Source organism: Dolichospermum sp. UHCC 0259 (assembly GCF_009711935.1).
Classification (GTDB): Bacteria; Cyanobacteriota; Cyanobacteriia; order Cyanobacteriales; family Nostocaceae; genus Dolichospermum.
The window spans coordinates 1-57,671 of the sequence record NZ_VIKX01000014.1 but is presented as its reverse complement, the minus strand read 5'-3'; the positions used below and the strand labels follow the sequence as shown (position 1 = coordinate 57,671).

44 protein-coding genes (1 of these 44 running past the window's edge) are annotated in these 57,671 nt (G+C 38.3%); 25 read left to right on the top strand and 19 right to left on the bottom strand.

Annotation, left to right across the window (positions count from 1 at the left end; all coding sequences use genetic code 11):
* Together FJR05_RS01720 and FJR05_RS01715 are read right to left on the bottom strand one after the other, a co-directional pair.
* Window positions 1-461: the 5' end (the start) of an MASE1 domain-containing protein gene (locus FJR05_RS01720; RefSeq protein WP_168642519.1), read on the bottom strand. Its footprint begins 1,819 nt before the window's first position; 461 of the gene's 2,280 nt are visible here — the first part of the coding sequence; the start codon lies at window positions 459-461; its stop codon lies beyond the left edge, outside the window.
* Window positions 462-470: 9 nt separating this feature from the next.
* Window positions 471-1,334: a sugar kinase gene (locus tag FJR05_RS01715; RefSeq protein WP_168642518.1), complete on the bottom strand. Its 864-nt coding sequence runs from the start codon at window positions 1,332-1,334 to the stop codon at window positions 471-473.
* 112 nt (window positions 1,335-1,446) lie between these two features.
* On the opposite strand from FJR05_RS01715, the gene FJR05_RS01710 reads away from it, so the two are divergent.
* From FJR05_RS01710 to rsmI, 3 genes are all read left to right on the top strand, one after another.
* Window positions 1,447-2,058 (top strand): PH domain-containing protein, encoded by a 612-nt coding sequence (locus FJR05_RS01710; RefSeq protein ID WP_168642517.1) that lies wholly within the window; start codon window positions 1,447-1,449, stop codon window positions 2,056-2,058.
* A gap of 153 nt (window positions 2,059-2,211) precedes the next feature.
* A complete protein-coding gene (locus tag FJR05_RS01705) occupies window positions 2,212-2,679 on the top strand; it encodes a DUF29 domain-containing protein (protein ID WP_168642516.1) in 468 nt (155 codons plus the stop codon).
* A 66-nt stretch (window positions 2,680-2,745) separates the two neighbouring features.
* Window positions 2,746-3,606, top strand: a complete 861-nt coding sequence (rsmI, locus tag FJR05_RS01700; protein ID WP_168642515.1) for a 16S rRNA (cytidine(1402)-2'-O)-methyltransferase — start codon at window positions 2,746-2,748, stop codon at window positions 3,604-3,606.
* On the opposite strand, the gene FJR05_RS27095 is transcribed toward rsmI, so the two are convergent.
* A complete protein-coding gene (locus tag FJR05_RS27095) occupies window positions 3,590-11,146 on the bottom strand; it encodes a phytase (protein ID WP_254446641.1) in 7,557 nt (2,518 codons plus the stop codon). The genes rsmI and FJR05_RS27095 overlap by 17 nt on opposite strands.
* Before the next feature lie 558 nt (window positions 11,147-11,704).
* Between FJR05_RS27095 and FJR05_RS01665 the strand changes: the two genes are divergently transcribed.
* Window positions 11,705-13,162, top strand: coding sequence for a serine/threonine-protein kinase (locus FJR05_RS01665; RefSeq protein ID WP_168642514.1), 1,458 nt, complete (start codon window positions 11,705-11,707; stop codon window positions 13,160-13,162).
* A gap of 71 nt (window positions 13,163-13,233) precedes the next feature.
* On the opposite strand, the gene FJR05_RS01660 is transcribed toward FJR05_RS01665, so the two are convergent.
* On the bottom strand, window positions 13,234-13,467 hold the full coding sequence (locus tag FJR05_RS01660) for a hypothetical protein (protein ID WP_039200269.1): 234 nt from the start codon (window positions 13,465-13,467) through the stop codon (window positions 13,234-13,236).
* 25 nt (window positions 13,468-13,492) lie between these two features.
* Here FJR05_RS01660 and FJR05_RS01655 point away from each other — a divergent pair, with 25 nt between their 5' ends.
* Both FJR05_RS01655 and FJR05_RS01650 read left to right on the top strand, forming a co-directional pair.
* A complete protein-coding gene (locus tag FJR05_RS01655; protein ID WP_168642513.1) occupies window positions 13,493-13,669 on the top strand; it encodes a hypothetical protein in 177 nt (58 codons plus the stop codon).
* Between the two features lie 108 nt (window positions 13,670-13,777).
* Window positions 13,778-15,820 (top strand): NAD(P)/FAD-dependent oxidoreductase, encoded by a 2,043-nt coding sequence (locus tag FJR05_RS01650; protein WP_168642512.1) that lies wholly within the window; start codon window positions 13,778-13,780, stop codon window positions 15,818-15,820.
* A gap of 136 nt (window positions 15,821-15,956) precedes the next feature.
* Here the strand turns inward: FJR05_RS01650 and FJR05_RS01645 are convergent, their stop codons facing one another.
* Window positions 15,957-17,894 carry a DNA polymerase III subunit gamma/tau gene (locus tag FJR05_RS01645; protein WP_168642511.1) on the bottom strand — a complete coding sequence of 646 codons (1,938 nt, stop codon included), beginning with the start codon at window positions 17,892-17,894 and terminating at the stop codon, window positions 15,957-15,959.
* A 129-nt stretch (window positions 17,895-18,023) separates the two neighbouring features.
* Between FJR05_RS01645 and FJR05_RS01640 the strand changes: the two genes are divergently transcribed.
* Window positions 18,024-18,683 (top strand): hypothetical protein, encoded by a 660-nt coding sequence (locus FJR05_RS01640; RefSeq protein ID WP_168642510.1) that lies wholly within the window; start codon window positions 18,024-18,026, stop codon window positions 18,681-18,683.
* 373 nt (window positions 18,684-19,056) lie between these two features.
* Window positions 19,057-21,879 carry a tetratricopeptide repeat protein gene (locus tag FJR05_RS01635; RefSeq protein ID WP_371416770.1) on the top strand — a complete coding sequence of 941 codons (2,823 nt, stop codon included), beginning with the start codon at window positions 19,057-19,059 and terminating at the stop codon, window positions 21,877-21,879.
* A gap of 180 nt (window positions 21,880-22,059) precedes the next feature.
* Here the strand turns inward: FJR05_RS01635 and FJR05_RS01625 are convergent, their stop codons facing one another.
* The 4 genes from FJR05_RS01625 to FJR05_RS01610 are packed head-to-tail and all read right to left on the bottom strand — an operon-like array spanning window position 22,060 to window position 24,769.
* Window positions 22,060-22,752, bottom strand: coding sequence for a Uma2 family endonuclease (locus tag FJR05_RS01625; RefSeq protein WP_168642508.1), 693 nt, complete (start codon window positions 22,750-22,752; stop codon window positions 22,060-22,062).
* A 29-nt stretch (window positions 22,753-22,781) separates the two neighbouring features.
* On the bottom strand, window positions 22,782-23,531 hold the full coding sequence (locus tag FJR05_RS01620; RefSeq protein ID WP_174783544.1) for a cobalt-precorrin-6A reductase: 750 nt from the start codon (window positions 23,529-23,531) through the stop codon (window positions 22,782-22,784).
* A 48-nt stretch (window positions 23,532-23,579) separates the two neighbouring features.
* The gene (locus tag FJR05_RS01615) at window positions 23,580-24,215 is read right to left on the bottom strand and encodes a hypothetical protein (RefSeq protein ID WP_254446638.1); all 636 of its coding nucleotides are present in this window, start codon (window positions 24,213-24,215) and stop codon (window positions 23,580-23,582) included.
* Between the two features lie 53 nt (window positions 24,216-24,268).
* Complete coding sequence (locus FJR05_RS01610) at window positions 24,269-24,769, bottom strand: thioesterase family protein (RefSeq protein ID WP_168642507.1); 501 nt, start codon at window positions 24,767-24,769, stop codon at window positions 24,269-24,271.
* Between the two features lie 175 nt (window positions 24,770-24,944).
* Between FJR05_RS01610 and FJR05_RS01605 the strand changes: the two genes are divergently transcribed.
* The 10 genes from FJR05_RS01605 (at window position 24,945) to FJR05_RS01560 (ending at window position 34,087) form a co-directional block, all read left to right on the top strand.
* A complete protein-coding gene (locus FJR05_RS01605) occupies window positions 24,945-26,417 on the top strand; it encodes a leucyl aminopeptidase (protein WP_168642506.1) in 1,473 nt (490 codons plus the stop codon).
* Window positions 26,418-26,493: 76 nt separating this feature from the next.
* A complete protein-coding gene (locus tag FJR05_RS01600; protein ID WP_168642505.1) occupies window positions 26,494-27,348 on the top strand; it encodes a DUF4351 domain-containing protein in 855 nt (284 codons plus the stop codon).
* An 89-nt stretch (window positions 27,349-27,437) separates the two neighbouring features.
* Window positions 27,438-27,698: a DUF4351 domain-containing protein gene (locus FJR05_RS01595; protein WP_371416768.1), complete on the top strand. Its 261-nt coding sequence runs from the start codon at window positions 27,438-27,440 to the stop codon at window positions 27,696-27,698.
* 235 nt (window positions 27,699-27,933) lie between these two features.
* Entirely contained in the window at window positions 27,934-28,959 is a 1,026-nt protein-coding gene (plsX, locus tag FJR05_RS01590; protein ID WP_168642504.1) for a phosphate acyltransferase PlsX, read from the top strand.
* A gap of 220 nt (window positions 28,960-29,179) precedes the next feature.
* Window positions 29,180-30,181, top strand: a complete 1,002-nt coding sequence (locus FJR05_RS01585) for a beta-ketoacyl-ACP synthase III (RefSeq protein WP_168642503.1) — start codon at window positions 29,180-29,182, stop codon at window positions 30,179-30,181.
* 105 nt (window positions 30,182-30,286) lie between these two features.
* Window positions 30,287-31,168 (top strand): ACP S-malonyltransferase, encoded by an 882-nt coding sequence (gene fabD / locus FJR05_RS01580; protein ID WP_168642502.1) that lies wholly within the window; start codon window positions 30,287-30,289, stop codon window positions 31,166-31,168.
* A gap of 71 nt (window positions 31,169-31,239) precedes the next feature.
* Window positions 31,240-31,863, top strand: a complete 624-nt coding sequence (locus tag FJR05_RS01575) for an AAA family ATPase (RefSeq protein ID WP_168642501.1) — start codon at window positions 31,240-31,242, stop codon at window positions 31,861-31,863.
* A gap of 8 nt (window positions 31,864-31,871) precedes the next feature.
* Window positions 31,872-32,330, top strand: coding sequence for a hypothetical protein (locus tag FJR05_RS01570; protein WP_168642500.1), 459 nt, complete (start codon window positions 31,872-31,874; stop codon window positions 32,328-32,330).
* A complete protein-coding gene (locus FJR05_RS01565; RefSeq protein WP_168642499.1) occupies window positions 32,302-32,883 on the top strand; it encodes a hypothetical protein in 582 nt (193 codons plus the stop codon). Before FJR05_RS01570 ends, FJR05_RS01565 begins: the two co-directional genes overlap by 29 nt.
* 100 nt (window positions 32,884-32,983) lie before the next feature.
* Entirely contained in the window at window positions 32,984-34,087 is a 1,104-nt protein-coding gene (locus FJR05_RS01560) for a fatty acid desaturase (protein WP_168642498.1), read from the top strand.
* 53 nt (window positions 34,088-34,140) lie between these two features.
* On the opposite strand, the gene FJR05_RS01555 is transcribed toward FJR05_RS01560, so the two are convergent.
* The 7 genes from FJR05_RS01555 to FJR05_RS01525 all read right to left on the bottom strand — a co-directional run bounded on the left by FJR05_RS01555 (window position 34,141) and on the right by FJR05_RS01525 (window position 44,421).
* Window positions 34,141-34,704, bottom strand: a complete 564-nt coding sequence (locus FJR05_RS01555; protein ID WP_168642497.1) for a hypothetical protein — start codon at window positions 34,702-34,704, stop codon at window positions 34,141-34,143.
* A gap of 47 nt (window positions 34,705-34,751) precedes the next feature.
* Entirely contained in the window at window positions 34,752-38,276 is a 3,525-nt protein-coding gene (locus FJR05_RS01550) for an AAA-like domain-containing protein (RefSeq protein WP_168642496.1), read from the bottom strand.
* A 14-nt stretch (window positions 38,277-38,290) separates the two neighbouring features.
* Complete coding sequence (locus tag FJR05_RS01545) at window positions 38,291-39,925, bottom strand: AAA-like domain-containing protein (RefSeq protein WP_168642495.1); 1,635 nt, start codon at window positions 39,923-39,925, stop codon at window positions 38,291-38,293.
* A gap of 350 nt (window positions 39,926-40,275) precedes the next feature.
* The gene (locus tag FJR05_RS01540; RefSeq protein WP_168642494.1) at window positions 40,276-41,838 is read right to left on the bottom strand and encodes an energy transducer TonB; all 1,563 of its coding nucleotides are present in this window, start codon (window positions 41,836-41,838) and stop codon (window positions 40,276-40,278) included.
* A 193-nt stretch (window positions 41,839-42,031) separates the two neighbouring features.
* Entirely contained in the window at window positions 42,032-42,370 is a 339-nt protein-coding gene (gene petJ / locus FJR05_RS01535; RefSeq protein WP_168642493.1) for a cytochrome c6 PetJ, read from the bottom strand.
* Between the two features lie 258 nt (window positions 42,371-42,628).
* Window positions 42,629-43,114, bottom strand: coding sequence for a GNAT family N-acetyltransferase (locus FJR05_RS01530; protein WP_168642492.1), 486 nt, complete (start codon window positions 43,112-43,114; stop codon window positions 42,629-42,631).
* 137 nt (window positions 43,115-43,251) lie between these two features.
* A complete protein-coding gene (locus FJR05_RS01525) occupies window positions 43,252-44,421 on the bottom strand; it encodes an RpoD/SigA family RNA polymerase sigma factor (protein ID WP_168642491.1) in 1,170 nt (389 codons plus the stop codon).
* 1,092 nt (window positions 44,422-45,513) lie between these two features.
* Between FJR05_RS01525 and priA the strand changes: the two genes are divergently transcribed.
* Entirely contained in the window at window positions 45,514-48,117 is a 2,604-nt protein-coding gene (gene priA / locus FJR05_RS01520; protein ID WP_168642490.1) for a primosomal protein N', read from the top strand.
* A gap of 103 nt (window positions 48,118-48,220) precedes the next feature.
* Here priA and FJR05_RS01515 read toward each other — a convergent pair whose 3' ends face one another.
* From FJR05_RS01515 to FJR05_RS01505, 3 genes are all read right to left on the bottom strand, one after another.
* Window positions 48,221-49,102 carry a DUF4351 domain-containing protein gene (locus FJR05_RS01515; RefSeq protein WP_168642489.1) on the bottom strand — a complete coding sequence of 294 codons (882 nt, stop codon included), beginning with the start codon at window positions 49,100-49,102 and terminating at the stop codon, window positions 48,221-48,223.
* Between the two features lie 170 nt (window positions 49,103-49,272).
* Entirely contained in the window at window positions 49,273-49,593 is a 321-nt protein-coding gene (locus tag FJR05_RS01510; protein ID WP_168642488.1) for a hypothetical protein, read from the bottom strand.
* A gap of 264 nt (window positions 49,594-49,857) precedes the next feature.
* Window positions 49,858-50,997, bottom strand: a complete 1,140-nt coding sequence (locus FJR05_RS01505; protein ID WP_168642487.1) for a TRAP transporter substrate-binding protein — start codon at window positions 50,995-50,997, stop codon at window positions 49,858-49,860.
* A 272-nt stretch (window positions 50,998-51,269) separates the two neighbouring features.
* On the opposite strand from FJR05_RS01505, the gene FJR05_RS01500 reads away from it, so the two are divergent.
* From FJR05_RS01500 to FJR05_RS01475, 6 genes are all read left to right on the top strand, one after another.
* The gene (locus tag FJR05_RS01500) at window positions 51,270-52,076 is read left to right on the top strand and encodes a Uma2 family endonuclease (RefSeq protein WP_168642486.1); all 807 of its coding nucleotides are present in this window, start codon (window positions 51,270-51,272) and stop codon (window positions 52,074-52,076) included.
* A gap of 192 nt (window positions 52,077-52,268) precedes the next feature.
* Window positions 52,269-52,892 (top strand): TRAP transporter small permease subunit, encoded by a 624-nt coding sequence (locus tag FJR05_RS01495; protein WP_174783543.1) that lies wholly within the window; start codon window positions 52,269-52,271, stop codon window positions 52,890-52,892.
* Window positions 52,893-52,900: 8 nt separating this feature from the next.
* Window positions 52,901-54,244 (top strand): TRAP transporter large permease subunit, encoded by a 1,344-nt coding sequence (locus tag FJR05_RS01490; protein WP_168642485.1) that lies wholly within the window; start codon window positions 52,901-52,903, stop codon window positions 54,242-54,244.
* Window positions 54,245-54,337: 93 nt separating this feature from the next.
* Window positions 54,338-54,523, top strand: coding sequence for a hypothetical protein (locus tag FJR05_RS01485; protein WP_035081659.1), 186 nt, complete (start codon window positions 54,338-54,340; stop codon window positions 54,521-54,523).
* A gap of 290 nt (window positions 54,524-54,813) precedes the next feature.
* Window positions 54,814-56,601 carry an aspartate--tRNA ligase gene (gene aspS, locus FJR05_RS01480; RefSeq protein ID WP_168642484.1) on the top strand — a complete coding sequence of 596 codons (1,788 nt, stop codon included), beginning with the start codon at window positions 54,814-54,816 and terminating at the stop codon, window positions 56,599-56,601.
* Between the two features lie 284 nt (window positions 56,602-56,885).
* Window positions 56,886-57,620 (top strand): AAA family ATPase, encoded by a 735-nt coding sequence (locus FJR05_RS01475; protein WP_254446636.1) that lies wholly within the window; start codon window positions 56,886-56,888, stop codon window positions 57,618-57,620.
* Window positions 57,621-57,671: the final 51 nt, after the last annotated feature.

The following is a 57,671-nucleotide window of genomic DNA, read 5'->3' as shown; positions in this document are numbered from 1 at the left end:
CATAATAGTAATGGACAAAAAATAGCTACAGGTAAATGACTAAGAAAACAGCCATAGATTACAAATTGAAGGGTATCTTTAGCTCGGTTTAAAAAGTAGCGACTATGACATAAAGATTCAGTCAAATAAACAGAAAATAGCTTTCCGGCTGTGGCAATGGCAACGATGGAAATGGTTAATATGAAACTAGGAAGATTTTCCCATCCGTGATATGTTGTCAATTCCGTGATAAATACGCCAATCATTACTCCTAACCAGAGGGGATAACCCCAGATAGTGATGAGTCCGACGGCAATACCTCCGGGTATCCAAATCGGGGTTGATCCTGTGGAGGGGTAAGTGGTGAATATATAAGATAATTGGGATGCGATGTAGTAGGCGATCGCCACGACTGCCTGTTTCCACCAAGCAACCCGACGAAAGTTAAATATATCCAGTTGAGGACGAGAATCAATAAACATAATTAAATATCAAACATTTAAGTTTACCCAAGGGCGCGTGCCAAAATGTTTACACGCCTCCGCAGCAGTATTCCCAGCTAGTGCTAATGCTTCTATAAAATTTGTTTCCAGAATATAGTGACAGAAAGCACCGTGAAAAATATCTCCTGCTCCTAGTGTATCAACTGGCTGTATTTTTGGCACATTAACTACGCCAGACTGGTCAGGAGTTAAGTATTGGATGGGGTTTTCCCCTTGAGTAATGGCAATATAAGGAATGTTAAAATTTTGCAAATAGGCAAAAACATCTTCCTGATTTTTGCAGTTAGGGGGATAGAAATTAGCAGAACAAATAGCATAATTTACAAAAGGTAATATTTCTGCAAATCCTGGTTTCCAGCTACCACCATCAATGACAACTGGAATATTCTGAATATTAGCAGTTTGGGCAATAATTTTGCTGACTTCCATTTGATGTCCGTCAATCAATACAATATCAATATCTTGTAAAATATTTGCAGGAATGGAGGTAATATTTGCCTGAGTTTTAACAGCATTAATAGAAATTACCGCTCTTTTACCTGTACTTTGCGTAACAACAATCGAAGAAACAGGTGGTGGTGTTTTCCTGTAGGGGTCTAAGTCAATAATTGCAACCTGGTAATTCTCTAAATCGCTATAAATTAACTGTGTGATATGGTGCAAACCCAATGCAACTAACACTGTAGATTTGTTGCCTAAATGACTGAAAGTGACAGCGGCGTTTGTTGCGGGTCCGCCTGCTGCTACAGTATAGTCAGTGGCCACTAATTTTTGATTATTTTCGGGGGGAGCATCCGCGAGATAAATGAAATCTAAGGTAATTAAACCGACAAATAAGGCAGAATTGGTCATTGGTAATTGATAAACTTGTCAAACTATTAAGTAAGTTTACCAAAAAATTAGCACTGCTATATAATCAACTGAAGGATAGTAAAAGTCCTTTTTTAAAAGAGAGTAAAAGATCATGTTCAAAAATATGGCAATGGATGCACTAGGTTTGAGTGATATTGGTGCTGTGATCAAACCGGAAGATTTCCATAAAGTTGATAGTGATGATTATGTGATTCATGAAGAAGGGGAAAAAATCTATTTTTTAATTAAGTCAAAAACTGATGAATACTGTTTTACAAATTTAGCTTTGATTCATCTAGATGGAAATTCTGCGGTTAGTAAAAAACGTCTACTCAAACGTTTTAGTTATAGTCATCATCTTATCAAAGATGTGAAGTTAGAAACCGCAGGAACGATAGATATGGATATCGAAATCAAGTTAAATATGGGTGATCAATCCTATTCTATTGATGTGGCTAAAACTTATATTGCTCCTTTGAAAGATTTGTACAAAGCTTTACTGAAAATTGCCTCAATTCAACGAGAAAATGCCCTTTATCATCAATATGCTCAAACTAGTTTAAATACCGCAGCTAATACAGTTAGTCGTTCAACAACTACATCAACTTCAGAAGAGCAATTTAAATCAATTAATCAGTATGCTTTTAATTGGTTAAAATATGCTCATGAAACTTATGTGCGGAAAGATTTTGGTGAGGTGTTTGAGAAGTTCATTAACAACTAATTGTCATCAAATCTGGAACAAGAACCCCACCCCCAACCCCCTCCCCGCAAGCGATGAGGGGGCTAAGATGTACCTCCTAAGAGCATCAAACCGCTGTATGATTAAAGATGTAATGAAAATAGATTTGCAGAAATTGAGGAGGAGATAAAAGCAATGGAAAAAGCACCACTAACAACTCTCTATAATCAAGATTATGTTCTCTGGGTTGAGAATACAATTCAGCAATTAAAGGAGAGAAATGTTAATGATATTGATTGGAATAATTTAATTGAGGAGGTATCATCTTTGGGAGGAAGAGAGAGACGAGAATTAGAGAATCGTTTGACGACTTTGTTTGAACACGCACTCAAACGATGTTATGTCCCCTTACCTGACTGTTATCGGGGGTGGGAAAATACTATTAAACGAACTCAAAAAGACATAAAAAAATTGTTAAGAGATTCTCCTAGTTTACAGAATTATTTTTTAGAAATTTTCTCTGAATGCTATCTAGATGGGGTTGATAACCTAATTAATGAATATGATGTTAATTTTCCTGATATTTGTCCTTTCCCAGAAAATTTAGAGATTTTGTTAAATAGTAAATTTTGGGAAAATGAAGGAAATTCACCAATGAATTAAATTATATTGAAGATTATCTAATTCAGTGAAATCCTTAAATCCGTTTAATCCGTGTTCAAGATTAATATGCAAACTGAACCCAAACCAGGAACACTTTATATTGTCGCTACACCCATTGGTAATCTAGAAGATATGACTTTTAGAGCGGTGAGAATTTTACAAGCAGTGGATATGATTGCGGCGGAAGATACACGCCATACAGGCAGATTATTACAGCATTTTCAGGTAAAAACTCCCCAAGTTAGTTACCATGAACATAATAGTAATAGTCGTATTCCCGAATTATTAGAGCATTTACAATATGGAAAAGCGATCGCATTGGTAAGTGATGCGGGAATGCCGGGAATTTCTGACCCAGGATATGAGTTAATTAAGGCTTGTATTGATAATGGTATCACTGTTGTTCCTATCCCCGGTGCAAGTGCTGTAATTACGGCTTTGAGTGCCGCTGGATTACCCACAGATAGGTTTATTTTTGATGGCTTTTTACCAGCTAAAAGTCAACAGCGCCAGAAATATTTGGAATCTCTGCAAGGTGAATCTCGAACCTTGGTTTTTTATGAATCACCCCACCGATTGCGGGATACTTTAGCAGATTTGGGGACAATATTGGGAAGCGATCGCTCTATAGTTATAGCACGGGAGCTAACTAAATTATACGAAGAATTTTGGCGAGGGAGTATTGGGGATGCGATCGCTGATTATACCCAAAGAGAACCCCAAGGAGAATATACCCTCCTAGTAGCAGGAAACCCACCCAGTCAAATCCAACTTACAGAAACAGAACTTAAAGCCGAATTATCACAACTTATGCACCAGGGGATTTCCCGTTCCCAAGCTAGTCGTCAGTTAGCAAAAGATACTTCTTTATCTCGTCGCTACCTGTATCAACTAGCTTTGGCAATTGAACTTACACAACCTGAGTAAAATTCATTTTCACAATGATATCGTTATAATCCAAATCACCACCATTTGGTAGATCTTCAAAACCGAAAGTATTATTTCCCAACAACCGAATGTGGTCAACTCCATCACTATTTACTCCCAAATATGGGAAATAAACTTGAGGATTATTATTAGCATCGCTATCTAAAAGCTGAGACAACGTACCATTAACCACAATCATGGGAGCAAGAATTGTTCCCCCCGCAATCATAGCAGTCCCCGTTTGGATACCTTGATTAGCAACGGAAAATCTGATATTTGCACCCGTTTGTGCATCTTTGAGAATATTGTTCAATGCCATTTGCAAATAATTAGCACGATTAGCTGCATTTGCCTGTAAATTACCAATTTGTCCATCAGCATTATCAATTTTATAGAAGTACACCTCGTTATTAAATGCAGCTTCTCGATGAACAGAAAAATCTACCTTCACTTGACTGGTTATATCTCGTAAATCAATCACTTCTCTTTGGTTGCCACCTTGTAATGCCGTACCAATCACTAACTTATCATCAGTAGATTGAACCTTCACAACTAAATCATTGAAATCAGCAACATTACCAGAACCATCTTCCCAGCCAACAGTAAAACCATCAGTACCCAAATCTGTAATTTTTTGGTTTGAAGCATCAGCAAATAATACATTTGATAATGAAGTTCTACCAGCATTCACAGAATCTATTGTCCCATTTCTAACCAGAAAGAATTTCAGATTATCACCACTATTAAAGTTAATTAACCGAATGGAATCCACACTATTAAACCCATTAGGTAAATTAGCAATAGCAGAAAAAACAACTTTGGCTCTGTTTATGGCTGCTTGATTATAACCTGCTGCACCGGGCGCAATCCCATCAATATTTCCTTGAGCATCATCAACATTAAACACACCTAACTCATTAATAGAATTAGAACTGCGTGATAATAAACTAACTTTGAGCCTAACTTTATCATCTTCACCTTTAATCGGAAAGATGTAATTATTATTAGGAGTTGCCAAAGGAATATCATCATTAACAATGACTCCCTTAGTTGTATTGTCACTAGAACTGATAACTGAGCCATTTGTGGAATTACTTAAATTGACTGTAAAAGTCTCATCTTTTTCCACCCGTGCATCTTGAGTTGTTTGGACAGTAAAGGTTTTAGTTGTTTCTCCTAGTGCAAATGTGAGAGTTTCATTTTTCTGACTCAAATCATTGTTACTAGCGGTATCATCTGCATTAATAGCCGTAGATACAGCGACACTCTGAGTAGATTGATTATCTCCTGTGCGGGTAATCGTGAAATTTATCCCATTTCCTTCCGTTGCTGAAGCAGTAGCAATGCTAAATATTGATGTAGTAGCATCAACGTCATCATTATTAATTGTTCCTTTCGCTGTAGCGTTGGTGGAACTAACAACTGCACCATTATCAGGATCACTCAAACTGACAGTAAAAGTTTCATTGCCTTCAACTAGGCTATCTTGAGTTGTTTGGACAGTGAAGGTTTTGCTAGTTTCACCTGTGGCAAAAGTCAAAGTCTCAGTTTTTGCCGTTAAATCACTGGCACTAGCTGTATCATCTGTCGCAATAGAAGTGGCTACAGTTACACTTTGGTTAGATTGAGCATCCCCTGTGCGGGTAACGGTGAAAATAATTGCATCCCCTTCCGTTGCCGAAGCCGCAGCAATACTAAATGTTGATGCAGCAGCATCAACGTCATCATTATTAATTGTTCCTTTCGCTGTAGCGTTGGTGGAACTAACAACTGCACCATTATCAGGATCACTCAAACTGACAGTAAAAGTTTCATTGCCTTCAACTAGGCTATCTTGAGTTGTTTGGACAGTGAAGGTTTTGCTAGTTTCACCTGTGGCAAAAGTTAAAGTCTCAGTTTTTGCCGTCAAATCACTGGCACTAGCCGTATCATCTGTCGCAATAGAAGTGGCTACAGTCACACTTTGAGCAATCAGATTATCTCTCGAACGAGTCACCGTGAAATTGATAGCATTTCCTTCCAGCGCGTCAGCCGCCGAAATTCTAAATTCCGCTGGTGTATCATCATCAGTAATAGTTCCCAAAGCTATGCCATTTGTAGAACTAATAATTGCACCATTGGTAGGACTACTTAAACTAACGGTGAAAGTCTCATTGTCTTCCACAAGAGAATCTTGAGTTGTTTGAACAGGGAAGGTTTTAGTTGTTTCTCCCTGTGCAAATGTGAAAGTTTGAGTATTTCCACTAAAGTCAGTGGCACTTGCTGTATTTTGTGCCTCAATAGAGGTAGATACGGTAACAGTTTGGTTAGCTTGAGCATCTCCAGTGCGGGTCAAAGTGAAATTAATTGCACTTCCTTCTAATGCCTGAGCAGCAGCAATACTAAATACAGGTGCAGCATCATCATTATTAATTGTTCCTGTGGCTGTGGCATTTGTGGAACTAATGATTGCACCATTGGTAGCATTGCTTAAACTAGCAGTAAAAGTCTCATTTCCTTCAAATAGGACATCTTGAGTTGTTTGGACAGCGAAGATTTTAGTCGTTTCTCCCTGTGCAAAAGTCAGAATTTCCGTTTTTGCAGTCAAGTCCGTATCACTGGCTGTATCACCTGTAGCAATAGAGGTAACTACAGTCACACTTTGTTGAGCCTGGGCATCTCCTGTCCGAGTTACAGTAAAGTTAATAGCATTTCCTTCTGATGCCTCAGCGGTAGCAATGCTAAATATGGGCGCTAGATCATCATTAGTAATAGTTCCTTTGGCTGTGGCGTTTGTAGAACTAATGATTGATACATTTGTAGGATTGCTTAAACTGACAGTAAATGTCTCATTTCCTTCAAACAGCACATCTTGAGTTGTTTGAACAGCAAAGGTTGTAGTAGTCTCTCCCGGTGCAAAAGTCAAAGTTTCCGTTTTTGCAGTCAGGTCGGTATCACTGGCTGTATCACCTGTAGCAATAGAGGTAGTTACAGTTACACTTTGTGAAGACGAATTATTTCCTGTCCGAGTGACAGTGAAAATTATGATATTTCCTTCTGTTGCTGAAGCTGAGGTGATAGCAAACTGTGGTAATTCATAATTCTTCACAATAGCTAAGGGATTACTATTCGCACTAATTAAGGTGGAATCTCCCTGGGGTGAAAATGTGAGTTGATTTATGTTCTTAAAGCCATCAACATTAACGTTTAATAAATCTTGTGCTGGATTAAAATCGGTAATTATGTTGGGACTTTGCAGATATGCAGCATTAGCTAACCAAAAGGTATCTTGACCATCACCACCTGTTAAGGTGTTACCACCAAGACCGGGGTAAATTATATCATTGCCAGCATCACCAAATACTTTGTCATTCCGATCAGGGAATATTTGATCATTGCCATCACCACCATACAAAGTATTATTGCCTTGACCATCAGAGTATAAATCGTCATTTCCTGAACCACCTAAAGCCGTATCATTTTTCTTCGCAAAGATTTCATCATCACCTGCACCACCATCCAGGATATTGCCACCTTTTCCTGGGACACCATCAATGGAGTCATTACCTGCTAAACCCAGGAGAGTATAACCGCTGGCAGATGCTAATAATGTATCGTTTCCAGAAGTACCACTAATAGTAACAGGTAGATAATCAGGTAGCTCAATAATGCCTAATTTCTCAGGAATTGTTGTGCCTGCGACATTAAAATCATTATCATTGATCAAAGCCAGAATGTTGGGGGCAACTAATGCCAAACCTTCTAATTTTTCAACTCCGGTGTAACCTACTTGGGCTGCATTAACAATTAAAGTTTTGTTAGCAGAAATAATTCCAGCGGTAGTTAATTCAGCCGGGCTTAATTGTTCAATAGTCTTACCACTTGGCAAAGTAAAGTTAGCAGGATTATTGATATTAGTAGCTGTTGCTAAATCTATTTGATAGATAAGTTTATTGGAAGTATTATCACTTCTATCATCTCGTTCTACAACGGCAAATTTACTATTACCTAAAGAAACAGCATCACCGATTTTATCTGTTTTGGCATTACCTGTGCCTGTAATATCATCTAAAAGATAGAGATATTCACCCGTTACCTGTTTAGAAACTATGTCAAATTCTAGGATTCGCAAATTACGGGAATTTCTAGAAGTTGCATCATTAGTAACATCAGGATTATCAATGGCACTCTGAATAAAAGCATATAACTTGTTGCCTTCTAGTGCTACTGCTTCAAAGCCCCGGTTAGCCCGTCTTTGGGCATAAACTGCTGGTAATACCTCAGTTCCAAAAGTTCCTGCGGGTTGATCTGGTTCTGTGGCTGCTGCTGTTCCTTGAGGAATAAAACGATTAAGTAACTTCCCATTGACATCAAAATGGTAAATTGCGGGACGATATTCATCCACCAGCCAATAGTCGCCATTTGGTGCAATCACGATACCTTCGACATCAGCCCCTAATGTGTCATTAGGTAAAACTTGACCATTTAAATCAACGCCAATTTCATCGGTGTAAGCTGTTCCACCAGCCCCAGCTTGGACATTGGGAAGTCCAGTTAATGGAGTTGTACCATCTTCACGAAATAACCCAGTTCTTTTGGTAATCGTGATTTGATTAGTAGTTTGATTGAGTTCAAAACTGACTATTTCTGGTTGAAAATTGGGTAATAAAAACGGTCTATTTTGACCTGTGGGTTCTCCATTGGGGCCCCGGTCTGTATGGGTAACAAATTTGAGATTGCCATTATCTGCTATCCCTTGGAAGTACAACCCAGAAAAACCACCCAAGAAGATATCTTGACCGGTGGAAGTTGTTCCTAATTTGGGTAAATTGTCAAATTCGTAATTAGTTAATCTGGGTTGAAGTACGGGGTTGCGGGGGTCGTAACTGGTGGTGTCAATTTTGAGGATATCAGGAAGGGTATTTGCAATGTTTTCCCAAGGAACAAATTTAAAGTTGCTGTTGACGTTTTCTATTTCCCCATCATCTTCAACTAGTTTAGCTGGGTCGTTGTTGCCATCTTGGGTGACAAATAGACCATAGGGGAAATTTGCACCAAGAGGGACGTTGATGACATCTGCACCGTCTGATTCTTGGACGCTATCAATTGCACCGTTGTTACCAATACCAAAACGCCCTAAAAATTCATTGTTTCCTTCACGGGTGTATGCGGCAAAGGTGTTATCTCCTTGACTGGATGCGATTAAGTAACCTGTCCCGTTAGCACCGTAGTAGATAGTTAGTCCTTCTACGTCATCTACTAAATTGCTACCACCCAAACTTTTGACTACATCAATCAGTTTACCTGTGTTGCTGCCGTTGGGTTCTGCATCAAATTTCCAAATACCGACATTTTCTTGACCGATATAGAGGATGCCTGTTTCTTGGTCTACAACCATTCCCTCTGTTTGCGGGTCAATGCCATTAATTGTAGGTACAGTAAATTCTCGGACTATTTCTGCACCAATTTTACCGTTGCCGATGTCAATTAATTTTAACTGGGCTATATCTCCAGTTTCTCTGCGTCCTGTGAAGACATAGTAATCATTGGTAAAAGGACTGCGATATATTGTGAGTCCGTAGGAACTGCGAGAAGATGGTTCGTAGGGAGGGTCAAAGGGTGCAGTTTGGAAAATTGTCCCGATATTGCTGTCGGTGATATCTTCTAAATAGTTGCCGTTGCTAGAGTTGGGGTTGATTTTGAAGATTACTAGTTTATCATTTCCGCGATCGCTCGCTACGGCAATATCAATGGACTCTCCACCCAGTTTAAACCCATATTGCAAGTCAATGTTGTTATAACGAATCTCCCCAGGATTCACTGTTTGCAATAAATTCCCAGATAAGTTATAAACGCGTACTCCGGCATTTTTGACCGCAGTTAATACTAAGCTATTGGCAGAATTTTCCGCATTAACGTAGATAGCCGGGTCGTCCGCATCTGCATTTTGATCTACTGTAGCCTGTCCTGGGTCTTCATCATCAAATAAGTCGGGGCTGGTTTCAACAGTAGGTGCCGCACTGGGAAGTATTTCATAAAAGCTAACAGTATTACTAACTTCATTAGCAACTGTCAGCATTGGTTTAGCATTAGGACTATCTGCCGCAGAAATGAATTTTAAACCTTCAGGACTGATATCACCTTCAGTTCTAATATACTGAATAAACTCAGGTGCAGTTGGGTTACTGAGGTTATAAACCATCACCCCACCGCCAGCCCGTTCTAAGCCAACGAATCCATAAGGAATACCATTAATCATGCCAACAATTGCACTTTCTGGTTCAGGTCCTTTATTATCGGAGCGAGTATCAAATTCAGTGGCTAAACCATTATTAGCATTAAAGAATGTAGGCGTTTGTTGTTTGAGAAATTGTTCAATTTGGTCGCCACTGTCATATACTAATTTACCCTGATCATCCCAAATTGAGAAAGAACGAGCGCCGTAAGCATAAAGTTGATCAAAGTCTCCGTCTCCGTCGGTATCTCCTAGTTTATTAGTAACGGTTAAACGTCCTAAATTTTCCGGTTTTTTCAACTCAGTAGCATTAGGAAAAGCTGTAGGATCAAGAGCTAAACTAGAAACTCTTGCTTCTTCGTTAAATATTGATCCTTCATTACCAAAAGTACCATCTGAGGTAGGACGAACACGAGAATCTCCTTCATTTGCGGTGATATAATAGGTCTTATCAGCAATTTGAAAAGAGCTAACTGCATCGGGTTGATACATTCCGAAAATTGGCCAATTTTGAATATTAATTTTACCTCCACCACCAGAAGTACCATTAACATCTCTATCACTAGCATCAAGACCATTTCCTGGTAAATTATGATTTTTAAAACCTAATGGAACAATTTTAGTAATACTAGCAGTAGCAATGTCTAAAACTGCAAAGGCGTTATTTTCTTGTAGGGTAACAAATGCAGTTTTGCCATCGGGAGAAACTGCAATATACTCTGGTTCTAAATCTTGAGCAACGGTGGCATTAAGCCCAAAAAGTCTGACTCCGGCGGCTGTTAAAGTTTCTTTTTGCCCATTAAATGCCGTGAAATTTGCAGTTGTAACTTTACTATTATCTAAACTGGCAATATCTCCAGAAACATCAATAATACTAATTGAACCTTCTGGATCAATGGCATAATTTTCACTGGGTTCTCCTTCGTTGGCGACAAGTAATTTGCTACCATCAGCAGTGAAAGTGATCATGTCAGGTAAAGCACCTACTGTCACTTCGGAAATTTTAGTGAGAGTTACAGCGTCATAAAAAGCAATTTTACCAGGGTCGGTACTTGTAGTTGCAGAAATAGCGATCGCCACAATGCTATTTCCAGTTCCTATGCCTTTTCTGACGGCTACACTTTGAATTCCTGCGCCTAAACTAGAAAGATCAATGTTAGTAACTTGAGTGGGGTTATTTGCATCAGAAACATCCACTACTTGGAGAACAGGTTTATTCGCAGATTCTCCAGTCACAAACAGGCGTTGAGATATGGGGTCAAAATCAGAAATTTCTGAGCCGCTTAATTTGATAGTACCGATATGGTTAAGTTGAATTGAATTCATAATTTTTATATTGACAATTAGAGGTTTGTTGTTACTTAGTCTGCAACCGAGATTTTAGTCTTTTTGATCTCTAAAAAAATGGGTAAGTTTCTGACTATAAAGAGAACTTATCCCAATTTATTTAAGGAATAAATAATTAAAGGTTAAGGAAAAATTAAAAAAACTAGAATAACAGCTTATGTGTTAACGCTGTGTTTTCTAACTTTCAGTAATTTTTGTTCGATCAATTTGGTCTTATTCCCACAATAGATTATATCTGAAGGTGGAACGATCGCTTACCTTTACGTAACTTGTTTGCGTAGCATTCTGTAGAAAGCACTAAAAAATAAGTATTAATACTGGAGCAACCAACCAATTATTTATGATATTTCCGAAAGTGCTATAGCGGTAATCACTGGGGTATAATGCAATTGAAGGCCCATAACTTGCGCCCCTAAAGGCCTTACGATTTACTGACTGTATTTATTTAAGTGCATACCGCTACAATGTATGACATTTGACAGTGCGGAATATGATTTTAATAATATATACTAGATAAAAATCGTCCTGAAAATCACTATGCAACTTTGGACACCTAACACCCAACTCCAAAACGGACAGTACATCATCCAAAAAGTCATCGGTGGTGGTGGCTTTGGTGAGACCTATCAGGCTAGAGATACGGAAGAAAATAGACTGGTAGTTATTAAAACTCTCAATCGTGAACAACAACAAAAACAAGATTTTATAGACAGACAAAAAAAGTTTCGTAGAGAAGCTTTAGATTTAGCCAAATGCTACCATCCGCATATTGTCCAAGTTTACGATACTTTTCTGGAAAATGGTCTTCAGGCGATCGTTATGGAACATATTGACGGGGATAATTTAGAATCCTATGTTGACAACTATTTCAATGAAAATGGTTTTTTATCAGAAGCAGAAGCCTTGCGCTACATTGATCAAATTGGACAAGCCTTAGAATGTGTCCACGAACGAAAACTTTTGCATCGAGATGTTAAACCTAGTAACATTATTTTACGACAAAGAACCCAAGAAGCTGTATTAATTGATTTTGGGTTAGCGAGAGAATTTCAAGTAGGTAAAATCAGAACCATGACTGCGAGTAAAACTGAAGGTTATGCACCTATAGAACAGTATGAACGGCGCGGAGATTTTGGTTATTATACAGATGTTTATGCTCTAGCCGCGACTTTGTACACTTTGCTCACTGTGAGAGTACCTATCCCCTCCCATTATCGCGCTGAGGATAATGTGACTTTATCGCCACCACAAAAGTATAATCAAAATATTACTAATAGAATAAATTCTGCTATTCTCAAAGGGATGGAATTAGAGCCAGTAAACCGTCCCCAAACAATCAGAGAATTTCGAGAAATGTTAGGTTTAGTTGTTCCAGCTTTGGTGAATACACCACTTGTCAAGTATACTCGGACTATTTCACAGCAACCACAGCATAAAAGTAGTTCAACACCTCAGTTTATCAATCCAGAAATACAATTAAAATCATCCGCAGGCATAGACTACAAAAAACTGTATAATTTACTCGCAACCCAACAATGGAAAGAGGCAGATGAAGAAACAGCGCGGGTGATGTTAGCAATTACAAAGCGAGAAAAAGAAGGTTATTTAGATACTAGGAGTATTAATAATTTTCCCTGTGAAGACTTGTGTACTATTGATAATTTGTGGGTTAAATACAGTAATGGACAATTTGGTTTTTCAGTCCAGAAAAAGATTTATCAAAGTTTGGGGGGAACGAAAAAGTACGACGATAAAATTTGGCAATCCTTTGGCGACACAGTAGGATGGCGGAAAGAAGGGAAGTGGTTATACTACAAAAATATTACTTTTAATAAAACAGCAACTAAACAACACCTCAAAGGACACCTACCTGTAGCATTTGGATATGACGGGGGGTGGTTTCTCTTAGGTTTAGGCGGTTTGGGTGGTGGACAGGGTTGGGTGGAAGTTTTCTGTCGCATCCAGGCTTGTATACTTTGCAAGGTCACAATGTGAGCTTTTGCTTAAAGGGAATACATGGATGTAAAAACGCAAGTTATGACCTTCTCAAGTACATATTGTAGGTATTAAGGAAAGTTTTCCCATGCTTGAGTAACCAACTGACTTAACCAGCGTCTTTGTTGTCTATCTAACATTTGATCATCCGCTAATACTTGGGTCGTTAATTGATCTAAGGACTGACCCTGTGCGCGAACAACTCTAACTACACCAGCAATTACCGCAGCAACTAGTTCTTCATCAACTGGTTGTTTTCTGAGTGCAGATATTTCTTGGGGACTGTCTGGGATAGGATAATTCATGGCGTGGGTTTAGGAAATTTACAATATGAACAATAAACTTGATAGTCAGGAGCGATGCCCTGAGCTTGTCGAAGGGTCAGGAGTCAGGAGTCAGCAGGCAGAAAGAAGGATGAAGAATATTTTTCTCTTGTGTTTCTTTTCCCTGTTACCTGCCATATCAGATATTCTGTATCCTGAGTCCTTACACTTGATAAATCATTAAAATTCTTTATGGGATCTTTATGAAGTTAATTAGCGCAGAGTCTAACCTAGTTTCTGCCTTTTTTTAATCTGTCTAAGTGAGTAGATTGATAGGAGATATCAGAAAAATATGCAAGAACTTCTTTATTTAGAAATTCCTACGCCCGATACAGTATCCGTTAGTAAATGGCTACAAACAGATTTTGTGGTCGAAAATGGACAAAAATTAATTACCCCAGATGGTTTGCGGTTGAGAAGCGCTGTTCAAAGTCCCACTGCTGATGATGTGGAACTGTCTGTATTTGTGTGGTCGGTGCAGCGAACAACTTACCTCAAGGTATTCCGTTGGGGAGATAAACCTTTTCCGGGGGAGAGACGGATTCTGGAATCGCTGACGCAGGAAATTAGAGGTCGGTTTCCTAATTGCTACCCGGAATTACCTGTTATTGATGCCCAAAAGTCAATTTTTACAGAGTTAGAACCCTATTATCCCCTAACTGTTAAGTATTTTCAGAAAATGCCGAATGGGGAATATCATCTCAACCGGGCTTACTGGTGGGAACAACGGTGGCGAGAAGGGGTCAGAAATCCGCAAAAGCCCCGGCAAGTGGTGTTTTATGAAGGAAATAGTCAGGAAAAATCACCTGTTCTTTCTCCTGCGGCTAGTCCTGAGTATGACCTGATTTATATTGGTGGCGCTTTGGGGTCAATTCATGCGGCGGTGATGGCTAAATTGGGCTATAAGGTGCTGCTGGTGGAAAGATTACCTTTTGGTAAAATGAATAGAGAATGGAATATTTCTCGTGATGAAATCCAAAGTTTAATCAATTTGGGTTTGTTAACAAATGCGGAATTAGCAGAAATTATTTCTAGGGAGTATAAGGACGGTTTTAATAAGTTTTTTGATGGGAATAATCCTGCTAAGTTAAAATCGCCTGTTCTCCACACTCCTACTGTCTTGAATATAGCTTTAGATTCAGAAAGGTTACTGGCATTATGTGGACAAAAACTTCAGGCTGCTGGTGGTGATATTTGGGATGAGACGGAGTTTTCCCAGGTGAATATTAGTTCTACACAAGTTGCTATTAATGTCAAACATTTGCCTAGTGGCAATGAACGGCAAGTGAGTGGACGGTTGTTGATAGATGCAATGGGAACGGCTTCACCAATTGCTTGGCAATTAAATGGTGGTCGGGCTTTTGATAGTGTGTGTCCAACGGTGGGAGCGGTGATTGAAAAGGGCTTTGAGCCTGGGGTTTGGGATTCTGAATATGGCGATGTTCTCTATAGTCATGGGGATATTTCTAGGGGACGACAGTTGATTTGGGAGTTGTTTCCTGGGGTTGGGGAAGAGTTGACGATTTATCTGTTTCACTATCATGAGGTGAATGAGCAAAATCCTGGTTCTCTGCTGGAAATGTATGAGGATTTTTTCACGATTTTGCCAGAGTATCGGCGTTGTGATTTGGATAAATTAGTCTGGAGAAAACCCACTTTTGGCTATATACCAGGACATTTTAGTGTAGATAGTAGCGATCGCACTATTGCCGTTGATAGATTAATTGCCATTGGTGATGCTGCTTCTTTGCAATCTCCTCTGGTTTTTACTGGGTTTGGTTCTCTAGTTCGCAATTTAGACCGATTAACTACTCTGTTAAATATCGCCCTCAAACATGATTTATTAAGTCAGCAACACTTAAATAAAATTCGAGCTTACCAAAGTAATGTGGCTGTAATGTGGTTGTTTTCTAAGGGAATGATGGTTCCCACTGGTAAATTCATAGCACCTCAACTGGTAAATGCGATGCTGAATACTTTCTTTGGGTTATTAACAGATGAAACCCCGGAAGTTACAGATAATTTCATTAAAGACCGTTGTGATTGGTTCACTTTTAATCGTCTAGCTTTGAAAGCAGCCGTGAAAAATCCCGCTTTATTATTGTGGATTTGGCAATTAGCTGGTTGGCGAGATTTATTACGCTGGTTGGGTAATTATGTGAGCTTTGCTCGTCATGCTTTCATCAGTTTGATTTTGGGGACATGGTTTCCAAAATTTTTAAAATGGAATCAATCTTGGTTAGAAAATCGCTTTCCAGGATTATGGTTACAATTGTTAGTAATTAACTATGCAATTTCTACTGGTAGACCACGATTGCCACCGGCATTGCGTTAGGTTTATTTATGATCAGGAGTTCTTGTTACAGGTTTGATGACAATTTGCTGTAAATTCAAAGCTAGACAACAACCCAGTTTTACTCCTGACTCCCAAGAAAGGGCGCAGGCCCTGCGCCCCTACCTCCTGACTCCTATCAAATATATTCATCATCAACATAGGATTCATATATCTCAGGCGTTTCTGTTGAATTAACAGAGTCCGATAATTGAAAACTGTCATCTGTCATCCGAATGATTTCTCCCGAAAAGAATTTTGCTAAACTTTCCGCAGCTTTAATGACTCCATCATGATCCCAATTTGATGGAGATGGTGATACCTGTGGCGGAGAAATAGTTTGTACTGGTGCTGCATTGGTAACAACAGGCTCAATTTTGACTGGTGCTGGTAATGGTGTGGATACTGTAGCTACTGGTTGTGGTATGTGTTGTGGTGTGGGTTGTGGTGTAGGTTGTGGTTCTGGGGTTTGTTGATATGTAGGTTGGGGTGGTTGTTGAACTGGAGGAGAAGTTGGTGGTGGATTTCTTCTGGTAGATGTGGCGTTTGCAGTGGTAGCTTTTTCTAAAGTAACTTGAATTTCTTGCTGGAAAGTTTGTCTAAAGGCTGTGGTAATAATAGGTAAATAAGATTTCACTTTGTCATACCAAACCGCTTTTACACCTACACGGGCAGTATGACCATTAAATTCCAATAAATGGCACATTTGACCCAGTAATGCCTGCGTGGGTAGTTGCTGAATATGTCCACGAACTTGTTGCCACAGTTGAGTTAAATCGTGTTGTGAACCTTCTGCTGCTGGTTGTACTGTGGCTGGTTGAAGGTTTGTGGGTGGTGAAGATACAGGTTCTGGGGGTGGTGGTGCGAAATTAACAGATGGATTGTGATTTGTGGGTGGATATGCTGGTGGTGCAGCAACGGGTGGATATGCTGGTGGTGCGGTTGTATTGGTTCTTGGCGGGATATTTGCAGTTTGGATTTGAATATTAGCGCTGGGTAATAATCCTAGTAATGTGACTTCTAACCATAACCGGGGTTGAGTGGTATTTTTTAGTTGGACTTCGGCTGTTCTCAGGTGTTGTTGTCCTAGTAAGATGGTACTGATGTCAAATTTCTGGGCAAATTCAACTAATGATGTCCAGGTTGACTGAGTACAAGCAACTAAATCTTGACGATTGGGGGCAGTTTTAGCGATGAGAAAATCTCGATAAAAAGCGGCGAGATTTTGGAGAATAATTAGGGGTTCTCGTCCTCTATCGAGGATTTTTCGGGTAGTGTCTAGGACTATTTCTGCTTGATCTTGAGCGATCGCTTCTAACAACCCAAATAGGTCTTTTTCGCTGACTGAACCCACCAAGTCCCAAACTTTATCCGGTGTCACTTCCCCAGCGACTAAAGCTAATTGATCTAATAAACTTTCTGCATCTCTTAATCCCCCTTGGGCAATTTGTCCTACTAAAGTCAGAGAATCATGGGAAATATTAATACTTTCTTTATCGGCAATATGTGTTAAATGTTTTACCATTGCCTCTAACTGAATCCGTCGAAAATCAAACCTTTGACAACGAGAAATAATTGTTGGTAATACCCTTTGGGGGTCTGTTGTCGCCAGAACGAAAACAACGTGCTTAGGTGGTTCTTCTAGGGTTTTAAGTAACGCATTGAACGCTGCGGTACTTAACATATGACATTCATCAATCACATACACTTTATAACGGCACTGCATCGGGGCAAACTGCGCCCGTTCAATTAGTTCCCGGATGTTATCAACACCCGTGTTACTAGCAGCGTCAATTTCAATAACATCGGTAGAATAGCCTTTAGTAATACCCTGACAGATTTCACAAACGCCGCAGGGTTGGGGGGTTGGTTGGTTGCCTTGAAGACAATTGAGAGATTTAGCCAAAATTCTCGCACTGGAAGTTTTTCCTGTACCTCTGGGGCCAGTGAACAAATAGGCAGGGGCGATTTTCGCTGAAAGAATGGCATTTGTTAGGGTAGTAGCGATCGCCTCTTGACCCACCAGTTCAGCGAAGCTCTTTGGCCGATACTTATGGTGCAGGGGTTCGTAAGACATGGAGACAGGTTTAAATCCGTATATCCCAGGTAAATTTTTGGGTTTTACTATTCTAACAACTCATGGCAATTTTCCATTGGACATAGCCGCTGGTCGCTCACACAGCTAAAATTTTAATAGGCAACATCAATGGTGCATCAAATGTTCAAGCGGCTAATTCAATGGCTCAAAAAATTTTTTCAGCGCTTGTTTGCTGGTAAACAAAATCTCACCCCCAGTCGAGAGGAAGTCCCCACACAAGTAGCACCACCCCTAAGTGATACAGATTTAGAATTTCTATTTACAGAGCTACTAGAAGGGGTTCATCAGGTCAAGGGACAAGCTTGGGCGCAAAAATGGTTACATAATCTTGAACATCGTGTTAGCACCCAACAATGGTTAGAATGGTTAATTCGTTTTGGAGACAGATTATTAGCATCAGCTAAACCTCATAATGAATTAGCAACAAGATTAGTCCAACTTGGCGAGTTGGAAGTTGGGGAAATCAGCAATCTGTCCTACGATATAGGCATGAAAGTCTTAACACTCAACCCAGGTGAACCAGTTTGGGAATATGACGGTCCTGATGCAGTAGAGAATAACCCCTTTGAATCTGCCAACATAGAGGAAAATTTACCAGAAGGGGAATACAAGACTGTTACCCTAGATGAACTCTTGATTATGTTGCAACAGGATGAGACCCTATGTGAACAAATCTCCCAACAATTAGGAGTGGAAACACAAAATCCCGAAGAGATTATTCAGGTATTGGTTAATCAGTATAATGAAGCGAACGAACCGTCTGTATAATCAAAACTGGGGGCTAATCACTTTTTGTGATCATAGTTTCCAGTTTGAGAAAACACAAGGTTAGGTAAAATTGCGCTTTTTGTGAAATAGTATAAAAAGGATTTTTAACTCAGTCTGATGACGACAAATCCCCATCACTTAAGTTTGATTTGTTCAGTGTAGCTATCAGTATTGTTACGTAGGTTTATTAGGTTTTCTAGACCTTTCCGTAATTAATAATTTTTTTGACACAACGATAGCTACAATCTAGGAGAAAGAAAATCCCATAAATTGGCAGATGTTCAGGTGGCTCTTGCAGTGGCTTAACAGATTTTTACAGTACCCCTTTGGCAGTCTTGGGATAAGTGATCCCAGGACTAGTCAAGGCAACCTGGTGGCAGATCAACCACCAGAACTCACGAATGCGGATCTAGAGTCCTTATTTAACGAACTCCTAGAAGGAGTGCATCAAGCGCGAGGACAACAATGGGCATTAAAGTATTTGCAGCGGATGGAACCGCGCATTACTATTGACCGTTGGATAGATTGGCTATTGATATTTGGTGACAAATTATTAGCTTCTCCCGCACCGAATCTTCAGTTAGCCAAGCGGATGGTGAAACTGGGTGAATTGGAGATTGGTGAAGTTAGTAATTTGTCCTATGACATTGGGATGCAGCTATTACGGCGCAATCTTAATCAGGAATATGAAAGTACGCAAGAGTCACAGGAGTTGGAAATTTCCATACCTACCCAGGAGGAGTTAGATACTCCCGGTCAAGAATTGCTGCGCCAATTTGGGGAGCAAATCTGGCAATATCAGGAAATGGAAACTGTGAGTAATCTCCAATCCCCAAGGGGTGAGGATCTATTCACGAGTGAGTCTCTAGAGTTAAGTAATAATGGGTCTTTGGCTGAAGATATTTTTGACAATGCAGCCAAGACGGAAAATGACTATCAGAGTTATGAGCATAAAATTCAGGAATTTTCCCACAATGTTGCGGATGTAATTTCTGATCCAGAATCTCCAAGGGAGAGAAGCTGGCCTGAGTCTTTGGTAAATTTAGAACCGCAGTTAGCATCCACTTTCGATGAGTTGGTGGTGCAGTTGGAACAAAGTAACAATCTTGTTCAGCAGTTAGCGTCGGAATTGGCAATTCGTGATGGTCAGATTGTGCAGCAATTTAGATCACAAATGGTTGTTACCAATCCGGCAGAAAGTTTCTTTTATGAAGGTTTGCAGCAAGCTAAGGCTGGAAATTTATTAATGGCTTTGGATTTGTATGAACGAGCTAGTCAAATCCAACCTCAAGCTTATGAGTATTGGTTTAATCAGGGGTTAACACTGTTTTATTTGCAACGGTTTACAGAGGCGATCGCTGCTTATGACCAAACATTGGCTCTCAAACCCGATTTCTATAAGGTTTGGTATAACCGAGGTGGTATTCTTGGTGAGCTAGGAGACTTTGATGGGGCTATTGCTTCTTTTGATCAGGCGATCGCTATTAAACCAGATTACCAAGAAGCTTGGTCTAGTAGAGGCTTGGCATTACTCAAGTTAGGTTTGATTGGGGAGGCTATTGATAGTTATGATCAAGCCTTGAATTTAGAACCCCAAGATGCGGAAACTTGGTATTACCGGGGTATAGCTTTAGCTGTGGTTGAGCAATATGCAGAGGCGATCGCTAGTTATGACCAAGCCCTCGATCTCGAACCAAACTATCATGAAGTATGGATAGATCGGGGTGTAGTGCTATTTAATTTAAAACAATGGTCAGAAGCGATTGAGTCTTGGGACCAAGCCCTGGCTGTGCAACCAGGATTTTATTTAGCTTGGTATAACCGAGGTGTGTCCTTTGAAAACTTAGGTTGTCGGGAAGATGCGATCGCCTCCTATCAACAAGCGATCGCTATTAAACCAGATTTCCATCCCGCATGGTATAACCAAGCCGTAGCCCTATTTTACCTAGATCGTTTCCCTCAAGCCATTTCCTGCTATGACAGCGCCTTAGAAATTAAACTAGACTATTGGGAAGCTTGGCTAGGAAGAGGGGCGGCTGCTGGTCATCTCACCCCCCAAGAATCATCACTAATGATAGTTAGTAGCATTTCTGCCGCCAATCCCGCCCTCAACTTAGGCGGCTATGAAGGTAAATTAGCCAGTTATCAAGAAGGCTTAAAACATCTTCGCCCCGATACTCATCCCGAAGGTTGGGGAAGATTACATATAGCTGTTGGTAATACTTATTACGAGCAAGGCAAAAAAGCAACTGCACCTCGTGATTATTGGCATCATGCCATGTCTGAATACCAATTCGCACTATCCACCCTCACACCAGAAGATTTTCCTGACTTGCATTTAGAAATTTTGCAACTTCTAGTCAAAGTTTTGGTTTGCTTAGGAGAAACAACAGCCGCCCAAGAACTACAAAAATGGGGAATTGAATTATTACAACAATTACTCACTCAGCCCACTCGTTCTGATGAAAATAAAAAACAACTGGTACTAAAATTCACAGGATTGGGACAACTAGCAGTTGATTTGGCTGTAAATACAGGAGATTTAGTAGAAGCTTGGGAAATCGCTGAACAGGGTAAAAATAATTGTTTACAGTGGTTAATACCTGATTTAAATTATCAAATTCAGTCAGGAAATTATCACGTTATTCAAAAATTGCTGAATCCCTCCACAGCCATAATTTATTGGCATATTAGTCCAGCCGCTTTGCACACATTCATTATCAAAGATCAAGCCCCATCTCCCATTTTACTGTTGACACCCATCCAAGATATAGAAACAATTCCAGAGGGAGTAAGACGCTTAATTGAATTTGAACAATGGTTAGCAGATTGGCAACAGTCAGCTACACTATCCAAACTATTACAGTTACAAAATATCTTGAATATTTCCACAATTATTCAGGAATTAGAAGGGGTAGAAACAATCATTTTAATTCCCCACCGTGACCTGTACAAGTTACCTTTGCACAGTTTATTTAATCTGTCTTTTGCTTCGGTAGCTTCTGAAAAGGTGGCAAATTACAATATTAACTATCTACCTAGTGTAGCGATGGGAATTTATTTACAATCTCAATCATTCTCTAATGGTCATCAATATCATGGTCATCAGGACTATCCTCTACTCAAATCTGATCAATTAGCATCAGAAATCATTGGCGAAACCTTTGCTATTTCTAAGGATTTTTTGAGTTATTAAGGGAAGAGGAGTCAGGAGTCAGGAGTAGAGGAAGTAGGGGGAGTAGAGGAAGTAGGGGGAGTAGGGGAAGTAAGGGAAGTAGGGGGAGGAAGAAGAATGATTTTCACCAATGACCAATGACCAATGACCAATTACCAATTACCAATTACCAATTACCAATTACCAATTACCAATTACCAATTACCTATTTTGTAAAAATTCCGCGTGTTCAGGTGAATTTAATCCGGCTTGTACAACTGCTAAAACCTGAGTCATGTCACCTGTCAATAATGCTGATACTGCTAACCATAAACCGGGCATAACTTGACTTTTGATGACACCATCAGCATCGGGTTCAAGAGAGATATATTCACTTTCATGTAATTGAAACCAATTTAGTTTTTTTTCTAAACTTTGCCAAACAATATATTCTTGAATACCGTTGCGACGATAAGCCTTTTTTTTATCATGCAAATCATAAGCTGCACTACTAGCAGCAATTTCGGCAACTAATTCTGGTGAACCTTCAATATAGTCATCTGCTGTAATGCGGGACTTTCCTCCTAAACTTTGATCAATGAATAAAATTCCATCGGGTTGGGGTTCGTTATCTTGATCTAATCTAATTGTGGGTTCAATACCTAACTTGACACCAGGTGTGGAAATTCGGTAATTCCATAACCAACCAATTAAATTGCTGTGGGGTTCTGCATGACGTTGAAAGCGTAAGGGTGATGCCACGTAAACTACTCCTTCAATTAATTCGGCTTTTTTAACATGGAGACTTTCTGTATAACGACGTTCAAATTCGTGGCGTGATAGGCGATCGCCACTTTCTAAGGGTAAAATCAGATTTTGAGGAATATTGTTAATATCTGGTTTCTTAATTACCATGTTGCGTCCCTCCATTAATTACCTTAATTTTACAAAATATCTAACTTGTTAAACAACCATTTACAGGCACTATCTACGTCTGGAACTTGTTCTCCAGGGGGTATAGGTGGACGATTTACCATCACAACCTTAATTCCGAGTTTCCTAGCGGCGATAATTTTGGGATAGGTGGCACTACCACCACTATTTTTGCTAACAATGGTATCTATATTATATTTGAGTAAAATTTCCTGTTCGTTTTCTAAAGTAAAGGGACCGCGATCGCATAAAATTAATCCAGGTGGAACGATAACATCACTATTTGGTGGATCAATCATCCGCATTAAAAACCAAATTTCCTGTAAATGTGCAAAAGTCGCAATTTCTTGTCTACCAATTGTTAAAAATACTCGTTTAGCTTGATTTGCCAAAACAGCAGCAGCAGCGAAATTATTTTCTACTTCTATCCAGCAATCATCCGCTAATTTTTCCCAAGCTGGACGAATTACCATTAATCGGGGAATACCTATTTCCTGTGTCGCTGCGGCAGCATTTTCAGAAATCTGATTAGCAAAAGGATGAGTCGCATCAATTAATATATCAATTTGCATTTCCCGCAAATAACTAACTAATCCTGAGACACCCCCAAAACCACCAATTCGCACATTACCAACAAGATTAGCAGGTTTACGAGTTCGACCGGCTAAAGAAGCGATCGCCTCAATACCAGGAATATTTGCTACCTTAGCCGCCAATTCAACTGCATCACCAATTCCACCGAGAATTAAAACCCGCAACATATCAAGTTCCTAAAAATCTCATCCTGTATTTATTACTTCTGACTCCTTTTATCTTTCTTCATCCCGACTCCTGACTGGGCGCGGGCCCCGCGCCCCTACCTCCTGACTTCTTTTAACTTGATTTTGGAGTTTTTCTATAGCTTGGGAATGCGATTTTTTTAATGAATAATTCAACCAAATAAAACTACCAGAAAAGATGGTTAAAACTATAACTAAAATACCTGTTAACAATTTCACTTGAAAATTCAGACGGTTTACCAGATCAATTTGATTTTCTTCTGGAAGTTGAGACATAGAAACTAAACGGAGATCTTCATTATTTACCATCACCTCTATCTTCGTTTCTTCCACGTTTACAAATGTCACCTTACTTTGCAGCCATTGAGTAATTAACTCAGGACAATTTTTATTAAACCATTGCCAAGCCAGCATTTTAGCTACTGGCTTCGACATTTTAGTGATAAATTTTAGAGTCTTATTGAGAGTTCCAAAATTAAACTTATGATTTATCAAATTTGTTGAACCAACATCATAAAGACAAGCTATGATGGCTTTAATTATAACTTCTTCTTGATAAATCAAGGTTTTTAATAAAAGCCTCAGTTCATTAATTAGTTGTTCCTCTTTCTCTTTTTCTTGAACATTTTCTGTTAAATGATTAGATATTTTTACTGATTTAGACATATTAAAAGTATGGGTGGCTGGAAAAGTTTTTTTATTATAATTCCCTGTCCCGATTACCCAATCTTCCGAGAACCAGAGATTTTCGCCAAAGCATCTTGAAACGCCGGTGGTAACTGACGCATAATTTTACCTTTTTCCCGATCTAAAGCTACTAAAGTTACCAAAGCAGTAATATATAAATCTTGACCATCGGGAGAAACAAGGGTGTAGTCCCAGTTCATTCGCACTCCTGTTACCTCAGCCATCCGTGTTCTTACTAAGACTGGCATTCCTAATTTCACCGACTGATGATAACGAATTGACAACTCTACAACAGGCAAATCACAACCTAAAGCTACTAAATCAGCAAATTCAATGCCGATAGAACGTAAGCATTCTACCCGCGCTTCTTCCATCCATGTTAAATAAGTACCATGCCAAACTATACCCGCATAATCAGTATGGTGAGGTTGGGCCCGGACTGGATATTCAAACCAATTTTCAAATGCAACATTGGTAACGCTGTCAATGGCGCTGGTGGGTGGTAATTGGGGCTGATTGATTTCTTTAGGCATAATTATAATTTTTACAAGCGACAGATGGCTAAAAACCCGATAAAACTTTGTAAATTGGATATTTGTAAACTATTTCTCATTTTACCAGATTGTCAAGACGTTGCGTACAACGCCCATGATTCCGAAAATTTGAGCAATACTGGTACATGAAGAAAAATAGACAGAAATTACAAAAATGACGATTCAACTTACAAATACAGGATTATTAGACTGGACTGGTGATACTTTAGCCTTTGGTCTCTTTGAAGATGCGATAGAGTTAACTGGTGATCTGGTCAAGTTAAATGATAAATTTGCAGGAATTTTAAAAGAAGTAATTACCGAAGAAGAGTTTACAGGTAAGGCTAATAGCACCGTTGTTATTCGTTTAGGTGGGACTTACCCAGTAAAGAAGGTAATTGTGGTTGGTTTAGGGAAGCCGGACGCGCTGAAGCTGGAAAGTTTACGTCGTGTAGTTGCGACTGTAGCCAAAACTGCTAAAAAGCAAAAAACCAAGACTCTGGGAATCAGTTTACCACTGTGGAACAATGACCCAGCCACCACAGCCCAAGCACTAGCTGAGGGCATAGAATTGGCACTTTACCAAGATATTCGCTTTAAATCTGAACCAGAAGATAAAAATCCCCAGATTGAAACCATTGATTTACTGGATTTAACTGGACAAGAAGCGGCTATTACTCGCGCTAATCAAATTGTTTCTGGTGTAATTTTGGCGAGACAGTTGGTAGCAGCCCCGGCGAATACGGTTACACCTATTACTATGGCAGAAACTGCTCAAGCGATCGCTCATGAACACGGGTTACAACTGGAAATTTTGGAACAGGAAGAATGCGAAAAACTAGGCATGGGGGCATTTTTGGGAGTCGCCCAAGCTTCTGATTTACCACCAAAATTCATTCACCTCATCTATAAGCCAGTCGGTACACCTAAGCGGAAACTGGCAATTATTGGAAAAGGTGTAACTTTTGATTCCGGTGGATTGAACATTAAAGGTGCTGGTAGTGGGATCGAAACCATGAAAATGGATATGGGTGGTGCAGCGGCAACTTTAGGCGCAGCTAAGGCTATTGGGCAGTTAAAACCAGATGTAGAAGTTCACTTCATCTCCGCCGTTACCGAAAACATGATTAGCGGTAAGGCCATGCACCCTGGAGACATCTTAACTGCATCAAATGGCAAAACAATCGAAGTTAATAACACCGATGCTGAAGGGCGGTTAACCTTGGCTGATGCCTTGGTTTATGCGGATAAATTGGGTGTGGATGCGATCGTTGATTTAGCTACTCTTACAGGTGCTTGTGTGGTAGCTTTGGGTGAAGATATCGCCGGTTTATTTACACCAGATGACACGGTAGCTTCCCAACTGCAAACCGCCGCGGACAATGCTGGTGAGAAAATTTGGCGGATGCCGATGGAAGATAAATATTTTGACGGGTTAAAATCGGGTATTGCTGACATGAAAAATACCGGACCCCGTTATGGCGGCGCTATTACTGCGGCTTTATTCCTGAAGCAGTTTGTTAAGGATACTCCTTGGGCGCATTTAGATATTGCCGGGCCAGTTTGGGCTGATAAAGAACATGGCTACAATGGTGCAGGGGCAACTGGTTTTGGTGTCAGGACATTGGTTAGCTGGGTTTTAAGTTAATTTAATTTCACCTCAACAGGGCGGGGTTTCCCCACCCCTACCATAAATTAGAACGCTGTGAATTAGGGTGTAAATTGTGAGTTTTGATAATGTTTGTAAAATCTTAGCTGAAAAATATCCTCTTGATTTTGCTAACTGGTTATTACCTGAAGCAGTCGAAAAAATCAAAGTCTTAAAAACTGAATTAAGCATTGAACCAATTCGCGCAGATTCCGTTATTTTGCTACAAACAAAAAACAGAATCCTGCATTTAGAATTTCAAACTAGAACCAAATCAGAAACTCCCATTCCGTTAAGAATGTTAGATTATTTTGTCAGATTAGTTAGACAATATAATCTACCTGTTACCCAAGTGGTGATTTTCTTGCAGGAAACAAGTAATGAAATCGCTTTTACCGAGGCTTATATTGATGAAATGACAAATCATCGCTATCGAGTCATCAGAATGTGGGAGCAAGATTCAGCTTTATTTCTCAACAACCCCGCATTACTTCCATTAGCACCATTAACCAAAACAAATTCCGCTTCTGGGTTATTATCCCAAGTAGCCACAGAAATTGCTAAAATTACAGATGTACCAGCCAGACAGAATACTGCTGCTTACACAGAGATTTTAGCAGGTTTACGATTCGATAAAAATCTAATTCGTCAATTATTGAGCGAGGATATTATGCAAGAATCTGTAATTTACCAGGATATTTTGCAAAAGGGTGAACAGAAAGGAGAAAAAATAGGAGAACAAAAAGAAGCTTTCCGTTTCCTGAATCGTCTTTTAAATCGGCGGTTTGGGGAAATGGATTCATTTATAGTTGAACGGATTAGTTTATTGCCTACTGAACAATTAGAAATATTGGGAGAAGAGTTTTTAGATTTTTCAGGAATATCTGATCTAGTTAATTGGTTAGATACACACCTCCCCAGAAGTTTATAAGGTTTTTTCCAGATTCTTGATTTTTTGAGATTTTAGCAGGTTTGCGATTCGAGAAAAATCTAATTCGTCAATTATTGAGCGAGGATATTATGCAAGAATCTGTAATTTACCAGGATATTTTGCAAAAGGGTGAACAGAAAGGAGAAAAAATAGGAGAACAAAAAGAAGCTTTCCGTTTCCTGAATCGTCTTTTAAATCGGCGGTTTGGGGAAATGGATTCATTTATAGTTGAACGGATTAGTTTATTGCCTACTGAACAATTAGAAATATTGGGAGAAGAGTTTTTAGATTTTTCAGGAATATCTGATCTAGTTAATTGGTTAGATACACACCTCCCCAGAAGTTTATAAGGTTTTTCCAGATTCTCGATTTTTTGAAAAAGTCGGGAATCTAATTTGTGATTTGCTTTGGGACATTAGTAAATATAATCCTAAACAAATATTAACAAGCGGACTTCAATGAAATTAAATATATTAATTCTCTTGGTTTGAGAAAAAGTAGATTTTCTTATGCTTTTTTGAGAATTTTAAATTTTTAAGTATTGCAATCTGATAAAATTTGTAAGGTTTCTATAAGCTCTGAGCAATGGGATCGACTGGTGTAAGGATCGCAATTGACGCAATGGGGGGAGATCATGCACCCGCTGAAATCGTAGCCGGCGCACTGCGGGCGCGAGAAGAATTGGGTGTAAAAATATTACTGGTTGGAGATCCCCAACAAATTGAGGCTATTATGCCGCCAAAGACAACTATGGCGGATTTGGAGATTGTTCCTGCCGAGGAAGCGATCGCTATGGATGAAGATCCTCTCAACGCAGTTAGACGCAAGCGGAAATCTTCCATCAACATAGCGATGGATTTAGTCAAAAATCAACAGGCAGATGCTGTATTTTCTGCTGGACACTCTGGGGCAGCGATGGCATCAGCTTTGCTGCGCTTAGGCAGATTACCGGGAATTGACCGCCCAGCAATTGGCACAGTATTCCCCACCATCAAAGCCGGCAAACCAGTAATGATCCTGGATGTCGGTGCTAATGTAGACTGTCGCCCTAAATTTTTAGAGCAGTTTGCAGTTATGGGTTCAATTTACAGTCAGTATGTTTTGGGAACAGACAATCCCAAAATAGGTTTATTGAATATTGGCGAAGAAGATACTAAAGGTAACGAAGTAGCTCTCCGCGCCCACCAATTGTTACGGGAAAATACTCAAATTAATTTTACTGGTAATGCTGAAGGGCGCGATGTATTATCCGGTGAATTTGATGTGATTGTTTGCGACGGCTTTGTGGGTAATATTTTATTAAAATTTGCCGAAGCAGTTGGAGGCGTAATTCTACAAATTCTTCGAGAAGAATTACCCCAAGGGATACACGGTCAAATCGGTACAGCGATTTTAAAGCCTAATCTAAAGCGTGTTAAACAACGCATGGATCATGCTGAACACGGAGGAGCTTTGCTTTTGGGTGTCAGCGGTATTTGTTTTATTGGTCATGGTAGTTCCCAAGCACCATCTATTTTTAGTGCCATTCGTATGGCTAAAGAAGCGGTAGATAATCAGGTGCTAGAAAGACTCCAATCCCAATATCAAATTCTCCAAAATGAAAGTAGTTAGCTATTATTTCTTCAACGTGGAAATACTAAGTTAACAGCTATTTGTCATTTGTCATCCGATTTTAGATTGCGGATTTTAGATTCATAAATACTTTTGTAAATCTAAAATTCTTGATCTCAAATCTAAAATTGGGATTGTCATTGGTACTCGTTATTAATGCTTACAAACAAGACAACTGACAATTTACAAATGACAACTGACAATTGAGGAAAAAAAAGAAGTGCAAAATTTTTTCAACAGTGGTATAGCGATTACAGGTAGTGGTTCAGCAGTCCCAGCAGCTTGTTTACACAACCAAGAATTAACTCAAGTGGTAGAAACATCAGATGAGTGGATTGCCTCAAGAACAGGAATTCGTCAAAGACGGTTAGCATTGCCCCCTGACTCACTGACATCATTAGCCACTGCGGCTAGTCAACAGGCCATTGCTGCCGCTGGGATCACAGCAGCAGACATAGATTTAATTTTGTTGGCCACCTCCACCCCTGATGACCTCTTTGGAACTGCTTGCCGTGTTCAAGGGGAATTAGGTGCTACCAAAGCAGTTGCCTTTGACTTAACTGCCGCCTGTTCTGGCTTTGTCTTTGGTTTAGTCACAGCCGCCCAATACCTCAGAACAGGTGTTTATCAGAATGTACTTTTAATTGGGGCGGATATCCTCTCTCGATGGGTAGATTGGCAAGATAGACGCACTTGTGTGTTATTTGGTGATGGGGCTGGGGCAGTGATATTACAGGCTAATAAAAGCGATCGCCTATTAGGATTTTGCCTCAAAAGCGACGGTTCTCAAAACAATTGTCTCAACCTAGCCTATAACGCCTCTAGCACAGAACTAGCACCAGATATTCACGTATCTACAGGCAGATATCACCCCATTACCATGAATGGTAAAGAAGTCTATCGCTTTGCTGTACAAAAAGTTCCAGAAGTGATAGACAAAGCCCTATTTGCAGCTAATCTCAAAGTTGAAAATATAGATTGGCTAGTATTACATCAGGCAAATCAAAGAATTATCAATTCTGTTGCTGAACGCTTAGAGATTCCCGAACATAAAATTATCAGCAATGTCGCCGACTATGGTAACACCTCCGCTGCATCTATCCCCCTAGCTTTAGATGAAGCAGTACGAGCCGGGAAAATTAAACCCAATGATATCATTGCCACATCTGGTTTTGGTGCCGGTCTTTCCTGGGGTGCAGCCATTTTAAAATGGGGAAGATAGACAATTCAAAAGTCAAAAGTCAAAAGTCAAAAGTAGAAAATTCATACTAATAACAAATGACAAATGACAACTAACAACTAACAACTGATCACTGACTAATAACAAATGACTAAAACTGCATGGGTGTTTCCCGGACAAGGTTCTCAAGTATTGGGAATGGGAGTAGACTTGTTAAATCTACCATCTGCCAAAGAAAAATTTATTCAAGCTGAGGCAATTTTGGGTTGGTCTGTAATAGATATCTGTCAAAGTGATCTTGACACCTTATCACGGACACTTTACACCCAGCCTAGTTTATATGTAATAGAAAGTATTATTGCTGATATTTTGCGAGAAAAAGGACAGCAACCGGACGTAGTTACAGGTCATAGTTTAGGGGAATATATCGCCCTTTATGTGGCAGGTGTTTTTGAATGGTCGGCTGGGTTACACTTAGTAAAACGGCGGGCAGAATTAATGGATAGTGCTGCTGGGGGAATGATGGCAGCATTAATGAATTTTGACCGAGAAGAATTAGAAAAAGTTATTAGCGCCACACCTGATGTAGTTTTAGCAAATGATAACAGTCCTCTCCAAGTTGTAATTTCTGGAACTCCAGACGGTGTACAGGCTGTGATGTCGCAAGTCAAAGCTAAACGGGCTATCCCCTTAAAGGTTTCGGGCGCATTTCATTCTCATTTAATGAAAGCAGCCGCAATGGAATTTCAAGAAGTTCTGGATTCAGTGATTTTTCAGTCAGCAAATGTTCCAGTTTTATCTAATGTAGATCCAGTTCCAGCTATGGAAGCGGAAACTTTAAAACAGCGTCTTTCACAACAAATGACGGGTTCTGTCCGCTGGAGAGAAATTTGTTTGCAATTAGTAGAAGAGGGCATTGAGAAAGTTGTAGAAATTGGTCCTGGTAACGTATTGACTGGTTTAGTTAAACGAACTGCACCTAGTTTAATTTTGCAAAATATTCGTAATGCTGCTGAGTTACCTGAATAGGTGAAGAAAACAGTCTTTTCAATACAAACCTGAACTTAGAACAATCTTTTTCATACAATGGAGTAATCAGAGTGCTGAAAATCGTAGTCAATGCAACCAAGGGTGGAGTAGGAAAAACCACAGTGGCTACAAATATTGCCTTACTACTAGCCCAGCAAAACAAACGTGTTTGGGCTTTAGACCTGGCTGGAAGAAGCAGAATGGGTAATTTCTTAAAATCTATAGATTACTTTGCAAATGACAGAAATAAGATAGATATTAGAGAAACAGAACCTTTACCAGATAACTTTCCTGGTGGAAATAATTATGATTTCCTGGTTGCTGATACAGACGATTACTATGAAGTACCTGCTGCTGTAGTGACAAAACGGGGATGGCGGCTGATTGTTCCTGTTGTACCTGAGTACGATCCTATTGGATTAGAGGATATAGTTAAAGAAACAGCATCGCTCCTGAATTTTGGCCTTTTAATTGACATTGTTCCTAAAGCCAGAATTATTGTCAATAATAGATTTCCTAATCATGATTATGAGCAACCTTATGAGAAAGTCTCCAAATTGCTGCAAAATTCTGGAATTGATGAATTTTTATCTCCTGATTGGTTGCCGTTTGTAAGTTTGTCCCCTTTAGACTTTACATCGGATGAAATATTTTCGCAAAGTCTACGCTCTGTTCTTGCTGAACTTGATATGTGAGAAAATTTATGTCTAAGCTGACTGAGACACTTAAAGGTCAAATATCAGGAAATTTGAAAAATATATCTATAACATTTGACTCGAATTTACTGGATCAAGAGTTAATTGATCAACTAAGTATTTATCTTTCTACAAAGTCAGCCAAAAAACTAATTGAATTATCCTTTGCTATTACTTCTACAAAAAAATTAGACATTCAAGAAAGCATAATAGACCAAATACAATATAAATCAGCTAAACAATTAATAGAAGCAATATCTCAAAAACCTAAGACTAATACTGAGAAATTACAGCGAGTCAATGTTCCTCGATGGATGGTGTTAATTCTTGGTTCAGAAATTCATTTGGTGAATGGGAAATCTCCTATTACAACTGAGGATGCTATTAATCATGTGTTTCACCTTTGTCTGGATTTATTAGAACAATCAATAGGTAATAATGGGCAATCTACAAAAAAGGTTAGTTGAGCATTTAATTTCTTTATCACCTAAAGATAAACGAGAGATTGCTAATCGCATTGTTCAAGTTTTAGGCGGTGATCCTACACCTCAAGTTACCGGACTTCCGCCACGCAGAGGAGCGGGAGATGGAGGATTAGATGGCAGGATTCCAATTCTGATCAAGGAACGTATTATCAGACAAAAATTAAAGAGTAGGTCTGATGGTTTAGAAATACCCATAGATACAATTAAGGAAGAATTTACCTGGGTTGGAACTCAAGCTGGTTTTAACATCAAGATAGAAAAAGATAAATTTTCAAGGGATACTCTAAATGCCTTTGTGGAGAATTTACGACGTGAGCATATTTTTGCAGGAGTTATTATTACAGCAGTTAAATTAGCTCCAGATGCTCAAGCAGAATTTCAACGTCATAATGACAATGATATGGATTTGTGTCATCTTTTTTTAGAAAATTTGCTAAGTGGAGATATATCTTGTTCTAATATTTGCTTTGTTGCAGGTGATATTAGTGAAAATTTAAGAAAAAATTTGAGAGAATTTCTAACTTCTCAAACCTAACCTTTATTTAGATAATATCATTGCAAAAAATCAACCTCACACTTACTTGAAATTGCTTATAATTTCCTTTGTCAATCTACACAGAAAACTACAAAGATTCATGAATACACTTGAACAAAAAACTTGGATGACGCAAGCAGATTATGCTAAAAAGCTGCGTCTTTTACTGCCACCGGAAGCATTTTTACCTGATACGAATAAACTCTGGATTCTCTTAATTAATCTAGTAATTATGATTTTGGGTTGGGGAATTGCCAATCATCTTGATGACTGGAATTGGTATTTTCTCTGGCTGTATTTACCATTAGCATTAGTAATGGCTAATAGTGTGATTGTTTTGCTTTTTAGTACCCATGATTTGCTGCACAGCCGGACAGTGAAAAATCCTTGGTTGAGACAAATAATTAGTTTATTGGGATTCACAATGTTATGGATGCCGCCAACTTTATGGAAAGCAGTACACAATCGAGAACATCATAATAAAACAAATTCTTCGGAAGATCCAGATCGTAATTATTTAGATCATCAACCTGAGAATTGGGGTAAATGGATTCAAAATGCTTTTGTACCGTCGGCTGAGGTAAATCCTATTTTATTGTTTATAGGAATGGGTCATGCTTGGGGAGTTCACACATTTCGGAATTTGACCTCAGTTTTATTATTTAATAATGGTAAGGCTGAGTATCCTGTGGTGGCTTTTACAGTTAGCGGGAAAGAACGACGGGCGATCGCTATGGAATTACTCATGATTATCGCCATCCATGCCACCATTTTAACTTACCTGGAGTTCCACCCCATTAAACTACTTCTTAGCTACTTCTTGCCCATTTGGATAGGCCATGCAGGGCTAATGTTTTATATCTATACCAATCATATGGTATGTCGAATGACAAGTGTAAATGATCCTCTGATCAATAGTCTCTCTATTCGAGTTCCGAAACTATTTGATCTCTTGCATTTAAACTTTTCTTACCATACAGAACATCACATTTTTCCCGGCATAAATTCAGATTATGCGCCAATGGTGCAAGAACTATTAAAAACACATTACCCGGAAAGATTCAACTTATTAAATGCGGGAAAAGCTTGGGAATTAATGATGCAAACACCCAGACATTACAAAAATGAGCATACCTTCACCGACTGGTCTGGAAATAAATCCGTAAACTGTCCAATTTTAGGGATAAATCTCACCGATAGATAGTCAAATTTAGAACCTATGGAGAAGTAATCTAAAAACTTTCTCTGTCACCTCGATTACATCTCCATCCAAAGACGTTCTAATTGCCTTTGCCAAGCTGCTAAAACTTGTTCTCTTCCCTGGGCATTTTGGTCAATATCTCCTAATAATCCTTCGGCATAAAAACGATCTAGATTTTGCATAGTGGCTTCTAAAGATTGTCCCTGTTGTTTTGCGGCTTTAATAATTTCTCGAATCCGAGTTTCTACTAAATTATTGAAAACATCATTAACACCAGCTTGATATAATGAAATCAGACGAGCGATCGCATTAGCAAAATCTCCATTAGTCAAAGTGCCACTATTATGCTGAAATACTCCCCAAACTACATCATCATAAACAGCATATCGTGTTTCCTGAGTATCATCAAAATTAGCCTCTAGAAACTGCGTTATAAAAGCTGCGGCTTCTTGCAAGGGCATAATTGGCAATAACACCCGCAACCAAGTATCATCTTCTGAAAGCAGCACCAACAACCGAAACTCAGTAGTTTCTACTTGCCAAGAACCAGGGGCGATAGATTTAACAACTTCAGCACCAAATAACTCTGTTAACGTACCCGCGATGTCTTCCGGTGTCATAATTATTTTTGGTTAATATTTAACTCTTCTTTAATTTCTGCTCTTTACTAAGGATCGCACAAATGGCGAGCAGAATGCGTCTCTTGGGGGGAATTATTTTTTTCTAAATTTTCTAATTCCTGATTATTCTGTAAGTAATCTTTTACCCAGTTACAAGCATAATCTAATTCATTCGTGGCAAAGATTTGGGGTAAATTCCAGATAATAGCAGTGCGATCGCCACTTACGGATACTAAACTTTTCCCATCAGCACTAAAGGTTAAAGAAGACACAACCCCACGATGGCCAAATAGAGTAATGATTGGCTTACCATCAAAATCCCAAATATTGATTGTGTTATCTTCACTAGCAGCAGCTATCATTTTTCCATCTGGACTAAATTTGATTTTGTTCAATCCAACTTTGGAAGTTACTAATGTTTTTAATAAGTTGCCATTGATTTGCCATAATTTAATAGTTCGATCATCACTTAAGGATGCAATTAATTTACCATCATGACTAAAGGTGACATCAAAAACTTGGCCGTTATGTCCTTTTAAAGTGTTGAGGAGTTTACCCTCTCTATTCCATAGACGAACTGTTTTATCATAACTGGCAGTTGCTATTACTTGACCATTAGGACTAAATTCTACACTAACAATAGGTTCTTTATGTGCTTGAATAGTTTTTTGCCAGCGAAAACTAAAGGGTTTTTTATAATCTCGTTGCCAAAGTCGGAGGGTTTGATCAAAACTAACAGAAGCGAGAAGTTGACCATCAGGACTCAAAGCAATATTATCAATTCCCGCAGTATGTCCTGACAGGGTATCTATGAGAGTGCCGTCTATGTTCCAAATTTTGATGGTTTTATCATAACTACCAGTTGCTAAATATTGGCCATCAGGACTAAAAACAAGTGAGGTAATGCCATTTTGATGTCCTTTTAAAGTTTTGAGTAATTTGCCATGACGCTGCCAAATATTGATGACATAATCCCAACCTGTAGTAGCAATAATTTTACCATTAGGACTGATAGCAGCTTGTGTTAAGTTGAGTTGATGACCTCTTAAAACTGTGAGTAAGGGATTTTGTAATTGCCAAAATTTGACACTATTATCTAAACTGCCTGTAGCCAGAATTTTACCATCAGGACTCCAAGCGATCGCCCAAATTGCCTGTTGATGTCCTTCTAAAGTTAGTAAATCCTTACCGTCTATGGTCCATATTTTCACTACTTTATCCCAACTGGCAGCCGCAATAGTTTGACTATCAGCACTAAAAGCGATCGCCAGTACCGAATATTGTCCCTCAAAATTACTGATTTTTTGACCATCAAGACTCCAAATTTCTATTTTTTTATTATTACCACCTGTAGCCAACAGCTTACCATCAGGAGAAATTGCTAAACCACGTACAGCATCGTTACCACGATTAAATTTAACTAATTTTTTCCCGTCTCGACTCCACAGTATTGCTGTGCCATCAAAACTACCTGTTACTAATTTTTTACTATCGGGAGTAAAAAGAACTTTATAAATAGTTAATGGATGAGCCTTAATGATAGTGAGTTTTTCGGTTGCTAAATTCCACAATCCTAAATTACCATCATTCATGCCAATGGCTAAAAGTTGACCATCAGGACTAAACGCTATACTTTTAACTTCTGCATTAACAGAGATAGTTTGCAAATTTTGCCCATTTAATGACCAAAACTTGATAGTTTTATTAAGACTGCCGGAAGCAATAATTTTGCCATCAGGACTAAAAGCCACTGTGGAAACTGTGGCATGATGACCTTTAAATGTACGGATTAATTTGCCATTTTTATTCCACAATGAAACTTCATCTCGATTAGTAATTACCATCTTCTGTCCATCAGGACTCCAGGCTAAATCCCAAACCAAACTAACATTCTCACCTGATAAGCGATTACGTTCTTGCGCTCCATAACTAGCTTGACGCAGAACATTATTAGTTAGTTGATCCAGTTCAGGATAATTAATATTTAATTTTTGTAATTCTCTTTTTGCTTTAATAGCATCCATCATTGCTTCTAATTCTTGATGAGACTTAAAACGACCATTGGAAGAGGATACTAAGGCTTTAATTTCACTAATTTTTGCTAATTTTTCATTCTGGAGCGATTGGCGATATAACCAGAAAGCTATTCCTCCTAAACTGACAGAAGTTAAAAAAGCTGTACTAATTACGGCCAATAAAAATTTTTGTAATCGAGCATTTTTTTGTTGTTCAAGTAGTTGAATTTCCATATTTTTGGACTTTTCCGCTACTAAAACAAGCTGTTGTTCTCGTCGTTCTAATTCTGCACTTCTAGCTAAAAATTGATTATCTAAATTTGTTAGGCTTTTATCCCAAGCCCAAGCTTGAGCATCTGCTAGTGCTTGTCCTCTTAATAAACGAGATTCATCAGTTTGTTGAGAAGTTAACCACGCATCAAATGTTTGCGAGTAAGGACGTAAATTAGCTAATTGTCTTTCTACCCAATCCAAGTTAAATACTTGGGCATAAATGCGATTTTTAAACGTTAATAATCCTGCTTGTTTAATAACTAAACCTGATAGCAATAATTCTATTTGTTCTCTACTATCATCAGATTTAACTTCTATACCTTGCAAAATTTGCTGGTAAATTCCCAATAATCTGCTGACAAGCTGTTGATTATAAAGTAGTCGATCTCGGATAGTTCTTAAATGTTCTGGTTCGTCTTGAGATTCCCAATTTTTAATAATATATTCATTAACAATATTATTTAACCAAAACTCTTCATAACCTTTAGTAAAGTCTAGATGATAATCATTTATGTTAAAATTAGTGATGAGATTACATAACTTTTGAGTTAAAAAAGGCTGCCCTCCTGTCCAATCTAAAATTTGTTTCATGACTGGGTGCGGATTAGCTATCACTAACTCTAATCCTCTAATTAAAGAATTCACATCTTCTAATTTAAATCCTTTTAACTCAATAGCTTGACCAATATTAAAAGGTGTTCTTTTTACATCTTGAATTAAATCTGATGGAGTAGCTACTCCAAAAATGGCAAATGTCAATCTTTGATATTCGGGATCTATTGCTCTTTGATTATAGCAGTATCTAATTAATGCAAAAAAATCATCTACCGGAAAATTTAAACTGAGGATACTATCAATTTCATCTATAAAAATAATTAGCTTTTCTTCAGGAAATTGAGTTAATAATTCGGCAATAAACCGGCTGAGATTTTGGACTAAGGAAATATCATCTTCTGTTTGCCACCATGATTTTAAATTGAATTTTCCTAAAAGTTTAAATCCTCGGCATAAATCGGCGGTTATTCCCTTATACCATTGACCTGGGGTAATATTCTCACTGCCGATATTTGTCATATCAACAGTTGTACATTTAAATCCTTCTTGTTCTAAATGATGTTTAGTTCTCACTAATAGGGATGATTTACCCATTTGACGACAGTTAAGAACATAACAAAATTCACCCTTTTTTAAAGCGTTATATATTTCTATATCTGCTTGTCTTTTTACATAACTAGGGGCATTATTTATGAGACTCCCACCGACTTGATATGTATGAGTATTCATATTAGTAATATTTATTATTCATTATAGCCAAATTTAAATTTAGAACTCAAAATACTGCGATCGCGCCCTAATTTCTTAGCTTGATACAGTGCTTGATCAGTAGCTTCAAAAAATTCTCTTAAAGAAAAATCTCCTGAAGGAATGATACAGGCAATTCCTAAGCTTATAGTTAAGCTAGTTGTGTTTGTTACTTGAATTTTTGTGGTTAACTCAGAAATTTTAATTCTCAATAATTTTACTGTTTCTCTAATTTCTTCAGCAATTAATATAGCTTTTCCTGCATGAATTTGTGGCAAAATTAAAGCAAATTCTTCACCCCCATAACGGGCAACTAAATGATCTGGACTTTTAATTACTGAACTAATTGCTTGAGCAACTTGATGTAAACAGTCATCACCGCTTTGATGTCCATAAGTATCATTATGAAGTTTGAATTCATCCAAATCTGCTAATATTAGAGATAGAGGTTCTTGGATGTGTGTCATTCTTTCCCATTCTATTTCCAAAGTTTCATCAAAACATTTACGATTAGCAACTTGAGTTAGTTGATCAATATTAACTAACAATTGCAATTTTTCATTTTCTTTTTTTAATTTATCCCACGGAATAGCATTACTTTCTATTAGTAAACTTTTTTGAAAAAATAAACGATACAGTTCGCAAAAAGGTTGATAATTATAGCCACTTAATTTAATTAACCCTAAACTATCTAATTTATAAACCAAATTTGCCGACAAGTTTATGTTGCCATTGGTAGAATTTACAACTTGATTATATGCTTGAGATAATTCTGCATCTTGTAGCAATATATTTAGTAAATTTCTTAAATATGCGCTATAAATACATTGACCATGTGTAGAATTATTTAGTAGTTCTGTTAAGGAAATTTTTTGCTGGTGGATATAATATAAAGCCTGATGAATTAAATAGGGCTGTCCTCCTACCCAATACATTAAGTTTTCCACAGCTTGACTATCACACCAATCTAGTTCGTAACGTCTAGCTAATTCTGTGACTTGCTCGACTGTAAATTCTGGTAATTTCAATGACAAACCAACGTTAAACGGAGATTGATTGATATTTAAAGGGATATAAACTTCGGTGGAGTGGAATAATACTAACCGGAGTTTTTGCCAAATTGGAGTTTGTTTACCTTGTTCATGCCAACTTCGTAGTAAAAGTAAAAAATCCTGGGCTATTTGTTGATGTTGAAAAACATAATCTACTTCATTTAAAATTAAAACTAATGGACTTTTAATTTGCTCTAATAAATAACTCTCGAAATAAATTAAAGCGCTGACTTTACTACCAATTTCCTCATCCCAATAATCATCCAAATGTGATGCAATTGACAACTGCCGAGCTACATTTACACAAAACCAGCGTAAAAAATTATTCAGACTCAAAAAAGTTTGGGTATCTACTAGTTTAAAGTCTATAGTAACTACGGAATATTCATGTATTTGAGCTTGGTGAATTAGCTGTAACATTAAAGAACTTTTGCCCATTTGTCGAGGTGCTTTAATCCGAATCAAACTCCCTGGTTTGACTAATTCTGTATAAGCATCACTTTCAATGGAAGGGCGTTCAATATAAAATATGGAATTGAATGGTAGTGGATCACCTGGTAAAGTAATATTTTCCTGCATTTGGATCACTTTCAATTGTGCAACGAATATTTTGAGCAAAATCAAAGTTTAATCAATACCTTGTCCATTTTTGGTAGGTTGGGTTAAGCGACAGCGCAACCCAACGCATTTGTTGGGTTATGGCTGATGCCTCCGGCTCCCGCAGGGATACGCCACACTATGGCTAACGCCACGCTACGCGAACGTACCGATTGCTCCGCGTTCACGCAGTGTCCCGCAGGGATACGTTTACGTTTCACACCCCAACATACAAATTAAGAATTTTTGCGATTTGGACAAGGTATTGTTAATTATACTTGTTTAGTATCTCATTAAAATGGTTCATTCACTTACACCGCAGTGTACTAGTGCTATTCACTAGTAGACTCAGTTAGTGATGTAGTTGCAGGTTCTAGTGGTGCGGGAGATTCTGCTGGTGGTGAGTCAGAAGACTTTTGACGACGACGGAGGACTTCTGCTAAACGTCTCTGACCTTTTTGTACTCTTTCGGTTCTACCTTCGTTAGATTGATTGCTTGTATTAGATTTTACTGGTTGAACCGAACGGCGACGGGCTGGAGATTCTTCTGTTTGCTTGGGTTGTTCAAGTTCAACAGACTGACGAGGTGGTGAAACTGGTTTACTTTTGGAGGGTGCGGATTCTTGTCTTAGTCTAGTTGTATTTTCGGAGGGAAGATCGGTAATAATAGGATTTGTTTTTCTTCGATTGCGTTGAAGTGATTCTACAGAAGTGGAAGTAGAAGCTTCTTGTTCAAGTATTTTCTTAATAGCTTCTCGCTGTTTTTCTATTTTGCGTTCTTGAATTTGGCGATGACGCTGTGATCCTTTAATAGCAAAGTTAACTGAGGCTCTTACTCCTTCTCTTCCTGCTTCTGTGGGCGTTAATTTCCACTCTTGAGCAGCTTTTTGAGCCGCTTCATCCAGTTCACTATCACCACTGGAACGGATTAACCGCACTCTCGTAACATTACCTTTATTATCCGTGTCAATAGCAACTTCTGGATTTCCTTCTGCACCTCGCCGTCTGGCTCTCTCTGGATACTTAATTTGACACTGTAGACAATCCGCACGATTCAATTTAGAACTGTTTTCGATGGGAGGTTTGGGTGCGGTAGCTACTGGTTTATTTTCTGGCTTTGCTGTGTTTTCTATACCATTACCAGAATTATTTCCCACACCATTACCGGAATCTTTACCTAAAATATTTCTCCAGCGACGATTACCTAAATTATTTAAAATCTTTCTATTGGGCGAAACTGGTGTGGAAGTAGTGGAGTTGCTGGGAATATTATTAGAACTAATATTGGGTTGATTTTCTGACTTTAATAATGGAATTTCTGTAGGTTTGGTTTCCGCTTGGGGTTGAGTAGACGCTAGGTTGTTTGAATTTTCATCTAATTTTTGGATTGGTTTGGTTTCTGTCGGAATTGTTGCTATTGTCGGTTCAGGATTTGTGTTTTCTATGGGGTTATTTTTTACAGGATTTTTTACAGGATTTGATATGCTTGCAGTTTTAGGAACCGTGAGTATTGGGGATTGTTTACTAATAATGTTATTAGTAATTTTTGGTTGAGGCTGTTTGCTTACAGTTGCAACAGAAGACTTGATTTTACTAATGGTTGTTTTTGTTGGTATGGAAATTTCGCCGCCTTCATTTCCACCACCAGAATTTATTTTTGTGAGGGATTTTATCTCTACTGGTGGTTGGATTATTTTTTGAGGGAGAGTTTCCAAAATTGTCAATTCAATTGGTTTATTTGTAACTTCAGGTACTTTGAAGAAAAACTTATTAATAGCTAAAGCTAGTAGTCCAATATGTAATGCTAGTGAGCCAATGAAACTAAATATCAGGAAAGTCTTTAAGGCTTCAGCCTCTTTTTCCCGCTGTTCTATAGTGATGCTTGATAAACTCATATTTTATGATTAGTTATTAATAATATGACAGTTATTACGCTTGATGCAATAAAATCTAGGGCGGGGAAACCCCGCCCCTACAGGCTTTGCGATTTGCTGACTGGATCTCACAAAGAGTGCATACTGCTATAACTATTAGGAACAATAAGCGAAAAGCCCCGCACATTGTTAAGCCATCAAGTTAGATGTAACTTTACTTTTTCCAGCCATTATCAGCTTGTTGTAGGACATAAGCAGCTACATTTTCTATTTGTTCTGCTTTTAACTTTTTACCAAAAGCTGGCATTGCGCCTTTACCTTTTGTCACTTGAGCAATAATTGCTTCAGATGAGTACATACCGTACTTTTCTAAAGCCTCTTTCTTTAAGGTTTTAGCGGGACTAACTAAATTTTTACCCCCAAGGTGACACTGAGCGCAATTAGCCTTAAATATTGCGGCTCCACTAGCAGCGTCTGCGGCTAAAGCGGGACTACTGAAGGCAAAGGTGAAGATAGCTATGCCTAGTAATAATACTGAGATAATCTTTTTCATGTGGTGTTCTCTCTCCAACAATGGCTGAATCCGTGCAAATATCCTCTATAATTTTCATTTGATTTTGTTGGATTAGTCAAACGACAGGCTGTCAAACTTGGTTCTCAATTATTGGAAATTGGCGATTAATTGATTGATAGCTTGAGGGTTTAGGCTTAAGGTAAATTTATGTGAATTTAAATTTACGATTAGCAAAAAGAAATTAATAATGAAGGATAAAAGGTAAAATTTTCGGATTCCTCCTTGATCTTTTAAACTTCATTTTTGATTTGCTAATCGGGGAATATCTTTTTCAGTTACACGACAAATCCGCCAATCGTCTAAAATATCTGCGCCCATGTTTCGGTAAAATGCTTGGGCTGACACATTCCAATCTAAAACGCTCCACTCTAAGCGTCCACAATCCCTTTCTAAAGCTATTTGGGCTACTTTTGCCAAAAGTGCTTTACCAATGCCTTGGCGGCGATATTCTGGCAAGACAAAGATATCTTCGAGGTAAAGTCCTGGCTTGGTGAGAAATGTTGAATAATTATGAAAAAATAGGGCAAAACCTACTGCTTGACCGTCAAGTTCAGCTAGGATTGCATCTACATATTTTGGTGAACCAAATAAATGATCTTTGAGGGCTTCAGCATTACCAGTCACAGCATCAGATAGTTTTTCATATTTTGCAAGTCCTTGAATTAATGCAAATAAGGTATGAGCATCACTAGGTTGAGCAAAACGGATGATTAAATTAGTCATTAGTCATTAGTCATTGGTCATTGGTCATTAGTTCACAGTTTATACTTAAGAGGTCTAATTTTTTAACAACTGACAATTGACAATTGACAACTGACTAATGACAACTGACTAATGACAACTGACTAATGACTAACAACTTATACTAACCAGCCTTTTAACCGTTTGGCTATGTGGGGACGACGTAACTTTCGCATGGCTTTACTTTGGATTTGGCGAACTCGTTCACGGGAAAGGTTAAACATATTACCTACCTCTTCTAGGGTGCAGGGTTCGCTGCTGGTGAGTCCATAGCGGAGGGAAATGACATCTTTCTCTCGTGGGGTGAGTACGTCTCCTAGAACTTCCCAAATTTCCTGACGCATCATGTTTTCGTTCATTTTTGCTTCGGGAGATTGGTTATCTTCATCTTCTAGCAAGTCCATTAATTCTGTGTCTTCTTCTTTACCGACACGGTGGTTAAGGGAAAGTGCTTGTCGTCGCAGTTGTTGAAGTTGACGCAGTTGGTGAACCGTAATTTCCAAAGATTCAGCCATTTCGGCTTCTGTTGGGTTACGAGAGAGTTTTTGTTTGAGTTCCCGTTGGGCTTTTTTTAGTTTATTAAGTTTCTCAACAATATGGATTGGTAAGCGAATAGTTCGGGCATCATTAGCGATCGCTCTGGTAATTGCTTGTCTAATCCACCAATAAGCATAAGTAGAAAACTTATATCCTTTATCGGGATCAAATTTTTCAGAAGCGCGGTTTAAACCCATTGCTCCTTCCTGAATCAAATCGAGAAAAGGGACACCACGATTTAAATATCGTTTAGCAATGGACACAACTAACCGGAGATTGGAGCGAATCATTTTTCGCTTGGCGACTCTACCTTGATACAATCGGCTGTCCAGTTGTTTTTCTGTCATTTCCAATTTTGAAGCCACCTGGACTTTACTAGGGTGCGCTCCTAGTTCCAATTCCAATGCTGCTTGCAATTCTTTGACTTCTTCCAAAAATCTGACTCGTCTGGCTAATTCCACTTCTTCATCAGGTTTGAGGAGTGGATAACGTGCCATTTCCTTAAAAAATGCGCCGACAGCATCATCATTTTCGGTTTTATTATATCCCGAAGGACGGGCTGCGGCCATGTCATCGCCGTTGCGTTCTTCTGATTCCAAGTTTTCGACAATTGCAGTATCTTCATATACTACTTGATCTAAACTCTCAATTGTTGGTTCTTCATGATCAGTAATATTCTCTAGTATTTCCATTGTTCCCAATTCAGCAATATTCATAGTTTCCTTCAGGGATGGTTGCTTTGTTTGGTACATAATTTAATGATAACAGTCTGTTTCAGACTGGGTAGTTTTCCCTTCAGGACAAATACACCCTTCTTCTCTAGCAAAAGACGCTCTTTTTGATCATTCCTCATCTGGAAGGTAAATCAGTATTTGTCCATTATTTTTAGTTCTGGCTAGATACAACCTATAATCATTACTGGTTTTAGCACCTACAAAAACCTATCTTTTTCAGAAGATATATCGGCATATTCTTCATTTTTTTCTTAATTAGCAAATATGTCAAACCCCCTGATACTTACTTTAACAAATATCCAAAATGTAGATAAACACTCCTATATATCCATCCTAAATGATCTGAGAAAAAATCTATTGCTTGTTGCCTGTTGTCTGTTTAGCACCTCCATAAATAAGCCAGGAAAGCTATATATTAAATTTTTGTGTATTTTTTGCAAAGTTTCTATGTTTGTCCGGCTTGAATGATGAGAGGAATGGGATAAATTGCCATTTTGTTACTAGAGTTATTTCTACGAAAATTTACTAAATAATCCAAAATACAAAAATAGAAACTTCCAATCCGGATAATATTTATCGTTTAAAAGCATCGCATATTAAAAAAATATTTAATATCTATCAATGGGTGGAAAAGTTCTCTTCCTTATTTCTTAGTTCAAAATAAGTTTTAATTAATAACACAATCACGTAAGAAGTTAGAAATAATAATTCAACACTTAATTCGCGGATAGGATAGGTATTTCAGGGTTATAATACTTATTTGGATAATAATTGGTCTAGCAGGTTTATTTCATATTTATTCTGGATTTTGAATTCTTACTCATTACCTATTACTCATAATTACTCATTCTCTGAATGTATTTCTCAAGATAGATTTGGTAGATGTAAGACACAAGTATGTAAGTCAATTTCTAACTATTTATTACTCAGATGCTAGGAGATAATTTGTCTGGTAGATTACATAAATTCCACACTATCAAGTATTATGAGTAATTGAAGTATTGTAAAATACTATTTACATCAGGTAAAATCTAAGGATATAGTTAAGTTAGCTTGGATAGAATTAAACCTTGTCTGTAAATAAAATATGTGTTTATAAGCTGAGAAGTTATGTATAGTATTAGTGTAAATTCATCGGTTACAGCCGTATCTGAACCAGGAGGATTATATCAATCTCAAGCAAAGTTGTTTCAATGGGTTGAAGTGCTTGTAGATCGGCCAAGATATTTAGATCAATGGACACAGAAGAAACAAGAACAGCAGTTATTGACTGACAAGACATCAGCAGAAGACTTATTGACAGATGAAATATCAGAACAGAGTCTACAGACTGAGGAAATACTAGAACCAGACCTATTACTATCAACCTATAAAATACCCGAACATTTAGAAATCAAGCCAGGGGATATTTTAACTGTTCCCCTTCGTCAAATGCAGGTGGGTGGTGTTGCTATTCGTTTATTAACTCAACCACCAGCAGATTTACCACTGGAGAAAATTCGAGAAGTAGAAGATGTAGTCGTTCAAGCATTTTTTCCTTCTACTTATTTTACATTACTTAATCGTGTTGCTAGTTATTACTATACGCCTTTAATTCAGGTAATTCGTGTTGCTTTACCACCAGGATTATTAGGAAAATCACAACGTCGTCTGCGTCTTAAACCGGAAAATATTCCTCATGGTGCAGGTGTGTTTTTACGTTCAAAAGCTGCACAGGAAATACTGAAAATACTTCAATCTCAACCAAATGGAGACTATAGTTTTAAATACCTTAAACGTCAAGTTCAGGGTTTTGATTGGGGAAAAAAACAATTACTGGATAGAAACTGGGTTGAAATCTATTTAGAATTACCTAGACAATCTAAACCTCAAACAAAACAAGCAGTAACGCTGGTTGATGACGGATTATACATGGATCTCACTAAGCGTCAACGTGAAATCTTGAAACTTTTAGGAGATCATGGTAGTGAGTTGTGGTTAACTGAATGTGTAGAGGTTTGTAAAACAACAGCATCTACTTTAAAAGGTTTAGAGCAAAAAGGTTGTCTTATCATTGAAGACAGGGAAATATTGCGTCGAGAAAAAGGACCAACAGTAGCGGAAGATGAGGCGAAATCTTTAACACCAGCCCAAAATAACGCCTTAGAAACGATTAATTCCTTAACTGGATTTGCTCAAGTATTGTTACATGGGGTGACAGGTTCAGGCAAAACAGAAGTATATTTACAAGCCATATCACCATTACTAGCACAAGGAAAATCCGCTCTTGTTTTAGTTCCTGAAATCGGACTCACACCCCAACTTACAGACAGATTCCGCGCTAGATTTGGGAATAAAGTTTATGTTTATCACAGCGCCCTTTCCGTAGGTGAACGTTACGACACTTGGCGACAAATGCTCACAGGAGAACCGCAAATTATTATCGGGACTCGCAGTGCCATTTTTGCTCCTTTACCTAATCTAGGCTTAATTATCCTGGACGAAGAACACGATAGTAGCTTTAAACAAGATTCGCCTATTCCTACGTACCACGCCCGCACTGTCGCTCAATGGCGAGCCGAATTAGAACATTGTCCGCTAATTTTAGGTTCTGCGACTCCTTCTTTAGAAAGTTGGGTAAGTGGAAATCATCAATATTTATCATTACCAGAACGGATTAACTCGCGGCCATTACCACCTGTGGAAATTGTGGATATGCGTCGAGAGTTAAAAGAGGGAAATCGGTCTATTTTTAGTAGAAAGTTGCAAAATGCACTGCAACAATTAGAAGAAAAACAACAACAGGGAATTTTATTTATTCACCGACGGGGACATAGTACCTTTGTGTCTTGTCGTAGTTGTGGTTATGTGTTGGAATGTCCCCATTGTGATGTTTCCCTAGCATATCATCATGTGGAAGCAGGAGCGCCAGAATTATTGCGTTGTCATTATTGTAATTATGGGCGTTTACATCCTCCTCATTGTCCCGAATGTAGTTCCCCTTATCTAAAGTTTTTTGGAAGTGGTACTCAACGGGTAGCACAGGAATTAAATAAGCAATTTCCCAATTTGAAACTAATTCGCTTTGATAGCGATACAACTACAAAGAAAGGTTCACACCGTGAACTCCTAACTAGATTTGCTAATGGTGAAGCGCATTTATTAGTGGGTACACAAATGTTAACAAAAGGGTTAGATTTACCCCAAGTTACCCTTGTGGGTGTAGTTGCGGCGGATGGATTATTGCATTTATCTGATTATCGCGCCAATGAACGCACATTTCAAACTCTGACTCAAGTTGCAGGAAGGGCGGGAAGAGGGGATGATCCAGGTAGGGTAATTGTCCAAACTTATACTCCAGAACATCCGATTATTGAAGCTGTGCAAAAACACGATTACCAATCTTTTTGTGATGCAGAGTTAGCAGAAAGACAAGCTCTGAATTATCCTCCTTATGGGAGATTAATTTTATTACGGTTAAGTAGTTTAGAGCCGATTCAAGTCCAAAATACAGCCCAAATTATTGCTACATTTTTAAGCAGTAAAGAAGGGTTTGAGATATTGGGACCTGCACCTGCTAGTATTTTACGAGTAGCTAACCGTTATCGCTGGCAAATATTACTCAAGTTTGCTGCTGATGCTTTACCTAGTTTACCAGATTGGGCAGAAGTGCGATCGCTCATCCACTCTTCTGTTAGTCTAACAATTGATGTAGATCCCATTAATATCATGTAATCGGGGAAAATATTATCCAAATATTATGGCAGATTTGGGTTATCTAGCGATCGCTCTTTAAATTAGTGGATACTACTGGAGCGATCGCTGCTATTATGGCTATTTATTGGTAATTTTTCAGCCAAGTTTCTAAATCTGTAACTGAAGTAAAATCTAATAAAGCCTCTCCTAATTCCTCAAGTTTCTCCACAGATAATTGCTGAACTTTTTGAACTAATAATGAATCAATTTCCCCAATTCGGCGATTTAAGAGACGGATAATTAGACGTTGTTCTCCTTCTTGTTTAGCTAGTTCTCTGTCTTGTTGGTAAAGTGGTGCTAATCGCATAATCAACTCCTGATCTTCTGTTTGTGAACTTTGATTGATTTTTAAGTTTTTCTGGAGGTTGTAGAGTAGTTCTAAGGTGATTTTGACGTAAGGTTGATTTAATGGTAACGCAGCTAATTCATCAATTGCTCGTTTTTGGACTGTACCTCTACCTAAAAGTCTTAACCATAGTGTTTCTTGAGTTTGGGGTAATTGATGAATAACGACAATTGCGGCGTGTAATGATTTTGCTAAATAGTATATTCCGGGTAAGGAATCTGGTTGGGTTATCCCGCTAAATCCTGATATGATGTTTCTTGAGGCTGTGGGGGTGAGAATCCACAATTTAGGAATCTCAATTTTTGCGCTGGTGGTTTGTTCCCGTTTGGCTGCTCTTCTTAATGCACCTCTGACTTCTAATGATTTTAACAGACAATCACAGATTTCTTCTGTTGATGCTGGATTGCGAAATGGTTCAAATATGGCTGGTGTTGTGGCTAATTTACCCAATAATCCTAATAGTTCTACGTTGGTTGTTTGATTGGGAAATGGTGTAAATAATACATCTATTTCTCGGATTTCTCCAGCTACTTGACTGGCTGCTTGAACTTCTCCAAATGGTTTGAGTAGTTCTTCTAAATAATCTTTGGCGAATTGATCGTGTATAAAGCGGGTCATTTTCGTGTTTACTTTAGAGATATCTGAGATGCTGCACAACTAAAACTCCTCATGCTTTTACCTAATTTCGCTATTGTGGCATAATTTAGATATCATTTTTTCTCTCGCAGAGGCGCAGAGGCACAGAGAGATATCAAGAGTGTGATACAAATACATGGAAATTGCTGTAATTATGAAACTTTCAACTTTGCTAGAATTTCCAAACGTTTGAGATAATTTTGCATATTTTCAGAGTTTTCTGTTGGTACACAACCATCATTGTAGAGATAAATTTTATCTGTGTCAGGATCACCTTTCCAAGAAAGCTTTGCTGCTGTTGTTGGATCTAAACCTTTCAAATTAACACACACAGGATAGTCTTCATAATTGATAAATTCTGTTATTGTCAAACCAACGGGTTTATACCTTCTATTTAGAATCGTATAGCGTCCGTCAGGTTGTTTTTGAAGGCAATAAGGAAGAAATACTGCTCTGAAATCTCCAAGTGACATAGGCTTCTAACTCCATTTATATTAACTACTTTATTGCCGATGCAAGGTTATCTGTCTTCTTCTTCCTTATCTTCCTTCGTGTTTTTCGTGCCTTCGTGGTTCATTCAATCGGGATTCTTCTTGTGGCTAGGTATTAACAGTTTGGTTCTTTAGTACCTATTTTGCTAAACTGTTAGTTAAAAACCCCAACTTTACTTTTAAATCAAGTCTAATAATGGCATAATCTAGTTATTAAGTCCGGCTAATTGCTGATCAAAGAAACTCTCAATTCCCCGCTTTCAACTTCCCATAGGCATAACGGGTTAAACTACCTTCATTGAGATTATTCCACGCATACATCCGATCTCTAAAAGGTTTCCATTGTTCATAAACGGCTTTAAAATCGGCATCTTTAGCCGCAAATTCATCATATAAAGCAAAAGAGGCTTTTTCCGCTGCTTCCAAAATTTCTTGACTATAAGCACGCACTTGAGTACCTGTTTTTAATAGTCTTTCCAATGCTTCACCATTACGAGCATCATAACGAGCTAACATTGTTGTATTCGACTGATATGCAGCAGTTTCTAAAGCTGCTTGGTATTGAGGTGGTAGCTTTCTCCATTCGTCTAAATTAACTTGTACTTCTAGAGTTGGACCTGGTTCCCACCAACCTGGATAATAATAAAATTTAGCGACCTTATTTAAACCCAATTTTTCATCATCATAGGGTCCCACCCACTCAGCCGCGTCAATAGCACCTGTTTGTAGCGCTTGGAAAATTTCCCCACCAGGAAGAGTCTGTACCGTTACTCCCAATTTAGCCATAACTTGCCCGCCTAAACCGGGAATCCGCATTTTTAAGCCCTTGAGATCATTAAGTGTTTTGACTTCGTTGCGAAACCATCCCCCCATTTGTGTACCCGTATTTCCCGCAGGAAATTGAATCACATTGAATTTACGTGCGTAAATTTCCTGAAGTTTGGCTAAACCTCCGCCTTCATATAACCAAGCGTTTTGTTGTTGGGCATTGAGTCCAAATGGTACTGATGTACCAAATCCTAATGCGGGACTTTTACCGATATAGTAATAAGCAGCAGTATGTCCGGCTTGTACCGCACCTTGGGAAACCACATTGAGAACTTCTAAACCGGGGGCTATTTCTCCAGCCGCACGGGGTTCGATGATAAATTTGCCGTTAGTAAGAACTTTGACACGCTCTGCTAAAACCTGCGCTCCGCCAAAAATAGTTTCTAAAGACAATGGCCAACTTGTAGCCATTTGCCATTTAACGGTCGGTAAGTTACTGGTATCGGTTTGACCTGTAGCGGCTTGATTTTGTGCCTTTTGACAACCACCAACAATTGCTACTCCGGTGGCAGCGATCGCACTTTGAGATAATCTGTTAACAATAGCTCGACGTTTCATAAAAATGAATATTATTGACTAACTGTAAGATTTCCCCACAATATCATAATCATGTAAAATTTTAGCCACTACAGAGGAGGTTGGTGTTAAAATTTTTCATTAAGATCAAGCACGGGGAAAAAAGGTTTTAGACTTGTTGACTTTTCCTGATACAGTTTGATTTTATGGTGTTGATACACTGAAAACTTATTATTTCTTATAATTTTACCAATTGCTGATCATTTCCGATTAGTATAAAAATATTAAGTAATTTCTAACTAAATTTAACGGCTATGTTAGAAACTGTTTTGGCTGAACCTAGCATTAAACTGCCACCCACCCAGGCAGAACTTCCTTGTGATGATGGTATCCCGATGGAGACACAAAGACATAAATTACAAATGGATATTTTAATTGATACCATTCAGCCTTGGTTAGAGCAAAGGACTGATGGATATGTAGGTGGCAATATGTTTGTCTACTACAGTTTAGCACAATTAAAAAATCAAGATTTTCGCGGTCCAGATTTTTTTGCTGTTTTAGGTGTGCCGAAAACAGAACGACTTTCTTGGGTAGTTTGGGAAGAAGGAAAACCACCAGATGTAGTAATTGAATTACTTTCAGAAACCACAGCTAGTAATGATAAAAATCAGAAAAAATTGATTTATCAAAATCAAATGCGGGTTTCTGAATATTTTTGGTATGACCCTTTTAACCCAGATGATTTTGCCGGTTTTGATCTAAATAGTGGTGCATATCAACAGATTGCTCTAAATGAGAAAAATCAATTGGTAAGCAAAGTTTTAGATTTGGCTTTGGTGCGTTGGCAAGGTAATTACAGAGGTGTTGATGCCACTTGGTTACGCTGGGCAACTTTGGATGGTGAATTATTTCCTACTTCTCAGGAAATGGTAGGAATTGAACGACAAAGAGCAGATGAAGTAGAACAAATTGCAGAACAGGAAAAACAACGTGCAGAACAAGCTGAATTGCAATTAAGACAAGTTGCCATTAATTTGTTACAGAATGGAATGTCTGTAGAACGAGTGGCACAATTGACAAATTTGGATATTTTGGAGGTGGAAAAATTGATTAATTAATAGTAATAATTCAGCCGTCAGTATGGATCTACAACTGTTCCTTACTAATAGCAAAAGTCATTTTTAGATGACTAAACACTGGGAAAATTTCTGAGTCTGTTTTAACAGACGTGAGCTATTAGACAGGGAATTTATTCCTTGGCTGACTGGCTGACTGTATTCTCAAGTCTTGCCTTTAATTTATTATGTTCTATGCGTAACTCAAAAAGATTTGCTTTCATCAGTAAGCTATTAAAATTTTCCCAATTTGTTGACAACTGTGCTGATAAGTTGGGATGGTTGTCGAATTGGCTAGTTTTGCTAACAATTGGAGTCGGTTTTTTTAATGTTGTCGCCCGTTATATGGGTCGCTTCATTGGCGTACAATTGTCTTCTAATGCTTTATTAGAACTACAATGGTATTTATTTTCTCTCACATTCTTATTCGGATTTGTTTATATTTTACGTCATGGAGAAAATGTCCGTGTTGATTTTCTCTATACTAATATGAGTGAAAAAAAACGCGCCTTAGTTGATTTTGTGGGAACAGTTTTATTTTTAATACCCTTTTGTTTAATTGGTATTTGGGTGACAATAAATCCGGTTTTACAATCTTGGGGCAGATTAAGTGATGGTAGTTGGGGAACTTGGGAAATATCTTCTGACGCTAATGGTTTACCACGCGCCCCCATCAAAACTATGGTTCCTATAGCCTTATTATTCCTGCTTTTACAAAGTATTTCTCAAGCAATTAAATATTTAGCAGTATTATTAGGTTATCAACAAGTAGCAGAACAAATTCGTTTAGAAACTTCAGAAAATATCAATGTTGAATAGGGGAAATTATGGGTTTTGAATGGTTAGCGATTTTAATGTTTGTCGGCTTTTTCTTTATTCTCATGAGTGGCTTTCCTGTCGCTTTTTCCTTTGCCGGCACAGCCATTGTTTTTGGACTTATTGGTACAGTAGTTGGAGCTTTTAATCCGGCGCGTCTGCTACTATTACCTAATAGTTGGTTTGGCACAATGTCGAACTTTACCTTACTTGCAATTCCCTTCTTTGTCTTTCTGGGTGCAGTTCTAGAAAAGTCAGGATTAGCAGAAGAGTTATTAGAAACTATCGGGATTATATTAAGTCGTGTCAGGGGAGGATTAGCTTTAGCAGTTGTTTTAGTAGGAACAGTTTTAGCCGCCACAACTGGAGTCGTAGCCGCTACAGTAATTGTCATGGGAATGTTATCATTACCGTTGATGTTACGCTATGGCTATGATAAAAAATTAGCTTCAGGAGTAATTATTGCTTCCGGGACTTTAGCTCAATTAATTCCTCCGAGTTTAGTTTTAGTGATTCTCAGTGATCAAATTGGTGTTTCTGTGGGAGATTTATTTTTAGGGGCATTAATTCCCGGATTAATGTTATCTACTTCCTATATTCTCTATATTTTAGGACTAGCTTTCTTTCAACCGGAAAAAGTGCCACTGATCCCTGATGATGTGGTAATTCCTCAAGGTAATCAATTAATTAAACAAATTTTTAAAGCTGTTGTTCCCCCGATTATTTTAATTTTTGCGGTGTTAGGAAGTATATTCTTTGGTGTCGCTACTCCCACAGAAGCCGGGGCTGTAGGTGCTGTTGGGGCTTCTATTCTCGCCGCTTTTAATAAACGTCTCACACCACAATTAATTCGTGATGCTGCCCATTCTACCGCAGTGATTACGGCTTTAGTGGTGATGATTTTATTCTGTTCTTCGATGTTTAGTTTGGTGTTTGATGCTTTAGGTGGCAAAACTCTGATTACTAATTTATTAATAGGTTTACCCGGAGGATATTGGGGATTTTTAATTGTTAGTAATATCGTGATTTTTGTTTTAGGATCTTTCTTAGAATTTATTGAAATTTGTTTTATTGCTATGCCTTTATTAGTACCAGCAGCCCAAGCTTTAAATATTGATATGGTGTGGTTTGGGGTGGTCATGGCAGTGAATTTACAAACGGCGTTTATTTCTCCACCTGTGGGATTTTCTTTGTTTTATTTACAAAGTGTTGCGCCTAAAGAAGTTAGCACATTAGATATTCATAAAAGTGCGATTCCTTTTATGGTTTTACAGTTTATTGTCTTGTTAATTGTGATTATTTTCCCGCAAACAGTGCGCTGGTTAATTGATATTTCCGCAACGACTGGGGTTTAAGGCATTTTTGGGCGGTTGAAAACTGCGTCTACACAGTAATAGCGTTACACTATTGAATATATATCAAAATCGTTAACTAAGGAGATAAATAAAATGTCAGAAGAAGAGTTTCAACAAAAAATATTAAATTCACTGGAAGAATTAAAAACTGATGTGGCAAAATCAAATGAGAAATTTGAGGTATATAGGCAAGCTACGCAGTCACTGGTTAATTTGGCTTTTGGTTTGATTGCCAGTGCCACGATAATTACGGTGGTGTCGTCAGTTTTTAAGAGGTAATTTCTGAAAACAATCTGAACACCAATTACGCGATAGATAGAAGTTGATCAAATCGGCGGTTGGAAACCGCGTCTACACAGACAAAGTCCACCTGCGTGGACTATAGTAAAAAATTCAAGATTTGAAACCCATGAAGATGGGTTTTGCTTGTGTAGCTGCGGTTTCTAACTGCCAAGGCGAAAATAACTGATTTTTCTTCAACTAAAACTACTACAATGACTGTTGATGCTAGATAATGGGAAAGCCTTGACATTTACCTAACCTAGCCCGGAACTAAAGAACTAACAACTATGCGAACTCACTATTGCGGCGAACTCCGAAAAGAACATATTGGTGAAACTGTTACCTTTTACGGATGGGTAGACCGTCGCCGCGATCACGGTGGTGTGATATTCTTAGATTTGCGCGATCGCTCTGGTATTGTCCAAATCGTCAGCGACCCCCAGCGCACCCCAGACTCCTACGAACAAGCTAACACACTCCGCAATGAATACGTTGTGGCAATCACCGGTAGAGTTACCCAACGTCCCCCAGAATCTCTAAATCCCCGGCTACCCACAGGCGAAGTCGAAATCTATGCTGATAAAATAGAACTCCTCAACGCCGTCCGTAAACAGTTACCTTTCCAAGTTTCCACCGCAGACACGGAAACAGTCAGGGAAGATTTGCGGTTAAAATATCGTTATTTGGACTTACGACGGGAACGCATGGCGCAAAATATGCAATTGCGTCACCAAGTCATCAAAGCCATGCGGCGCTACCTGGAAGACTTAGAAGGGTTTATCGAAATTGAAACCCCCATTCTTACCCGTTCTACTCCCGAAGGGGCGCGAGATTACATTCTTCCCAGTCGTGTGAATGAAGGTGAATGGTTTGCTTTACCGCAATCACCGCAACTATTCAAACAATTATTGATGGTATCGGGAATGGATAGATACTATCAAGTAGCGCGATGTTTCCGGGATGAAGATTTACGCGCTGACAGACAACCAGAGTTTACCCAATTAGACATGGAAATGAGTTTCATGTCTGAAGATGAAATTATTGAACTCAATGAAAAGTTAGTTTGTCATATTTTTAAAACCGTTAAAGGAATTGATTTACCTCGTCCTTTTCCTCGGCTTCCCTACGCGGAAGCTATGAATCGTTACGGAAGTGATAAACCAGACACCCGCTATGGTTTAGAATTAGTTGATGTTTCCGACATTTTAAAAGATTCCGGTTTTAAAGTTTTTCGAGAAGCTGTTGCTAACGGTGGTATCGTCAAAATTCTACCCATTCCTAACGGTAACGATGCCATTTCTAATGTTCGCATTAAACCAGGTGGGGATATTTTCCGAGAAGCCGCAGAAGCAGGTGCGAAAGGATTAGCTTATATTCGCGTTCGAGAAAATGGCGAAATTGACACCATTGGCGCAATTAAAGATAATTTGACACCGGAAAAAAAGCAAGAAATATTAACAAGAACAGGTGCAAAAGCTGGACATTTGTTATTATTTGCGGCAGCTGATAGGTCCACTGTTAATAAAACTTTGGACAGAATTCGCCAATTTGTGGCTAAGGAATTTAAGTTAATTGAAAAAGATAAGATTAACTTCCTGTGGGTGACAGAATTTCCCATGTTTGAATGGAATGCAGATGAAAAACGTTTAGAAGCATTACATCACCCTTTTACAGCCCCTCATCCTGATGATATCAGCGATTTGAAAACCGCCCGCGCTCAAGCTTATGATCTAGTATTAAATGGCTTTGAAGTTGGTGGGGGAAGTTTGCGAATTTATCAGCGAGAAGTTCAAGAACAGGTGTTTTCAGCTATTGGTTTATCAACGGAAGAAGCACAAAGTAAATTCGGCTTTTTGTTAGAAGCTTTTGAATATGGCACTCCTCCCCATGGTGGTATTGCTTACGGTGTAGATCGTTTGGTAATGTTGTTATCTGGAGAGGAATCAATTCGTGATGTGATTGCTTTTCCTAAGACTCAACAAGCTCGTTGTTTGTTAACAGATGCTCCTGCAAATGTAGACGCAAAACAATTGAAGGAACTTCATGTTGCTTCGACTTTTAAACCGAAAACCTAAATTACAGGATTGATAAGTAGTGAGACAGAATTAATTACACAATGTCATTGCGTTGGCGCAGCGTGGCGTTAGCCATATGGAACGAAGTGAAATGAAGCAATTCCAAGGGTTGTGATTGCTTCGCTTCGCTCGCAATGACTGTAAATATTTTTGTCCAATTACTTACCGCTATAAAATAATTAGATTCTTCTTGAAAAAGGATCTATCATCTTTTCTTTAGTAGCCAAGCAGGTGTATTATTAATAGTAACAATCTAAAATGATAGTCATTACTAGAAAAAACTTATGTTTACGCAAGTTACACTTAAAAACTTTAAAACCCATAAGCTAACTACTATAGACCTTCATCCAGTCACCTTACTCATTGGTAATAATAATTCGGGCAAGTCTAATCTTTTAGCAGGTATACAACATTTCTGTAGACTTGTCAGAATAGGTCGTCCTGGAAATACTGAAAAATGGGTTAATGTTCACAGAGACTTATATCCTCATCGCTATAGACTAGCTGATGGTGAACCAATGGGATTTAAAATAGCTTGGAATAACTCTAGTGGAAGTATTATTTATGAAATAGAGTTATCTGACAATAAAGATTTTCCAAAATCAGCTATTTGCAAAGAGAAGATAAGTATAAAACTAGATAATGCAGGTGAAAACATAATTACCAGTGGATATAATAAGCAAACTAATTTAATGACATTGAGACAAGATATTGAAGATAATACATCTCTACAAGCAGCAGAAAAAAAATTATGTAGAGACTTTTTTGGGGATTTTGCAAACACATATAGTTATCACTTCCAACCTGATTTTCTTAAAGGTTTAGTTAAAGATGATCAAATTCGTAATCTTGATGATTTTCACGATGAAATAGGAAAGAGTGATTTTATTAAAATTCCTTCTGAATTAGGTAATACAGGTCGCGGTTTACAAGCAGTTATTAAATATATCAAAGAAAAAGAAGAACGGACATTTACAAGATTTACGGCTTTAATGAGACGATTTGAAAATAACTTGTAACTGTTCACACTCCCCCACTAAAAAGGAATTAGGAAGTAACAGGGATAGGAG

Coding starts and splice junctions, on each gene's coding strand:
- FJR05_RS01595 (WP_371416768.1), top strand. CDS start 27,438: ATGCAAGAATCTGTAATTTACCAGGATATTTTGCAAAAGGGTGAACAG.
- FJR05_RS01475 (WP_254446636.1), top strand. CDS start 56,886: ATGTTTACGCAAGTTACACTTAAAAACTTTAAAACCCATAAGCTAACT.
- FJR05_RS01640 (WP_168642510.1), top strand. CDS start 18,024: ATGGTGCATCAAATGTTCAAGCGGCTAATTCAATGGCTCAAAAAATTT.
- FJR05_RS01560 (WP_168642498.1), top strand. CDS start 32,984: ATGAATACACTTGAACAAAAAACTTGGATGACGCAAGCAGATTATGCT.
- FJR05_RS01505 (WP_168642487.1), bottom strand. CDS start 50,997: ATGAAACGTCGAGCTATTGTTAACAGATTATCTCAAAGTGCGATCGCT.
- FJR05_RS01605 (WP_168642506.1), top strand. CDS start 24,945: ATGACGATTCAACTTACAAATACAGGATTATTAGACTGGACTGGTGAT.
- petJ (WP_168642493.1), bottom strand. CDS start 42,370: ATGAAAAAGATTATCTCAGTATTATTACTAGGCATAGCTATCTTCACC.
- FJR05_RS01625 (WP_168642508.1), bottom strand. CDS start 22,752: ATGGTAATTAAGAAACCAGATATTAACAATATTCCTCAAAATCTGATT.
- FJR05_RS01610 (WP_168642507.1), bottom strand. CDS start 24,769: ATGCCTAAAGAAATCAATCAGCCCCAATTACCACCCACCAGCGCCATT.
- FJR05_RS01655 (WP_168642513.1), top strand. CDS start 13,493: ATGAACAATAAACTTGATAGTCAGGAGCGATGCCCTGAGCTTGTCGAA.
- FJR05_RS01710 (WP_168642517.1), top strand. CDS start 1,447: ATGTTCAAAAATATGGCAATGGATGCACTAGGTTTGAGTGATATTGGT.
- priA (WP_168642490.1), top strand. CDS start 45,514: ATGTATAGTATTAGTGTAAATTCATCGGTTACAGCCGTATCTGAACCA.
- FJR05_RS27095 (WP_254446641.1), bottom strand. CDS start 11,146: ATGAATTCAATTCAACTTAACCATATCGGTACTATCAAATTAAGCGGC.
- FJR05_RS01620 (WP_174783544.1), bottom strand. CDS start 23,531: ATGTTGCGGGTTTTAATTCTCGGTGGAATTGGTGATGCAGTTGAATTG.
- FJR05_RS01490 (WP_168642485.1), top strand. CDS start 52,901: ATGGGTTTTGAATGGTTAGCGATTTTAATGTTTGTCGGCTTTTTCTTT.
- FJR05_RS01500 (WP_168642486.1), top strand. CDS start 51,270: ATGTTAGAAACTGTTTTGGCTGAACCTAGCATTAAACTGCCACCCACC.
- FJR05_RS01645 (WP_168642511.1), bottom strand. CDS start 17,894: ATGTCTTACGAACCCCTGCACCATAAGTATCGGCCAAAGAGCTTCGCT.
- FJR05_RS01525 (WP_168642491.1), bottom strand. CDS start 44,421: ATGTACCAAACAAAGCAACCATCCCTGAAGGAAACTATGAATATTGCT.
- FJR05_RS01660 (WP_039200269.1), bottom strand. CDS start 13,467: ATGAATTATCCTATCCCAGACAGTCCCCAAGAAATATCTGCACTCAGA.
- plsX (WP_168642504.1), top strand. CDS start 27,934: ATGGGATCGACTGGTGTAAGGATCGCAATTGACGCAATGGGGGGAGAT.
- FJR05_RS01510 (WP_168642488.1), bottom strand. CDS start 49,593: ATGTCACTTGGAGATTTCAGAGCAGTATTTCTTCCTTATTGCCTTCAA.
- FJR05_RS01550 (WP_168642496.1), bottom strand. CDS start 38,276: ATGAATACTCATACATATCAAGTCGGTGGGAGTCTCATAAATAATGCC.
- FJR05_RS01540 (WP_168642494.1), bottom strand. CDS start 41,838: ATGAGTTTATCAAGCATCACTATAGAACAGCGGGAAAAAGAGGCTGAA.
- FJR05_RS01650 (WP_168642512.1), top strand. CDS start 13,778: ATGCAAGAACTTCTTTATTTAGAAATTCCTACGCCCGATACAGTATCC.
- FJR05_RS01705 (WP_168642516.1), top strand. CDS start 2,212: ATGGAAAAAGCACCACTAACAACTCTCTATAATCAAGATTATGTTCTC.
- FJR05_RS01530 (WP_168642492.1), bottom strand. CDS start 43,114: ATGACTAATTTAATCATCCGTTTTGCTCAACCTAGTGATGCTCATACC.
- FJR05_RS01665 (WP_168642514.1), top strand. CDS start 11,705: ATGCAACTTTGGACACCTAACACCCAACTCCAAAACGGACAGTACATC.
- FJR05_RS01515 (WP_168642489.1), bottom strand. CDS start 49,102: ATGACCCGCTTTATACACGATCAATTCGCCAAAGATTATTTAGAAGAA.
- FJR05_RS01485 (WP_035081659.1), top strand. CDS start 54,338: ATGTCAGAAGAAGAGTTTCAACAAAAAATATTAAATTCACTGGAAGAA.
- FJR05_RS01555 (WP_168642497.1), bottom strand. CDS start 34,704: ATGACACCGGAAGACATCGCGGGTACGTTAACAGAGTTATTTGGTGCT.
- FJR05_RS01565 (WP_168642499.1), top strand. CDS start 32,302: ATGGGCAATCTACAAAAAAGGTTAGTTGAGCATTTAATTTCTTTATCA.
- FJR05_RS01570 (WP_168642500.1), top strand. CDS start 31,872: ATGTCTAAGCTGACTGAGACACTTAAAGGTCAAATATCAGGAAATTTG.
- FJR05_RS01615 (WP_254446638.1), bottom strand. CDS start 24,215: ATGTCTAAATCAGTAAAAATATCTAATCATTTAACAGAAAATGTTCAA.
- FJR05_RS01495 (WP_174783543.1), top strand. CDS start 52,269: ATGCGTAACTCAAAAAGATTTGCTTTCATCAGTAAGCTATTAAAATTT.
- aspS (WP_168642484.1), top strand. CDS start 54,814: ATGCGAACTCACTATTGCGGCGAACTCCGAAAAGAACATATTGGTGAA.
- fabD (WP_168642502.1), top strand. CDS start 30,287: ATGACTAAAACTGCATGGGTGTTTCCCGGACAAGGTTCTCAAGTATTG.
- FJR05_RS01715 (WP_168642518.1), bottom strand. CDS start 1,334: ATGACCAATTCTGCCTTATTTGTCGGTTTAATTACCTTAGATTTCATT.
- rsmI (WP_168642515.1), top strand. CDS start 2,746: ATGCAAACTGAACCCAAACCAGGAACACTTTATATTGTCGCTACACCC.
- FJR05_RS01545 (WP_168642495.1), bottom strand. CDS start 39,925: ATGCAGGAAAATATTACTTTACCAGGTGATCCACTACCATTCAATTCC.